We start from the raw sequence: 57,671 nt of genomic DNA, 5'->3' as shown, positions 1-57,671 counted from the left end.
ACTTCCCTGGATAAGAAGATGTGCTCAACAATGAAATCTAGGCTGTTGTGGTCTTTCAGCCGTTTTGCATCTTCGATTTTTACGGCTGTTTTAAGTTGTTATCTTATAATTAGTTAGCGTATTTTTTTGATTTAAGCCACCTCTTTGAAGTGACATTTATCGTGTGTATTTAATGATTTATGTCAGCCTCCGGTTCGTTATGATGCAGGATCTTTGAATGTGCTTCAGAACGGAAAAAACCTGAAGAACTTGAATATAATTAATAATAGAATCATGAGTAAATTAGAAAACAAGGTAGCAGTAGTTACCGGTGCTTCAAAAGGAATAGGTGCAGCTATCGCCAAACATTTTGCTGCTGCAGGCGCAAAGGTTGTTGTAAATTATGCTACGAGCAAAGAAGGCGCAGATAAAGTGGTAAAAGCCATAACCGACAATGGAGGTACAGCCATTGCAGTACAGGCCGATGTATCGAAGGAAGCCGATGTAACCAGGTTGTTCGAAGAAACAAGGAAGGTTTTCGGCACGCTGGATATTTTAGTAAATAATGCGGTATCTCAGGGATATGCACCTATTGAACTCATTTCGGTAGAAGACTTCCACCAAAGTTTCAATGTCAATGTGTTAGGGCCTGTATTGACTATCCAGGCAGCTCTGAAACTTTTCGGCGATAAGGGTGGGAACATTATCAATATCAGTTCGGGTGCAAGTAAATACCCTCTTCAAAATGCCTCGTTGTATTCTGCAACCAAAGCGGCACTGGATGCCTTCACCATCGCTTTATCTAAGGAGTTGGGTATAAAAAACGTTCGTATCAATTCTATTTTGCCGGGCGCTACGGAAACAGAAGGTGCAGCCAGTGCAGGCGTTACTACTGGCAGTGAGTATGAAAAGATGTTTGTCGAAAAAACACCGCTTGGCCGCAGAGGACAGCCCGCAGATATTGCGAAAGCTGCAGTATTTCTGGCTTCCGATGACGCAGCCTGGATCACAGGAGAGCAAATTTCTGTTTCGGGTGGTATGTATGGTTTTTAAATTCAAATTGACCACAAAATTTCATTGTTATGGCAGTTACAGGCTTAACAATCATATAGTTTGAAACACTTCCCGGCGCCATATTTAAAATGTGTATTTATTACGCCGCGAGATCGATTAATGGCTGTAAATCCCCAATGAAATTATCGGAAATGGGAGCCTTTGAGACTACATTTAACCCCGCTCATGGTAATTGCCGGGAAATATTATTGAATAGCCTTTAGATGAAAATCTGAGGGCTTTTTTGTGGGATTAAACTCCTGTGAGCGAAATCATTGTAAACATAAATCCGGTTATCGCCATAAAAAAACAAAAATGACCAGATTTCAGTTGCGGTACGATCATCTTTTAATACAATCCGGCTAAAACGTTCTGATAACAGTATCGCCAGGGCAAATCCAAAGGCAAATGCTAAAGCTAATTACTCAACTCTGAGTTCCTATTTAAAGATCACCTGTAAATGGGACTAAGTGCTTTTGCAAAGAATTGCCCTCAGGCGCAACTTTTTTATTTCTATTGGAAATGGCATCACGGCCATGCTTGAATAAATGATGGAAAAATCGTTCATAAACGGTATTTCACGCAGCGTTATTGACAAAAGTTGACTTTTATTGCTGAATAGTGTGATAGAGTCCTTTTCTGAAGGTATAGTTTTGGGTTAATGGTTTACAAGCCATTTTTTAAAATTGAAGAAATACATTTTAACGTTAACGCAAAATATCATCAATAACACATAGGGGTATTAGGCCATCGATTTCTATGCAATCCATCGACAGGCCGCGACTCAATGCGTTTTCGACAATTTATTATTATCAAAATTGATTTAAGTTAAAGTATCTACTATGAATATTAAACTCAGTGCGTCGTTGTTGGCGGCCTTTCTAATTTTGGCAGGATTAAGATCACAAGGACAGTCTGCTGCCCCAGGCAAGATCGATGTTATAACCCAAAATGATACCGCACGAACGCTCACACCATTCTTTATCCCGGCAACCACATCAAAAAAGACCCCGAATCCGGAGGGGTTTATTCAGCGTTGGTTGCTTTTAGAGCCCATCAATAAATCGATACGGAGTAATCTTGTTTTTACGGATAACTACCTGAAAACACAATTTGAAACCAATTATTTTCCAAACCAGTTTACGGTGATTCCGAAGGATCTGGAAAAAGTAAAAGTTGGCGAGCAGGAATTGTTATGGCATGCATTGGAAAGCCCGAATTTCAACCTCAAATTATTTCGTTTTGCCTATGGGTTAAAGAAACAGACGTATGCAGTTTTGTTTTGGGCCGTAACCATAGTTAACAGTCCGCGCGAAATGAAAAATGTAAGATTGGCAGTAGGGTCAAATGGAGGATCAATGTGGTGGCTGAATGGAAAGGAAGCAGTAATACTTGACGGAGATAGGCGCATGGTGATGGATGATTGTGTCTCCGCTCGGTTGACACTCAACAAAGGAAAAAATATAATAAGGGGAGCCGTAATCAACGGGCCCGGACTTAGTGATTTTTGTGTTCGTCTGCTGGATGAAAAAGGGGAGCCGGTAAAAGGTCTCACTATCAGTCTGCAATAAATTAGTTGATCATCCCATTTAACATCGAATTTGTATAGCAATTATTTATTATGAAATTAATAGTAAAGGTAATAAGCACTATAGCCCTATTTTCATTGTGGTCAACCAGAAATGCGATAGCACAAATTGGCAAACCATTTATACATGATCCCTCAACTATCACAGAATCTGATGGGAAGTATTTCACATTTGGAACAGGTGGAGGCGGATTAATATCCGAAGATGGCTGGACATGGAATGGGGGCGCAGTAAGACCCGGCGGAGGAGCCGCTCCTGATGTATTAAAAATAGGTGACCGCTACCTTATTGTTTATGGCGCAACTGGCGGTGGCCTGGCGGGCGGTCATAACGGAACAATACTTACCATGTGGAATAAGTCACTCGATCCAAAATCCCCGGATTTTAAATATTCGGAGGCTGTTAAAGTTGCCTCGTCCGATGGTATAGAGGATAATGATGCGATAGATCCGGGGCTTCTTCTGGATCCAACCGATGGAAGGTTATGGTTATCCTACGGCACCTATTTTGGGTATATCCGCCTTGTGGAACTTGATCCCAAAACGGGTAAGCGTGTGGAAGGTAATAAGGCATTAAACATAGCCATAGATTGTGAAGCCACAGATCTGTTATATCGGGATGGATGGTACTATTTGCTTGGAACCCACGGCACATGCTGTGATGGCCCAAACTCAACCTATAATATTGTTGTTGGCCGCTCCAGAAAAGTAACCGGCCCATACCTTGATAACATGGGAAGAGGTATGTTAAAGGGAGGCGGCAAAATGGTAGTTGCAGCTGGCGACAGGCTGATAGGCCCAGGCCATTTTGGACGTTTAGTTGTTGGCGACGGCGTTGAAAAGATGTCTTGCCATTATGAGGCAGATTTGGATCAAAGTGGTCGGAGCGTATTAGGCATTCGCCCGTTACTATGGAAAAACGGATGGCCTGTTGCTGGTGATAACTTCAAAGAAGGAACTTATGAGATTGAGTCTGAGCGAAGGGGATACGCCTTAGAATTAGGGGTTGATTTTATAAGAATGCCAGGTGGAATGCGGTTTAATAGAAACAATGATGAACCGGTAAAACCAGTGCCATCACAGGAATTAGCAGATGTAGTTAAAGGCTGGCCAGCCGGAAACATTGGTGTAAGAATAGGTGATTATGTATTTCGTCCACATCAAAAATGGGCAATTTCACAAGTTCCCGGTGCAGGGGGATACCTGGGCGGACCATATTATAAAATAGTAATTGCCGGAACAGACCGTGCATTAGCAGCAACAGCAGAAGCTGAACTGATAACAGTTCCAACGTTTACCGGTGCGCCGGAACAATTATGGCGGATTGATCAGTTGACTGATGGAACTTATAGGATTATGCCAAAGGTGGTTCCTGATTCGAAGGAGCAGCTGGCTTTAGTGGCATCTGGCGACAGCACACCCACACTCGCCAAATTTGATATGAATAGTGATAATTCAAAATGGAATTTCAGGGCTCACTAACTTATTTAAATGAGATCAGGAAAATGCTACCAATCTTGAAAACTAAATTATAAAAAAATGAACTTAAAACGTTTTGCTATTTTATTTATGGCTTCCCTGGCCGGCAGCCTTTGCAAGGCTCAAACGGGCCCTGGAGAGATCAAAGAAGATTTCCATGCTTCCAGCCTTAACCAACCCGGGCGGGACTACCCCCAGGTTAATTCGCAAGGCTATACACGTTTTCGGATAATGGCCCCCAAAGCGGATAGTATACGGGTTACCCTGGGCCTGGGTGGAAGAGGAGGAACAAAACTTACTAAAGGTACTGACGGATATTTTTCCGGCACAACAGAAGGCCCAATGGACGAAGGTTTCCACTACTACCACTTAATAGTTGATGGCGGCGTATTTAATGACCCGGGCACATTAAATTATTATGGTTCCACCCGTTGGGAAAGCGGAATCGAAATACCTGCTCATGACCAGGACTTTTATGCCTTAAAGGATGTACCTCACGGTAATGTGCAGCAAATACTTTTTCCTTCAAAAAGCACAAATACACAGCGAAGAGCCTTTGTTTACACACCTCCGGGTTATGATAAGGAAAGATCGAAGAAATACCCGGTGCTGTATTTACAACACGGCTGGGGTGAAGATGAGACCGCATGGAGCAACCAGGGGCATGCCAACCTGATCATGGATAACCTAATTGCTGAAGGCAAAATAAAACCCTTCATCATCGTGATGACCTATGGCATGACCAACGATATTAAAATGAAACCTGGTGGTTTGAGGGATTTCAAGATAGATGCTTTTGAAACCGTATTAACAGATGAATTAGTGCCTTATGTGGATGCCAGCTTCCGTACGGTTGCAGATAGGGCACACCGCGCTATGGCAGGGTTATCAATGGGGGGCATGGAAACGCATTTAATAACACTTGCCAAGCCCGATGAATTTGCCTATTACGGTCTTTTAAGCGGGGGGATTTATACACCCGCTGAATTAAAAGATAAAGCTAAGGCTAAACTTATTTTTATAAGTTGCGGCAGCAAGGAAAATCCTGCTGGCGTAAATAATGCTGCGGCTGCATTAAAAGAAGCAGGCTACAATGCCGTATCTTTTATTTCAGAGAATACTGCCCATGAGTTTCTAACCTGGCGCCGCAGCCTGAAAGAACTTGCGCCGCTGCTGTTTAAAGACTGAGCTGCCTTGTTGTGTTAATATATTAAGTGCGCTTAATTGCGGGTAAAGCAATTAAGCGTGTTTTTTAATATCTATGCGTATCATAAAGTATTCAAAATAATCATCATATGAAAAGGATTCAGTTACCCAGCTGCAAATAGAAATATCTATTCATATAACAGCACAAACCGACTATGAGTAAAATATTCAGTAATCTTTTTTTTGGTATAGTATTTTTTTTGCTGGGCCCATCCGCGCCTTTTGCACAAACGGCTCATAATCCAATTATATACGCGGATGTGCCTGATATTTCAATAATCAGGGTAGGTAGTACTTATTACATGAGCAGTACTACTATGCACATGAGCCCTGGCGTGCCGATAATGAAATCTAAAGATTTAGTCAATTGGAAACTTGTTAGCTATGCGTATGATATTTTAGATGACACCGATGACCTAAACCTGAATAATGGCCAAAACAGTTACGGGCGAGGTTCGTGGGCAAGTAGCCTGCGCTATCATAATGGCATTTACTATGTATCTACCTTTGCTGGCAATACCGGCAAAACTTATATTTATACCACTCATAATATTGAAAAAGGCCCGTGGAAGGCTTTATCCTTTAAGCCAAGCCTGCATGACCATTCATTGTTTTTTGACGATGATGGTAAAGTTTATATGATTTATGGAAGCGGGCGCATCATGTTAGCCCAATTGAAGGATGATCTTTCCGGAATAAAGCCTGACACAAAGCCACAGGTGCTGATAGAGAACGCCAGCCTGGCTGCCGGGCCGAATTTAGGATTGCCGGCAGAGGGTTCCCAGATGTTCAAAATCAAGGGGAAATATTACCTGTTCAATATTTCATGGCCCCGTGGTGGAATGCGAAGTGTTCTTATTCACCGGGCAGATAATATTACTGGCCCCTACGAAGGCCGGCTGGCGTTACAGGATAAAGGCGTAGCTCAGGGTGGTTTGGTAAACACACCAAACGGACGGTGGTTTGCGTATCTTTTTCGCGATTTTGGTTCAGTAGGCCGGGTGCCCTACATGGTTCCTGTAAAGTGGGAAGATGGTTGGCCAGTATTGGGTATAAATCATCAGGCACCCGATACTGTCGCGTTACCGGCAAACAAATCGCTCATGCCCGGTATCATCTCGTCGGATGAATTTAACCGTAGGCGCGGTGAGCGCGATTTGCCCCTGGTTTGGCAATGGAACCATAACCCGGTTAACCAATTATGGTCTGTTACACAGCGTAAAGGTTACCTCAGGTTAACTACAGGGAGGCTTGATACCACTTTAGTAGCAGCAAAAAATATACTCACACAACGCACGTTTGGTCCCGAATGTTCAGCTATAACGGCTATTGATGTTTCTGGACTTAAAGACGGCGATCATGCCGGCCTCGCCTTGTTACAGCGAAAATTTGGATGGGTGGGGGTGAAGGTCGAAAACGGCAGTAAGTATATTGTTATGGTAAATGCACAGGGAGCTTCGCCAACAGAGTCGGCAAGTATTCCGTTATCCCAAAACCGGGTGTATTTAAAGGCTGTGTGTGATTTTAAAGACCGGACCGACAAAGCGTATTTTTATTATAGCATCGACGGAAATAATTGGATACCAATTGGCGCTACGCTTCAAATGGCTTATACCATTCCACATTTTATGGGTTACAGGTTTGGCCTTTTTAACTATGCCACAAAAACTACAGGAGGATATGCAGACTTCGATTATTTTCGGTTAGCGGCAGGTAAATGAAATCGATTTAAAGAACAAGATAATGAATAGTAATAAATTGTAGATGATGAAAGATTTTAAGACATACGCAGCGCTGATTGTATCTATCTTATGGTTCAATTGTTTGATGGCACAAAACCCACTGATACAAAACCAGTTTACTGCCGATCCCTCGGCCCGTGTTTTTAACGGAAAGGTATATCTTTATCCCTCACACGATATCCTGGCTACGCCCGGGCATGGCAGAGCTGGTTGGTTTTGTATGCAGGATTATCACGTGTTCTCATCGGCAGATCTTACCAATTGGACTGATCACGGTGTAATTGTAAGTCAAAATAAGGTACCCTGGGCCGACTCCACAGCATATAGTATGTGGGCACCTGATTGTATTGAGCGGGCAGGAAAATATTATTTTTATTTCCCGGCCACTGCAAAATCCGGTAGCCCCAAAGGCTTTTCAGTTGGTGTTGCCGTAGCCGACGAGCCTTACGGCCCTTTCGTTCCTCAACCTTTGCCCATAGCCGGGATTCATGGCATAGATCCGAATGTACAGATCGATAAAGACGGGCAGGCATTTATTTATTGGGCGCAAGGAAACCTGTACGGCGCTAAACTTAAAGCCAATATGCTTGAACTGGAATCAGAGCCGGTAAAACTTGAAGGCTTTCCAGATAAGGGCTTAAAGGAAGGGCCTTACTTATTTGAACGAAAGGGTATTTATTATATGACCTATCCGCATGTAGCTGATAAAATAGAACGGCTTGAATATGGCATGTCAAGTAGCCCCCTGGGGCCTTTTAAATACGCCGGCGTGCTTATGGACGAATCTGCTTCGGGCTGCTGGACAAATCATCAGTCGGTCATCGAATTTAAAAACCAATGGTACTTATTTTATCATAACGATGATTTATCGCCAAGCTTTGATAAAAACCGGGCGGTAAGGGCCGATAGTTTGTCTTTTAATGAAGATGGCACTATCCGCAAGGTTATCCCCACATTACGTGGCGTTGGTGTAACGGCCTCATCAAAAAAAATACAGATAGATAGGTTTAGCGCCAAAAGCGCGGATGGTGTAGCGGTAGAGTTTCTGGACACGCTAAACAAATTCAAGGGCTGGAAAACTATTTTTAATAAAACGGATTCATGGATAAGATATAACAGTGTGATTTTTGGCAAAAAAACAGCAGGGCGCATTAGTGTAAACGCCTGTTCGGCAACCGGGGGAACTTTATTAATAAGTACTGAGGATAAGCCGGGTAAGGTTATAGCAAAACTTATTATACCAAAAGGAAATAACTGGAGCATTGTTAAAAAAGCAGTTTTATCCATGCCAGGCGGTGTCAAAAACCTTATCATACAATTAAAAGGCAGCGGCCATGTGGAAGTTGACTGGATAAGTTTCGAGTAGCTTTATCTTACCGTAAGTATTGATACTCATTGGTTGGTAAGTTCACCGGCAAACGCTCAAGCACTTATAGCTGTTTATCTACATTGGTGCTATTGGCTTCGGTTACTTACCCGCACATCAGCGGCCGCTTATATCAAATACATAAAAGCCATTTTTCTATGCCAGCACCCTGTTATTCTCCACCTTTCTATAATCAGAAGGTAGCATATTAAATTTCTCTTTAAACGATCGGGAAAAATAATGGGGTGTAGCAAAACCGGCTTCATAGGCTATTTGTGTAACCGTGAGATCGCTCTTCAGAAGCAATATCGCGGCGCGGTCGAGTTTATATGAGCGGATAAATTCAACGGGGGGAAGGCCGGTAAGCTCAAATATTTTTGTGTAAAGCGCACCCCGGCTCATTGCCAAATGTTCGCTGAGATTTACGACAGAAAATTTCGGATTATTTAAGTTGTTATCTATGTAATTGATCACCTTACTTAAAAACTTCTCTCCGCTTGATTCAATTTCTATATCGGGGTGGATGACCGTCAATTGTTTTTTATAGGTGTTTTTGAGCATGGTATTGAGTTGTAATAAATTTTTAATTTTGATATTTAGAATATCAAAATTAAAGGGCTTGGTCAAATAGTCGTTTGCCCCCGATTCAAGCCCTCTTAGTTGCTCATCTTCGCGCGTGCAGGCAGTAAGCATTATAAATGGAATGTGGCTGGTACGTTTATCGGCTTTTATTTTTCTACTCAGCGTAATGCCATTCATAAATGGCATGGTTATATCGCTAATGATCAAATCAGGATGGCATGATAGCGCCTTATCCCAACCCTCTGCACCATTTGAAGCTTCAACAATTTTATATTGGGCAATTAAATTATCTTTAATGTAATAGCGAAACTCATCATTATCTTCCACGATAAGCAGTGTTGGCATGTTTGTAATTGCCTGGGCATTATTCCTTTTTATCCGCAGATCGTTTTCTTTAACATCTGTTTTAACCGGCAGCTGAACGGCAATTGACCTATCTGCAAAAACTTCAAGAGGAATTAACACGCTGAAAACTGAACCTTTTCCTAATTCACTTTCAACAGCTATGCTGCCACCATGCATTTCAACAAATTCCTTTGTAATTGAAAGACCGATTCCGCTTCCCGGGTTTACGTTTCCTGTATTAGTATCCCCTGCCTGATAAAACCGTTTAAATATAAAATGTTTTCTATCCGGGGCAATACCAATACCGGAGTCACTTATTTTTAATTCCAACACGGTTTTATCTGTGTGCGATGTGGAATGCTGCGTAATATTAACAGAAACCGTCCCTTCAGGTAATGTAAATTTAAAGGCGTTGGAGAGCAGGTTAAATAAAATACGCTCCACTTTGTCGTGATCAAAACGTACGAATAATTTTTCCTGTGGTGCCTTAAAATCAAACGTGATGCTTCGCGATTCTGACAGATCATGAAAAGAATCTACAACGTCGCTTATAAATGAAATTATTTCACCTTCGGCCAGGTTAAGCTTTAATTCCTGCTCTTCTAATTTGCGAAAATCTAAAAGTTGATTTACCAAATTCAACAGCCGTCGCGCATTTCGTCGTATCACTGCCAATTGGCCTGTGGTTTGCTCGTCTTTATGTTCTGCCAGTAGCTTATCTGCAGGTGCCATGATAAGCGAAATTGGTGTGCGGAACTCATGACTCAGGTTAGTAAGAAATTTAATCTTAAGCAGATCAAGTTCATGCAGTTGTTCCGCTTCCCTTCTTTCCTGTTCCAGCGCAAGTTTGCTTTTCAATTTCTTTATAGCCCTATGACGGATGAGCAGAAGCGTGCCCACAGCCATCAGGGCATATAGTAAATAGGCATACCAGGTCATCCAAATCGGGGGATGAATCACGATGCGGATTTGTGCACCAGAGTTGTTCCATATTCCATCGTTGTTGCAAGCCCTCACTACAAAAATGTATTCGCCGGGATCTAAATTGGTATAATACGCTGTAGTAGCTGAGCCTACATAATTCCAGCTTTTATTGAACGATTTAAGGATGTAGGCGTATTTGTTGCGTTGGGGAAGCGTAAAATTAATTGCAGAATAACTGATTGAAAAGTTTTCCTTGTAATCCAGGTCAATCTGTTTTGCTACCGAAATATCTTGTTTAAGTGGCGAGTGACTGCCGGATAATACAATGTTATTATTTACTTTAAGGGTGGTTAAAAATACCGGGGGCGCATTGTTGTTGCGTTTTACTTCCTGCTGCGGGTCAATATAATTAAAGCCCCGGTCTCCGCCGAAGAAAAGCAGGCCTTTGGTTGACCGTAGGCCCGATCCGTCGATGAATGCATCGCTTTGCAGGCCATTGTAGGCAGAATAGTGAGTAAACTTTTTGGATGCCGCGTTAAGCATACATATTCCTTTATCGGTACTCAACCATATGTTGTTGCTATTGTCCTCCAGTAGTTTGTGCACTACTCCATCTGGCAGTTCATCTGGTGCGGAGTAATTAACGATTTTTTTATTGTTGAAATTAAAGCAATATAACCCGTCTCCGGCGGTGCCAATCCACATGTTACCCTTATGATCTTGCAACAGCGAAAATGTGCGATCGATTGCCATGCCGGTATTCTTATTATTATACACCCTAAACTTTTGAGTTGCAGGATTTAAAACCGCTATTCCACTGCCATAGGTGCCAATCCATATATTTCCCTCCTGGTCCTCTTCAATAGCTCTGATAAAACCATTCACAGGTAACGGTCTTTCCCCGGCAGAAGCAGGAGTTGACACATATTTAAAAAAGGTTTTTTTATCAGGGTCAAACACATTAACGCCACCGCCATTGGTCCCTATCCATATCTTTCCCTTGCTGCTTTCCTTTAAACAAAAAATTTCGTTATGGTTTATATGCGCATTATCGTTTCCTGCATTTAACTGTTGATACTGCCCTGTTTTTGTATTGTAATTAAATAGGCCATCCTGAAACGTGCCGATCCAGAGTTGCTGGTTGCGGTCAAGCATCATACATAATATAGGAAGACCGGCAGAATTACTTCTTGCTTTAGCTTTTATAGCGATATGGCTAAACAAACCGCTCTTGATGTGAAAAAGGTTCAAGCCTCCGCCGTCTGTGCCAACAAACAGATCCCCGTCCTTGTTCTCTGCAAACGATGAAACAAAAGGCGCGCTTAGGCCGGCCGGGTCATATGCATTATTTTGCTTTGAATTAAATAAGGTAAGGTGTTTGTCATACTTATCAACCCCACCCTGATAGGTGCCAAGCCAATAAATCCCTTCGGGATCATTATAAATGCAGCGGATAGATTTGCTGCTTACGCTAAACTTATCCCTGTCGTCGTGATTGTAGCGGGTTGCCTTTCCCGATAGTGGGTCTACAATATTCAAACCACCTTCGGTACCTACCCAAATTTTATCACCGTTCGCGGCTATGCTATATATAAGGTTGCCGCTGATCGTGCTATCGTCAATGGGGCTGTATTTAAAATTTCTGAAAGTTTTTAAATCCGGCGATAAACTGCTTAGTCCATCATCGGTACCTATCCATAACCTGTGCTGGCATTCGGCTATGGTATTGATTCCGTCACTTGGGATACTTGAGGGATTGTTTTTTTCATGCAGAAAGGCAATGAAGCTGTTTGATCCTTCATCATAAAGATACAGCCCTTTATCTGTACCAACCCACATTCGCCGTTGGCTATCCCGGAAGATAGATAATATGATACCCGAATGGAGCTGCCCGGGTTTGTTTTCGTTGGCCTCGTAAAATATTTCTTTTTTTGTTTTAGGGTCAAGTACGCACAGGCCACCCAGCATACCAATCCAAAGACGGCCACGATCATCACCGTAGATAGATTTTATGTAGCTATTTGCAAGACGTCCATTTGCGGAACTCTCCTGGTAGGTTCGAAACTGATCATGAGAACGGTCGAAGTAATATAATCCTCCTCCCATCGTAGCTACCCAAAACTGCCCTGCTGCGTCCTCATACATGCTTGTAACTTCTTTGGACCGATAGCCTGATTTGTCTGCGGGATCAAAACGATATGGCTTATGTTCCAAACCGTCAAATCTGTCCAGTCCATCGGCGGTAGCAAACCATAAAAATCCGTAACGGTCCTTTATGATCGCATTAACCGTATTTGAGAGCAAGCCGTCGTGAGATGTCAGTACAGTAAATCGTATGGCCTGCCCGCGGCATTGGGTACTGATACAGAGTGATACCGTTAATACAATTAAAAACAACCGTGTAACAGTAGTTTGCTTATGTGATGGTGAGGTATTTAACATGCCAGATGCCATTGCTTTTTTTAAAATTGTACAGGCACCCCCCTTTTTATCGGCAGATGAGTGTACTGATAATTTCATTTTCGGAAACATGAGGTTTATAAAGGTGGGACTTCAATCGTTTAGTAAAAATCACACAACGTAAATCTAAACTATAAATTCAAAAAAAACAATCGATTGCATAAATAAAAAAATAACATTCTTAAGCCGGTAGTCTGTAAATTATTTACGTGGATATTTGATCATGTTGGCGTAGTATACCCGATAAAAACCTCTTAATTCATCGCAAATTGAAACCGCTGTTTATTATTGTTGACTTGCCCCCGTATCGCGATTTGTTTGCGATACCGCAACCGGATAATCAGGTATTAAATGATTTAGGGTTTTGGATATGGTATGCCTGAATAAGGCTCTTGTGCAGGAAAAGGCCGCTTATTTCAACTAAAGTGTTAATTTAATCAACATTTGTGTCACAGCAAGTTCTGTTTTCAAAATACTTTTGGTTGATGTTGATTTAACAATTATTGGTTTTACCATTGTGCCCTTTTTTATTTAGCAAACTAAATTATAAGGCCGTGAATGCATAATACTTATTCGCCAGGTAAACCGCCAATCTGTGAAACAACGCTTCAACTTAAACACCCTGGGGTACAATCTGAATTAATTAAATATTATGAACCAATTCACAAGGCTTACCGGCCTTATATTCATCTTCACGCTCGCTGTTTTATTTGCCAATGGCCAGGGAAAAATGCCAGATTCTTCTTTGTTTTATCAAACAGTTAACACCTATGTGAACCCGGTGTTACCTGGCGACCACCCGGACCCAACCTTGCTTAAAGTGGGCGATGATTTTTATCATTGCGGATCTTCCTTTCATTTTAACCCTTACCTGCCCATTTATCACTCAAAAGATCTCATTCATTGGGAGGTAATAAGCAGGGTGTTGCCATCATCCAAAGCGGCCTGGGTTACTGACCGGCCTTCCGCTGGTATCTGGCAGGGTGCTATAACCTATTTTTACGGCTCTTACTGGATCTATTTTTCGGCAGGAGGGCAGTGGTTTTGTAAGGCAAGTTCCCCTAAAGGGCCGTGGTCTGCTCCTGTACAGGTAAAGTCCAATCCAGAAACAGGTAATCTTGGTTATGACAACTCCATTTTTGTGGATGATGACGGAAAACCTTACATGGTAATAAAAAACGGTCAAAAAGTTAATCGTTTGCAAGCCCTGGGTAAGGATGGGCAATTGACAGATCATGTGATAAATCTCGACTGGGTAAACGCCAGGCTACAATATAGCTGGGCAGAGGGCCCGGTAATGTGTAAACGCAATGGCTATTATTATTACTTTCCGGCTGGCGATGTTACCGGCGGACAATATGTTTTAAGAGGAAGAGCATTGACCGGCGATTCGACAAAATGGGAGAGGCTGGGTGATTTTTTTAAACCGGTTACCGATGATAAGGCAGGTTTCCGTCGTCCTAACCACATTTCAGCTCCCTTTCAATTGGCCGATGGCACCTGGTGGACTATTGGCCAAAGCTATGAAAAGTATGATGGCAACGATTGGTCTGGTGCCGGACGACAAACTTCGCTTTACCCGGTAACCTGGGAGGGCGACAGGCCATGGGGTATGGCGCCAGTCACCACACCTATCCGGAAACCAAACCTGCCACGGTCAGGTATTTCATGGACAAGCGTAAAGACAGATTATTTTGACGGCAGTGAATTAAGCCTGAATTGGCATTTCCTCACCAAAAAAGCTTCAGCCGCCTATTCACTTACCGGCCGGAGGGGATGGATAAGGCTTGTGCCCGATTCTTCCCGTACCCACCTTGTTCAAAAAGAAACTGACCACTATTATTCCGCTGTTACAAAGGTTGACCTGAGTGCAACGAATGACGGTACCAAGGCTGGCATTTATCTTACTAACGGAAACCAGACCGTGGTAGTGAAGCTTTACAGCGGTTACGACAACGGAAAGAAAATTGTTTTTACAATGGATACCGCGAGCCGGAGCGCGCCAAACATCTTCGGAAACATAGTTTGGCTGAAACTGGAAAGAAACGGCCACGAGCTAACCGGATATTATAGCGGCGACGGAAAAGCCTGGGTTTCTTTAGGCAGGCCAATTAACGCAGTTAAACTTGATGAAACCCAGCCAAATTATAATTCATGGGTAGGTACAAGTGTAGGGTTATTTGCAGAAGGAAAGCCAGCGGATTTCGACTGTTTTATTTGTAAAGACGGCTCCTCCTCATTGCCCGCAGCAAGCTATCGTAATTACTATGGAATAGCAACTGTTAATAAAGGCATGGCGAAAACGGTAACCAATACATCTTTGTATGGCGGATGGTTTATGATATCCGGTGTGGAAATTGGAAGGCAGTCGGCATCTTCCGTCCAGGTAGTTGCTTCTTCAAAAGGCAAGGGCAAGCTTCAAATATGGCTTGATGATCTTCAGAACGGTAAATTGATAGCCACAATACCGCTAAACGCTACAGGCAGCGGTAGTTATAAAACATTCAGCAAACAACTTAAAAATGTTACCGGGCAGCATGATGTTTTTGTGCGGTATCCTGCAGGCGTTCCGCAAAGCATCTTTATTAAAAGCATAAGGTTTTCTGGCAAGTAGGATGACCTTTTTATTAACCAATGAGAAAAATAGTAAGACAAAATCTTTATTTAACTACCACGTGAGTATGAAAAAATTAGTGTTATTGTATGTAATGATTGCTTTGCTGCCTGCTTTGGCAAATAGCCAAAATCACAAAGCTTCAAAAAAAATGTCAGGTAAAGGGGCCTTTGCATCCGGCGTTTATCCTGATCTTTTTCATGAAGCTGGATACAGCAAGGATGATATCAACATTAAGGTAGCCAAGGCTTATCATGATGTGTTTGAAGGCCCCAATAAGGTTTATTTCGAGGTAGGCGATTCAATGGCCTACGTGTCTGATGTGAAAAACCACGATGCCAGAACAGAGGGCCTTTCGTATGGTATGATGATCGCGGTGCAGCTTAATAAAAAAGATGTCTTCGACCGTATATGGCGATGGTCAAAAAAATATCTTCAACACCAGGACGGACCAAGCGAAGGGTATTTTGCCTGGAGCATTAATCCCCAAACGATGAAGCGTAATTCAGAAGGTTCCGCATCTGACGGGGAATTATACTATATCACCGACCTGCTTTTTGCGTCCAACCGATGGGGAAATAATACAGGAATTAATTATTATGGAGAGGCCAGGAGGATACTTGACGCCATGTGGAAAAAAGAAGGTGCCGCGAGTGTTCATCCTTTAATAAACATTGCGGCGAAACAAATTTCCTTTGTACCCGAAGGCGGCGGGTATGAGTGGACAGATCCTTCCTATCACTTGCCTGCGTTTTACGAAGTATGGGCGCTTTATGCAAAAGACGGCCATGAACAATTTTACCGGGATTGTGCAGATACAGCAAGAGCGTTTTTACATAGGGCCTGTGACCCCGTTACGGCTCTTAACCCTGATAATACCGATTTTAATGGCAAGTCGCTCGGTGGGAGGCGGATGCCATCGGCTTTTCGTTTCGACTCCTGGCGCGTGCCAATGAATATCGCGATGGATTATGTGTGGTTTGGGAAAGACAAAAAGTGGCAGCAAGGGTATGCTAAGCGTTTTCAAAACTTTTTACGATCAAAGGGGATAAATGATTTTGAGGATCAGTTTAATACAGATGGATCTACGCCTGCGTTTGTTCTTCCGGCAGGAGGAGTAAAGAAGTTAAGGCATTCTTTGGGATTGGTGGCCACCTCGGCCTCAGCCTCGCTCATGGTAGCCGATAACACAAAATTCGATTTCGTGCGACCTCTTTGGAGCGCTAAACTTGAGCCTTATGCAGATGGATATTTTGATCCATATTATGATGGCTTGTTGTATGTATTCAGCCTGATGCATCTCAGCGGCTCATACCAGCTTATACAACCACAAACCAATTGATAAATTATTTACCAGTAAACAATATTAATAATGAACATATTACAACATATTAAGCAAATTTTCTTCGCGGTATGCGCCGTTCTTTTGTTTAATGCACCGGTTTATTCACAAGATATGGTTAGCCAGGCACGAGCGGGTTTTGATGTATTTCGTACAGATATTCCGCATGGCAAAATTGATACCATCACCTATCAATCAAAAACGGTGGGCAATACCCGCCGTGCTCTTATTTACACACCTCCCGGATATTCTAAAAGCAAAAAATATCCCGTGCTGTATCTTTTGCATGGTATTGGTGGTGATGAAAAAGAATGGTATAACGGCGGCAGCCCCCAGGTGATATTGGATAACCTTTATGCACAAGGTAAAATTGTACCCATGATAGTAGTATTGCCGAACGGCAGGGCTATGAAGGACGACCGCGCGACGGGAAATATCATGGCACCCGATAAGGTACAAGGTTTTGCCGTTTTTGAAAAAGATTTGCTGAACGATCTGATACCATTTATTGATAGTAAATACCGTGTATATACTGATAAGGATCATAGGGCAGTGGCGGGCCTTTCGATGGGCGGCGGGCAATCATTAAATTTCGGTTTGGGAAACCTTGACGTATTTTCATGGGTCGGTGGCTTTTCCTCAGCCCCCAATACTAAAAAACCTGAAGAATTGCTTCCTAACCCCGACGCGGCAAAGAGTAAACTAAAATTACTTTGGATATCATGTGGATCAAGCGATGGGTTAATTGCATTCAGCAAACGGACCCATGATTACCTTGCAGAGAAAGGCGTGCCGCATGTTTACTATATCGAACCGGGCGTGCATAACTTTAAGGTTTGGAAAAACGGCTTATATATGTTTTCACAAATGCTTTTTAAGCCGGTTGATGCCTCAACGTTCGCCCGTTATTCTTATAATGAAGCAGGTGTACCGGCGCCCACTAATATTCCGGGCGTGCAATACCCGCAGATATTTCCAGACAATACCGTTTTTTTTCGTGTAAAGGCTCCGAAGGCACAAAGTGTTCAAATTGACTTACTGAAAAAGTACCCGATGACCAAAGATACCGGGGGCTACTGGACGGTAACTACCGACCCGATAGTATTAGGGTTTCACTATTATTCTTTGATAATTGATGACGTTGCCGTTGTCGATCCGTCAAGTCAAACTTTTTACGGTATGGGAAGAATGGCAAGCGGGATTGATATTCCTGATCCGGAGGGCGATTTTTATACCACCAAAGATGTGCCCCACGGTGAGGTGCGTTCAGTAAACTACTACTCCAACATAACAAAGGCCTGGAGGCGGGCAAATGTATATACACCTCCCGGTTATGATACGCAAACCGACAAAAGATACCCGGTACTTTATTTACAACATGGCTCGGGCGAAGACGAAACCGGCTGGCCCACACAAGGTAAAATGAATTTTATATTGGATAACCTCATTGCGGGGAAACAGGCAACGCCTATGATAGTTGTTATGGATAGGGGGTATGCCACAGATCCAACGCAGCCGGTAGCTACTAACGCACCTGGAATGAGCATGGCAGGAAATGTTTTTCCGGATGTGCTTGTGAAAGAAATTGTTCCAATGGTTGATACAAAATTCAGGACGCTTGCCAGCCGCGATCACCGTGCTATGGCCGGGCTTTCAATGGGAGGATTTCAAACATTCCAAACTACAATGACCAATCTTGACAAATTTGCTTATATAGGAGGTTTTAGCGGCGCTGGTTTCATGCAGCCAGGTACCGATATAACCAAAATGTATAACGGCGTATTTGCTGATGCAAATGTTTTTAACGAAAAGGTTAAAGTACTTTACTTAAGTGTTGGAACTACCGAGCAGGAAAGAATGCAAACCATGGTAAAAGGCTTTCACGAGGGGCTTGAAAAGGCAGGCATTAAACATGTATTTTACCAATCGCCGGGCACTGCGCACGAGTGGCAATCCTGGAGACGCTCCTTAAACCAGTTTGCAGGCCTGATATTTAAGAATTGAATTATACATGAAAATGAAGTTTAGATTCATAGCCGTGGCATGCCTCACTTTGCTGAGCCTGAAAAGCTTTTCGCGAGATAAGAAATTTTACATATTTATCTGCTTTGGTCAATCAAATATGGAGGGTAATGCAAAAATTGAAGCCGAAGACACTACCGCTATTGATAGCCGGTTTCAGCTGTTGCAAGCTGTTGATTGTGGCGACAAAGGCAGGATAAAAGATAATTGGTATAGGGCCGTGCCGCCATTGGCGCGGTGTACTACGGGCTTAACCCCGGCAGATTATTTCGGCCGGACTTTGGTGGCTAACCTTCCCGAAAATATAAGGGTCGGCATTATAAATGTCTCTGTCGCCGGTGCCAAAATTGAAATTTTTGAAAAGGATAGTTATCAATCATACCTTGCAACAGCCCCCGGTTGGATGAAAAGTATTGCCGCTGAATATGGTGGAAATCCATACGGAAGGTTGATAGAACTGGCCAGATCAGCTCAAAAGGCTGGTGTAATTAAGGGTATTTTGTTACACCAGGGAGAATCGAACCCTAATGATACGCTATGGACAAAAAAAGTAAAAGGGATTTATGATAATTTGATCAAAGATTTAAACCTGAATCCTAAAAAAGTGCCTCTACTTGCAGGCGAATTAGTAAATGCTGATCAGGACGGCGCTTGCGCTGCGATGAATAAAATTATTGCAACCTTACCTCAGGCTGTTACTAATTCATACGTTATTTCTTCAGCGGGTTGTCCCTGCTCCCGTGATCATCTTCATTTTACAGCAGAAGGCTACAGGTTATTAGGCAAACGATATGGCGAGGCAATGCTTTCCTTATTGGGTTACAAGCTTACAGAAACCGTTAAGCTTTAACCTGTTTAAGATGAGTAACGCGGAGTGATGTAAGCACAGTTAAACACTATCAAATAAAACCATTAATGATTTATGAATTTTTCAACTGTCACTAAACAAGTAGACCGGGGCTTTCTGCTCCCGGCTATTGTGTTTATTGTTTTATCGTTTGTTCAATGCACACCTAAACACCAGGTAGCTTCCTCATTCCGGGCGGGTACAAAAGCCGATCATCCAGACAAAGGTTTAAAAGATTATTATAAAAACTATTTCCCAATTGGTGTTGCGGTTAGTATGGCTTCCCTGCATGGTCCTGATTCTGCATTAATTGTGAAAGAATTTAACAGCATAACGCCCGAGAACGATATGAAGATGGGCCCGATACATCCATCAGAAGATATTTATAATTGGAAAAATGCCGACAAAATTGTTGATTTTGCTGTGAGCCATCATATTAAAATACGCGGGCACAACTTATGCTGGCATAACCAGGAAGCAGCATGGATGTTTAAAGGGGCCGACGGAAAGCCGGTTACCAAAGAGTTGCTGTTGCGGCGCTTAAAGGATCATATTTTTGCCGTTGCGGGAAGATATAAGGGGAAAATTTATGCCTGGGATGTGGTTAACGAGGCCGTTGATGATAGCGATGATACAACGCAGATATATCGTAAAAGCAATTGGTACAACATATGCAATGGCCCCGATTTTATAGAGGCTGCCTTTAGGTATGCGCATGAAGCCGATCCGCAGGCTAAGTTATACTACAATGATTATAACAGCGAACACCCGGTAAAGAGAGAAAAGATATTTAAATTGTTAAAAAAATTGATTGAGCACCACGTACCTATTGATGGGGTGGGCATGCAGGCGCATTGGAAGTTATATGAACCATCGCCCGTCGAATTACGTGAAGCTTTGGATGAAGTAACCTCGTTAGGTTTAAAGGTACAATTTACCGAACTGGATATTACTATACGTTTGCCACAACCAAAACCTGCGCCCGGATCAACTCCGCCAACCCCTGACCCGGGTTATACGCCAGAATTGGAAGCCAAACAAATAGCCCAATACAAAATGGCGTTCGATATCTTCAGGCAGTATAAAAAGTTTATAACAAGTGTTACTTTCTGGAACGTATCTGACAAATACAGCTGGTTGGACCAGAGAGGGGGAGGATTAACTGGCGGAGCCGCCGCAGGCGAGAACACGCCCCGCACGGTAAGAAAAGCCTATCCTTTATTGTTTGACGAAAACCGGCAACGCAAAAATGCCTACTGGTCTGTAGTGAATTTTTAACCCAAGTTTTGTTGAACTTCGCGATGAGGTGTGATCAATGGGTTTTACTACCGAAGGCTATAAGCATTAGGCACACGGCATGGATTTAAAACGAGGATGTTGCTGAAGCAGACGATATAATAGAAAGATAATAATAATGCTGTCCAATGAGGATTGCACGTTACAAACCAAAGTATATGACAAGATTAGTTAATAAAAAAGTGTACTTATTTGCTGTGGTATTATTGATGTTTTCATCAATACAGGCTCAACAGAAAAATTATGCTGGTAAAAAAAATAGCGTACCCGATAATTCCGAGCGATATAAATTGTGGTATAATCAACCGGCTAAAAACTGGAACGAAGCCCTGCCTCTTGGTAACGGTTTTATAGGGGGTATGGTGTTTGGCAACGTGCAAAACGAACGCATTCAGCTCAATGAATCAACCATATGGGGAGGAGGCCCCAATAATACAATTGATTCAAGTGCGAGGCCATACATTGATCAGGTGAGGCGGTTGCTCGCTGAGAAAAAGTACGCGGAAGCGCAAGAATTAGCTAACAGTAAACTTGGCCCAAAAGGTAATAGCGGCATGCCGTACCAACTTGCGGGTAATTTATATATCAGCTTTCCTAGATCAGATGCCGTTAGCAATTATTATCGCGACCTGGATATAGCGAATGCCACGGCTACGGTAAAGTATACCTTAAACGGCGTTAACTATAAAAGAGAGTTTTTTACCTCGTTCGGCGCAGATGTGTTCATGGTAAAACTTACAGCCAATAAGCCGGGCATGATTAACTGCAGGCTAAAACTTCAAAGCCCTCTTAAATCTTCAGTCACCATAAATAACGAAAAAGCATTGGTTTTATCCGGCCAGGGCAGTGAGCACGAAGGGCAAAAAGGACAAATAGAATTTAATGTGCTCACCAGGGTCAAAAATTCGGGAGGCACAAACGTTGCAGATACTTCGGGCATTACTATCGCAGATGCAGATACGGCCGTGATATATCTTTCTATGGCCACCAATTTTATCAACTATCACGATGTTTCAGCAAATTCAATGCTTCGGGCAGAAAATATTTTAAGCAAGGCCTATGCGAACAGTTACGATGAATTGTTGGCTGAAAACATCAAGTTTTATCGCTCATATTTTGATAGGGTTAAACTTGATCTTGGTGCAGATAGTGCAGCAAAACAGCCAACAAATGTTCGGATCCAAAATTTTTCCACCAATAAGGATAGGCAATTAGCCGAGTTATATTTTCAATATGGTCGCTATCTGTTGATTTGTTCATCTCAGCCGGGATCGCAGCCAGCCAATTTACAGGGTATCTGGAACGGCGAAGTTAAAGGCCCGTGGGACAGTAAGTATACGATTAACATCAATACCGAAATGAATTATTGGCCAAGTGAGGTAACCCAGTTACCAGAATTAAGCACTCCGCTTTTTAATATGATCAAAGATTTGTCTGTTACAGGCAAGCCTACTGCCAGGATAATGTACGGAGCACGTGGATGGATGTTACATCATAACACTGATATCTGGCGCATAACCGGTGTTGTAGACGGCGCTTTCTGGGGTTTGTGGCCAACGTCAAATGCGTGGCTTTGCCAGCATCTGTGGGAACATTATTTATACTCGGGCGATAAAGAATTTTTAAAGCAATATTATCCGATAATTAAAGGCGCGGCCGAGTATTACGTTGATGCCCTTCAAAAAGATCCTGAACATGGCTGGCTGTTAGTGTCGCCGTCGGTTTCGCCCGAACACGAATATATCGACGGAAAAAACCAGGTCTCTGTTACTGCAGGCGCCACCATGGATAATCAGTTAGTTTACGGCTTGTTTACTGATGCTATACGAGCGGCAGCCGAACTAAATATTGACAAAGTATTTGCAGATAGCCTGGCCACCTACCGCCGCCAACTACCTCCAATGCAAATTGGCAGGTACGGGCAGTTACAGGAGTGGCTGGAAGATCTTGATCGTACGGATGATCACCATCGCCACGTTTCTCATTTATACGGCTTGTTTCCGGGAAACCAGATATCTCCTTTTACGCAACCGCAACTTTTTGCCGCTGTAAAAAAATCACTTAATTATCGTGGTGACGTATCAACCGGATGGTCAATGGCGTGGAAGATCAACCTTTGGGCACGTTTACTGGATGGTAATCACGCCTACAAGCTTATTAAAGATCAAATAAAACCTATAGGCGGGGGCTCTGGTGGCACTTATCCCAATTTATTTGATGCTCATCCGCCTTTCCAGATTGATGGTAATTTTGGCTGTACTTCGGGGATAGCAGAAATGCTTTTGCAAAGCCACGATGGTGCGATTTACCTATTGCCTGCATTGCCTGATGAATGGAAGGATGGCAGTATATCGGGGTTAATGGCGAGAGGTGGTTTTAAAGTAGATATAAAATGGGCTAACCATAAAATTATTAAATTGGTGATACATTCCTCACTTGGCGGAAACTGCCGTCTGCGTGTCAATCAACAGATGAATGGTAAATTGCTGACAGCAGTAAGCGGGATAAATAAAAACCGCTTTTACCAAACAATGGATTTGAAAACGCCGATCATAAAAAATAGCGACAAAAATCTTCAGCCCGACTTACCTAAAACCTGGATGTATGATGTAGCTACGCGTCCGGGTAAAACATATACCATTATCAATAACGGTTTGCATTAGTCTGAAGGATTTAAAAAATTCTATTGAAAGAGAGTTCCTGTAAATTTATACAGATGTTATATGAATATAAACAAACGTTGTGTTTGGGGCTATGGTCGTTTTTTATCTTTACTAATCGCTTCTTAACGAGGGTTGTCAGATACAATATTATTTAAAATTTCGGTCCGTTTTACGGTTGAAACTATTTTATCTGGGGGCCTTTCATGATTTAGGGAACAATAAACCGTATCGAATTTTTTTTAAACGAAATATCATGTTATCACGATTTGCAAAAATGGCCATGTTTTTTGCTGCATGTACTTGTGGTTTAATAATATCATGTAAGCCACATTCGCCGACGAAAATGACAGACTTGCTGCAGCAACTTGAAAGACGAAATTATAATCCTCAAAATATTTTTAGTTCTGATGCCCGCCTTGCTGCCAGCGATTCGCTGTTAAAGGTTGATTCGCCAAAGTATGATGTTCAATTGTTGTTAAAAAAAGCTTTATTTGAGTTGCAGGAAGGTCATGAACAACAGGCTGTTGACATATATTCAAAAGTTTCAAAACTGCCGCCTTACATGAATCCCGTAAATGTAATGCCAGATCAGGCTGTTGCTTTTATGCGTTTAGGAGAACGCGCCAATTGCATGCTTGGCCATAACGGCTCATCATGTATATTCCCAATTAAAGGAGCAGGCATACATCAGGCGCAAACAGGATCACAGCAAGCAATTGAAACACTGGAGAATATTTTAAAAAGTAACTCTCATGATGCCCAGTCCCGATGGCTGTTAAATATAGCTTATATGACGTTAGGTGGTTATCCTGATCAGGTTCCTGCCCAATATGTGATCCCTAACTTAAATGCTGACGATGGCCCATACAAAGTGAAGCCATTTACAGATGTTGCAGCAAATGTTGGTATTAACCTGAATAGCAGGGCAGGCGGCTCCATAGCCGACGATTTTGACGGCGACGGTTATATAGACATTATTACAAGTGGGATGGATCTTCAGGATCACATGCATTATTTTCATAACAAAGGAGACGGTACTTTTAGCGATCGCACCACTCAAAGTGGCTTACAAGATGAGGTTGGCGGCCTTAATATTGAACAAACCGACTATAACAACGATGGCCGTCCGGATATTTTTATAATGCGGGGAGGCTGGCTTCGGGATGGTTTTGGCAACCAGCCAAGTTCATTGCTTAAAAACAACGGCAACGGCAGGTTTACCGATGTTACCATTGCAGCCGGTCTGCAATTTATGCATCCTACACAAACTGCCGTATGGGCCGATTTTAATAACGATGGCTGGCTTGATGTTTTTATCGGGATGGAAAGCCATGGCGGAACTGACCCTAAGAATAACCATCCATCGGCACTTTATATGAATAACCATGATGGTACTTTTAATGAAATGGCTCAAAAAGCTCATTGCGGGATCAATGATTTTGTAAAAGGTGTAACATCAGCAGATTACAATAACGACGGCTGGCCCGACATTTTTGTTTCTACCATGAGCGGAAGAAAATATTTGCTGAAAAATAAATGTAAGGGAGGGAAGAATGTAGATTTTGAAGATGTTACCGAAAAAGCGGGCATTAATATTACACAAAATACATTTACTACCTGGTTTTATGATTACAACAATGATGGATGGCCTGATATTTTGATTAGTAGTTATAATTTTACTACAACCCTTGGTTATTATGCTGCATTGGAGGCTTTGGGTACACCTGTGGCAAATAATGGCAATATTTTTCTTTTTAAAAACAACCGAGATGGAACATTTACAAATGTAACCCGTGATGTAGGGCTGAACAAAGTAGTGTTTAGCATGGGGGGTAATTTTGGTGATATTGATAATGACGGCTATCCCGATATTTATTTTGGAACCGGCAATCCCGATTTTGGATCGCTTATACCGAATAAACTTTTTCGGAATATAGGGGGCAAAAAATTTGCCGATGTAACCAGTTCGTCACGTACCGGCAATTTGCAAAAAGGCCATGGCGTGTCGTTTGCCGATTTGAGGAATAATGGCCTGCAGGATATTTTCATTGAGATGGGCGGGGCTTATATAGGCGATGCTTATAAAAGCGCATTGTACCTTAATCCAGGTCAAAATAATAATAATTGGATAGGTTTAAAACTGGTTGGTAAAAAGTCAAACAGGAGTGCTATTGGGTCACAAATCAAAGTCACTTTTACAGAAAATGGCTTACAAAGAAGTGTGTTTAAAGATGTAAACTCCGGCGGAAGCTTTGGTTCATCTCCATTAAGGCAAGAAATAGGGATAGGGCAGGCCAGTATCATCGATGATATCTCGATTCGATGGGCAGGGAGTGGTACCGTGCAGCATCTTCAAAAAATAAAGCCTAACCAATTCCTGGAAATAACAGAAGATGGCAAGGTAACACCATTTAATTTGAAGACACTTAAATTTAATACAGTCATGCAGCCAATGTCAATGCCCATGGCTGGTATGACGGTAAAAGGCAAAGATATTTTTAAGTAAAAAGTACTACGCACATTTGAGCAAAAAAGGAAAAATCTAAATCATCATGCAAAATGGATTTGCAGAATGATTTAGATTTTTCCCGATAGAAAGTCCTTTTTAGGAACAGCTAATTAATCGATTAAACCGCTCAAATTATCCTGACTAAAATTTAACTAACCTCGTTTTCCCCGAATAATCTTTTATAGATACCTGCGCTACTTTATCACTAATGAGGATAGACCTGGAAGATTGAGAAAGAAACGAACTACCATAGTAAAATTCTTGTTTGGTATTACTGCCATTTTTATCAGTGATAACGGCGCTTTGATCTGTATCACTTATTTTTAACATGGATACGTGAGCATTTAATTGAAAAATTCGGAGAGGGCCTAGGTGCTCGCTTGCCGCCAGTAAATAGTTATCAGCCGCGCCCTTTAATTTTACGAGCGCTTTCCCATCTCCAGGTAAATATATGCCGCTGCGTGCAATTGATAAAGGAGCAAAATCACCTTTGCCGTTACCTTTTAGCAATAAGCCATTTAAGGCATCATATCTTCCAATTGAAACGTCAGTGCCAAAATCATTTCCATTAATCAATAAATCCAGGTTGCCGTCCGCATCAAAATCGTCAGCCACCATCCCATTTAATGCCGAAACCTGCGCTTCAAGAGGTAAGGGAACTATCGTGAATTTACCTTCGCCATCGTTTCTAAAATAGCAGGACCTTAGCTCGGTAGCTTTAAGCCGCAGCGCACTTTTCATTTGCTCGGCGCTCAGCACATCCTGCATTGTAGCCTCCGCATAAGAATGATAGTTGGTGAATTTTGCACGCAAAGTTATCATTTGCTTAATGGCATCATCCCTTACATTTGCAGGGTATTCGCGTTTTATGCCATCCTTGCCCGGAAGGAAAAATGATGGAAATGCATCAAACCGGTTTCTTTTGTCAAAATCATTTGCTGTAATAAAGGCCGGAAACTCTTCACTGGCTTGGTAAAGGGTATTTAAGCCTACATTTCCAACTATGTAATCTGTTCTGCCTGTATGCCTGAAATCACCCGCAATTATTGAGTTCCACCATCCGGTTTTATTGCCGACACCACTTTTTGCTGTAACGTTCGCATATCTTCCGCCTAAGTTTTTTAAGAAGGTTAGTGGCATCCATTCTCCTGCCAATATCAGATCTGTTTTACCATCGTTGTCAAAATCACTAAAAATAGCATCACATACCAACCCAATCTTTTTTAGGTCTGGTGCAACTTCATTAGTTACATCTGTGAATTTCACCCTCCCGTCCTTTGTGTCATTTCTTAAAATATAGCTATTTACTGGTTCGGGATATCTCCAGGGCTCAACCCGGCCTGAAATAATGAGATCTAATTTGCCATCGTTATTGTAATCGAATGCTCTTACGCATAATTTACTTTTAAAACATACCGGCAACGCATCCTTTGCAAGCGTAAAATGGCCTTTGCCATCATTAATATATAGGCGGTCCTGGTATGCGGGATCATTTGCCGGCGTTTTATAACCGCTGCCGGTAATTAATACATCAGGAAATTTATCGCCGTTTGAATCGAAAATGAGAATTCCTCCATCAAGGTAGGGATGATCATATTTCTTTTCTTCTAAAAGGCCCCGTTGTATAAATGTGCCGTTCTTTTGTTGAAAAAAGAGCTGTGCCGGCTCAGTCAAATTTCCACCGACAACTATATCATCCAGGCCATCGCCGTTAATATCGCCAACTGAGAGCGCGGGATTGTACTCTGAAAGCTTATGCGGCAAAAGTTTTTGAATATTAAAGTCTGTATAATCCGTATCGCGATGAATGTATTTAACACCACTTTTGCCCGTGATATTGGTAAACAACGGAGTTTTTACCTGTATAGGTTTTTCCCAGGTATAGATTTGACGAGCATTATTAACGTTTGCAGACAAAGTTTGATCTGCATCTACATTTAAAAATGTTTGCCTGAATTTGTTCGGCCACCTAACAACCACCGAGTCTATGGTTTTGCATTTACCTAACCCGAAATGTGCTATAGGCTGAATGCTGGTAAGGTAGCCCCTGTAAGGGGTGTTTTCATAAACCTGGTGTAAGCCGTGCTGGTAATATATATCCACAAAAGTTCCGATTCCTTCGAGGTTCTGATTTGGGCCTTTAAACTTTACGTTGAGGTAATGGTGCACATTTTCTTTATCCTCCCCGGCGGTGTTTTTATAAATCAGCGCTTCATCGTTGATATTATTAATTACAAGGTCCAGTGCGCCGTCATTATTTAGGTCGGCATACACTGCACCATTCGAAAAGGAGGGGATACCCAAACCCCAATCCATGCTCACATCATTAAATTCCACACCGCCCTGGTTACGGAAGGCGTAGTTGTGAATTTTGACTGACGGTATCTGCTTGAGAACTTCCTTCTTTGGCGTTATTAAAAATGCATTGGATCTGTAAGCAATAAAATCATGATCTGTAACGTCGCGGGGATAACCGTTAGTAACTATGATATCGCGGTAACCGTCGTTATCAAAATCGGTTATCATCGGGGTCCAGCTCCAGTCTGTTTGGGCCACACCGCTTAAAAAGCCTATTTCGCTAAAAGTTGGGTTACCAACCTGGTTGTTTTCTCCTATAGACGGTCCTTGATTTAGCTGTAGTGTATTTCGAACATATTGATATTGATAACCGTAGTGGTCAAAATTTTGAATAGTGTTATAGCTGCTTGGTCCCGACATCATTTTTTTTCGGAAATTATCGGCAGGATTCATGTCCAGCTCAAATATATCGGCCAGCCCATCGTTGTTGATGTCCTCAATATCCTGACCCATGGCATTGAAAGAGGTATGCTTAAAATACGCTTTAGACTGATCGGTAAAAGTGCCATCATGATTATTGATGTACAATATATTATTAGACAGAAAATCGTTGGTGACATATATGTCTTTCCAGCCATCGAGATTTATATCAGCAACAGTTGCAGCATGCCCGTAACCTTCAATCTTGATCCCCGCGGCTAATGATACATCCTTAAATACCGGATGTTTAAGTTTCGGGTCCCAGTCGTTCCGATATAATCGCCCCATGCTTCTGCCGGTGCCAATGTTATTAATGGGCCTGAACTGGTTCGGGAATTCGGCAGGGTTTGGCTCATTTACGGTCAAATACATATCAAGGTCGCCGTCATTATCATAATCAAAAAAGCTGGCCATTGTAGAAAATAACTGACTATCAAGGCCGTATTCCTTCGCTTCCTCTTTAAATACAGGCACACCGTTTGTGTTAGCCCCTTGGTTTATATACAATAAATTCTGCCTTTTTTTGGGATCATTGGCAAACGAATTACATACCAATATATCGGGTAAGCCATCGTTATTAATATCAATGACAGAAGCACCCCGTCCCCAACGTCCTTTGCCATCTACACCTGCTGTTGCAGTAACATCCTCAAAGCTGAAGTTACCCTTGTTGATATATAACTTATTTGGCACCATGTTGCCCACAAAGTAAATATCCTGTAAGCCATCGTTATTAAAATCACCTATGCCAACACCTCCGCCATTATATACAGTGGCATTATCGATAGGATTAATCGAATCGTTTTCTGTAATCAGGTTATTAAACGTAACGCCGGAAGCAGAAGATGGTATTTGCTCAAATAGCGTATGTTTTTTACAGGACGAAATTAGTATCGCAACAGTAAAGCCAATAAGGAGCCTTTTCATAGTTTAACATAAATATAAGAAAAAGCAGGCGGCTTGTAGGCCGCCCGCTTTTTAAAAATAAGTGCGAAGTGAATTAATAACCAGGGTTTTGATGTCCTGTAACAAGAGGATTATTATCTAACTCAGCTTGAGGTATAGGTAATAACTCGTCTCTGTTGGCGTGGAAAGCAGCAATCGGCTCGGTAGCGAAATACCCTTTTTTGCGCCATCTTAAAATGTCAATGTTGCGTACTTCTTCATCGCCTAATTCTACCATTTTTTCGTGCATGATGGCTTTAACCACATCACTTTTGGAGGCAACCGGGAATTGGGCTGTTGGATAAGGAGGCATGGCAACATCTGGCCTTGAACGCACCATATTAAGGTATGTTATAGCTCCGGCAATGTCGCCAGTTTCGTTAGCACACTCGGCCAGGTTAAGTAAAACTTCCGAATAGCGGATAATACGTTGGTTGTTACCGGCCGGGTGGAAGCCTGCAGTAGCTGCACTTTCCTGGTAAATGATCATGAATTTACGCCAGCTGATTTTTTTGGTAACGCCGTTCAACACCGAAGAATTACCGTTTTGATCGGCATCGCTTAATGTGCTTTGGCCATTGTTATAAACATCGCCGCTCTGATAAACGCTATATGAAAAACGTGGATCTGTTTTTACCGCACCCGTGGCTGTACTTTCAAATTCATTCAGATATTTGTTTGAAGGAATAAGGTTTCTCCATGCAACAGGGCAGTATTCCTGGTTTCTAACTGTTGACTGGTCTTCAGTTGCGCTTTCGCCGCCCCAGTTGTAACCATTAGTTCCTTTATCTACAAACACAACTTCAAAAATTGATTCTTTGTTAAATTCGGTAGCTAACTCAAAATTATCAAGATAACGGGAAGTTAACGAATAGCCATCGGCCCCGCTGGTAGGTATCTTAAGAAATGCAGCTTTAGCATCAGCATAATTGCCTTGCTGCATTAACACCCTGCCCAGCATAGCATAGGCGGCAGATGCCGTGGCCCGTCCCTGATCAGTAGCTGATTTCCCGGGCAGCACTGCTGCGGCATCTGTAAGGTCCTGAACTATCTGCGCGTAAACGGCGGCAACCTCCGCACGTGGTTTAAAATCGGTTGGGCTTTTTGGAACTGATGTTACCAGTGGCACCCCGCCCCACATACTTACCAGGTCGAAATAAGCCCAGGCACGTAGAAATTTTGCCTCGCCCACTGATTTTTTCGCGTCGGCTATGTTATCGGTAACATTTGATGCATTATCGGTTACAACATTGGCACGGAAAATTACCGTGTACCAGCCATTCCATACAGAATTCATCACAGAGTTTGTAGGATCGTCGGTATTGTTAATCAATTGGAGCCTTGGGGCTTCCAATTGCCCGCCACCTGGTGCTACTTCGTCGCTCCTTGTATCATGCAGGTAATACCACTCCCGCGATACGAGGTTGTTTTGATGCATAACGGCGTAGATGGCGTTAACGCCCGACTTTAATTGCGCTGCCGTTTTATAGTAGTTGCCCGTAGTAAGGTTGTTGGGATCAGAAGTATTTAGCGCTGTTTTTTTACAGGACAATACGATCACCGTTATTGTTAGCAACATAACGGTTGACAATAAATAAATTTTTTTGTGTTTCATAATATATCAATTTAATGATTGTTAAAATGTTGCCTGTAAACCTGCCTGGAACACTCTTGGCGAAGGATATTGACCATAGTCTATACCATTTGTAAGCGTTCCGTTTTTGGAGCCTACCTCCGGATCAAGCCCGGTGTACTTTGTAATGGTGAACAGGTTTGTTGATGATAAATAGATCCTTACTTTGCTTACTAAATTGTTACTGGCCGATTTAAGCCACGGCATTGGCAAATTGTAACCTAACTGGAGGTTTTTTAAACGAAGGTATGAGCCGCTTTCAACCCAGCGGGATGATGGCCTTACATTCGAGTTAGGGTCTCCTGAAATAGCCCTCGGAATAACGGTATTGGTATTGGTGGGGGTCCAGGCGTTTAACACCGCAACATCTGAGTTAAATAACCGGGACATACCTTGAGCGATGATTTTTTCGGCGTTAAATATTTTATTGCCGTATACCCCCTGGAAAAATAAAGAAAGGTCGAAATTCTTGTAACTGGCAGAGTAATTTAATGAATAGGTGAATTTAGGAAGGTAACTACCCAGGTTAACCCTGTCCTTAGCATCAATTACGCCATCGTGATTAATATCTTTAAATTTTAAATCGCCTGGTGCTGCACCTGTTTGAGTAGCATGGCTGGTTACATCTGATGCATTTTGGAATATGCCTTCAACCACATAACCGTAGAAATACTGGATAGATTGGCCAACGGAAGTGTTGGTAATTGGACCACCACCACCAAAATCTGCATCGCCGCCGGCACTTATCGCACCGTTTGCAGCTCCTGTTAATGAGGTAACTTTATTTCTGCCTAAACCAAACACAGCTGATATGTCATATTTAAAGTCGTGGGTGGTTTTATGGTAACCTGCGGTTAATTCAATACCAGTGTTTTGCATCGAGCCAACATTTCCCAATGGGGCGCCAACTCCTTCGCTGGGTGGTACAGGTATAGTCAAGATCAGGTTATCGGTTTTTCTTTTATAAACCTCGGCCGATAGCGTAAATGCGTTTTGAAATAAGCCCAGGTCAAAACCAATGTTTGTTGATTTTGTTATTTCCCAATGAAGAAAATAATTACTTAATGCAGTGTAAAAAGAACCGTTACCAGCGTTAGCGCCTGTTGCCAAATTGCCAAATGGATATGTTGTGCCACCTGCAGAAACATTGGAAACGTAAGGGTAATTTCCCAATACAGTTCCGTTTATCCCGGTAACGCCGTAACCGGCCCGAATTTTGAATTCGCTTATTGATTTAATATCCTTCATGAAACTTTCCTGGTCAACCTTCCAGCCCACCGAAGCCGCGGGGAAGTTTTCATATTTGTGGCCCGGAGCCCAAACAGATAAGCCATCACGACGTATTGAACCGGAAATTAAATATTTCCCTTCAAAATCATACCCAACCCGGGCTACTAACGACTGAAGAACGTTAGTACTATAAGTGTAATTGGTAGTGGTGTTTGTGGCGTTGTTTAGTGTACGTATTATATTGTTATTTTGGTTACCAAATGAATTTTGACTATCGCCACGGTTGGTTTGCACCTCGTAAACTGCCAAAGCCGAAACGTGGTGTTTGCTGGCGAAGGTGTGATCGAAAGTTAATTGTTGTGTATATAGCGTAGTAGTGCCGCTTCCGGTATTTTCGGTTATTGAAGCAAGCGGGTTACTTGAAGTACCACCATCGTTATATATTGGGGTGTATTGTTCTTGCCTGTTTGTTCCGTAATCAAGGCCGTAAGTGGAATTGAATTTCAGCCATGGTGTAAACTTTACCGTTAAATAAGCGTTGCCGCGTATTCCAACACCAAAATTACGGTTTTCGTTAATTAGTGCCTGTTCTATCGGATTTACCGGGTCGGCACCGTCAAAACTGCTTTGTGGGCCAAAAAAGCCGCCGTTGTTATTAGGATTGTAAATAGGTAAGTATGGCTGCATCCTTATCACGTTGGTAAGGGGCGTTCTGTTGCCTGGAGGGATCCCAAAACGTTGGCGGGTTTCCGAAACATTGAATGTTTCGCCTATTGTAATAAACTTGTTCAGGTTATGATCAGAATTCATTCGGAAGCTTTTACGGCTGAAATTTGTTCCAACGGTAATACCATCCTGATTAAAGTAACTGGCAGAAGTAAATATGCGTGAATTTTCATTCCCCCCGCTTATTGAAACAGCATGCTGTTGCACAGGCCCTTTTTTGAAATAGGCGTCCTGCCAGTCTGTATTGGTTTGGGCGAAGGTTTGCGAAGAGCCTGCATAGATGGGCAGATTAAAGTTTGCCGGTTGTAAACGCGGCGGAACACCAATACCGGCGGCTCCGTTTAAAGCCCTTTCGTATTGTACATATTGGTTTGTATTAAGAAGGTCGAACTTTTTAGTAACCTCCTGAAATCCAGCGTATGAATCGAAGCTTAACACAACCTTGCCCCTGGATCCCTTCTTGGTTGTGATGATGATAACGCCGTTAGTTGCTCTTGAACCGTAAATTGCTGCGGCGCTCGCGTCCTTAAGTACATCAACTGATTCTATGTCTCTTGGATCAAGTCCGCCGATAGACCCCGGAAAACCGTCAATAATGTACAAGGGGTCGACTCCATAACCTATTGAGCTAACACCGCGTATCTGTACAATAGGCGCGGTACCTGGCGAACCATTATTGGTAACCGTTAAACCTGCAACCCGGCCCTGTAAGGCCTGATCAACACCGCCAACAGGTAACGCTGATATTGTTTTGCTGCTTACTGATGACACAGCGCCGGTTACATTGGCACGCTTTTGTGTTCCGTAACCTACAACAACAACTTCACTTAATGATTTAGAATCGCCCTTTAAGGATACGTTAATCACAGATTTATCTGAAACAGAAACTTCTTTGGAAGCGTATCCTATAAAAGTAAAAACAAGTACCGCCTGATCATTAGGAACTTCAATGCGGAATGCGCCATTGGCATCAGTTCCGACCGCGGTGGTAGTACCTTTTAATGTAACCGTTACGCCTGGTAATCCTTCACCGGTTTCGTCGGTTACTTTACCCGTGATAACCTTGTTTACGTCTGATGTTATTACATCAGGATTTGTATACCGCAAATGAGCCAGGCCATTAGCCGCAAACGTGGAGTTTATAATAGTAATACTTATAAATACTATTATAACCGTCATTCTCATGAAAGTGCTTAGTAAATATTTTTTTTTCATATTTTGGTTTGTTAATTGAAAACATTGGTTGGGAAACTGATAAGAGTCACCACTTATTTCAAACAGATCTCCGTATTGGTAATAGTTAAGTGATGGATGAATTAAACTCATCCATAATTATTGACCGTACCGTATAAGGATGCCTTCATTTGGTTTAATAAAAGGTGGTTTACTTAATTGGTTGCTTAACCGGTAGCCTGTATCAGGATTGAATTAATTGGTTATAGAATCCATGATATTGATGCCGGCGTAGTTTACTGCGGGCCACGAACGGTGACCGGCAAAACAAGATCTTTTTGGTTTATTCTCTCATAAATATAGCTCAGAAAAGGTTTGCAATCGATTGTAGAGTCGAACCGGTTTGTACGTTTCCTGAATACAACTAAACTATAGTATACAGGTCGATCAAGCTTTAACAACTTAAATCGAAATTTTGACAGAACTTGCCGGTCGGCTTTATTGGTTTATAATTCAGCAGCTATTTGATTAGAATTGTAGCAGCTTTGCAGGAGTAAAATTACTTTTGAAGCAGATTCAAGCAACCAATTTTTTAACATAAAAACACAACATTTGTCAACTTATGCCATATTCACTATCAATTGCCCTCGCTACAAGAATTAAAACGTGAGAATTAGCCTTGATTTTTTTTGATTAAAAAATTGGCTGATAAAGGCAATAAAATTTTAATTATACATGTGTGATGCGGCAAAAAATCCCAGTTCGGCAGACTCGTCGGGACCACATTTTAACCCATAAATGGGAGAGATTACTGAAATTCTTTAGATGAAAATTTGAGGGCTTTTGAATGTAATTAATTCTTCAACAGCTTTTTGGACGGAGGAGGAAATTTAACGTTACGCACATTGGGTATTGGAATAGGCCTTTGAGTTTCGGATTCAAAGTTGAAAGTATCCTTCGTTGGTTTGGGTTTTATAATTTTATAACTATTAATCACGTAGTAAAACATGTGCGCAACACTATCTGGTAAACTTGCAGATTGTGCTTTAATATGCTTTATTTTATTGTTGTAATGAATAAATACTTCTAAACTTTGGTCGTCAACTGAATGTTGGTATGACGTATCGAGTTTTTTATAATTTATTTCATCAAGCTTAATGTTTAAAGTATCCCAAAAACCAGGACTAATCCTTGCAAAATAATATCCTTTAAGTTTTCCATCATTTGGGGCATCAGCAGGTAAAGAGAAATAAGTATCTCCCCCGAAATATTTATAGTCGAGAGAACTGTCAATACTTATAATAGTCGATTGACAAGGACCAAAGCACCCGCCAGTAGCTATCTCAATTTTAGTGATTTCATTTTTCCTTTGGGCATGTTTATCACAAGATGATAACAACGCTATTAAAAATAAAAATATCAGACAGTATTTCATGTGATTTTAGGTTAATACTAAGTTAGGATATATACTTTAATAATCTTGAAGATAACCCTCACCGCACAAACAAAAAGCTATTTTAATGAGATGCATTTAATAATTTGCAAATCATTAAATGCTTTTTTCGCTAAGTCGAATGTTTTAGTAATACAATAGTTTTATACTTATATTTATTTACAATTTGAAACAGCATTGCAAAGCGAATAATTATGAGTCCCTCTGCCGAATTGTTCCTAAAGTATAATTACCTTGAAACCAAGGATATGGGATTGCACTTTCTAACGCTGGTTACAGCCGTCCTTGTTTTCTCTTTAAGTTTCGCCGAAAAGGTTTTTGATTTTAAAAATGCACCAAAACGCAAACGCACAGTTGTTATTTTAGGATGGTGCCTGTATCTGATTTCCATAATTTTATGTGGGTTAGGATTAACCTTAAATGCATTAGCTGGTGGCGCAGCCGTTTATGGTAACGACTATAACTATTGGGCTCACTTGTCTTATAAATTCATAATTTTAGCGGGAATCTCTTTTATATTCGGACTCGTTTTTACCATAATATCTGCAATTATTTCAGGCAACAGAAATAAATTGCAAATTGACAATACTGTTATTTAATGTTTTAACCTGTGTAGGCATATCCCCACTTCTTGTCTATCTATAACAACATCTAATAATTCCAATCAGCCATAAATGAGTTCGGGTTTTGTATTCTGAGGACCACAGATAAAAAGAGCCATTTTAGTGTAAGCTAAGGGGCTCTTTTGCTTTTAAAGTATTTTCTGAGCGCGTAAAGTCAGGTTAGATGATAACATTGGCTATATTTATATTGATTTATTTGCCATCCTATGCCACGCCTACTTATCATTTTTTTGGCCTCATTAATTTGTTTAACCGGTTGTGCGTCTCACGACCAAAACGTTGTTAACGAGAAAAATATTTACCGGGACAGAAGTGATCATGGCAATTATAATGTCAGAATAAAGGTCTCGAACGCCTGGATTGAAAAAATAAGCCGGTTTGATTATAGCCGGAATACCAAAGGCTTATTATATGGGTTTGAAAGCTTTATAAAGCCGGATACATTGATCAATCCGGGAGGATATCATATTGATCAGGACTATGGCCGGGTGCTTGATCCAATGTTTGTTAACCTCGATGGCGAGCCCGGAGAAGAACTGATCTGTTTATTAGGCTGGGATATAGGGTCGCCTTATCTGGGGCTGTTTAAACAAATTAAAGGCCAATGGTATTTGTTATATCTTGAAGATATTTGGATGTTTAACGAAGGGACAGAGCTATCTGTTGCCAATAACTTTTCTAAGAACAAGGTTTTTTACTGCCGGCATTTGTATGGCAGAGGTACGTGCACTTATGCCGATGGTTATAGTTTTTATAAGTTGATCAACAATAAAGTTTACCGCTGCCTAGAACTGGTAAACGAAGCCAATACCTGTGGATGGTCACCGTTTCTGAATCAGAATGTAAAAATGAATTTTAAGTTTAGCGGAGATGACAGCGACGGGCTTATGATTAATTATGTTTATGATTTCTTTTATACACCCAAAGATCAAAGCGCAGCGTCGGAGTCATCGGATATCTCTCTGATAAAAGGGGATGCCGGTGCATGGTACGAATGGGATACTAAAACGTTGACTTACAAATTGAATATCCCATCGTACAAAAAAGAAATAGAAGATTTAACTGCAGAAAAAATCGCCTGTTTTGGAGATTTTAAAAACGATAGCCTATTTGTAGATGCATTTCGCGGACAAATTGACCAGGTTCTTAAAACGGGAACAAGCCAGCAAAAAAAGATACTAAAGGAAATTTGCGCTAAAGCGAAAGATAAAAAAGCAATTAAAAAGAAATGAGCATTAGAAAAGAAAGCACCTGGAATTTGGCTAACATCAATTGGCTGACTATTATAATAGCGGTATTGAACATAATTGAATCATTTTCAATCCATGTCTAATACCGCCAGCTTCTTTAAATTGTAGAAAATGGTTTGTTATAATCAAAAGCTGCACCACTGATAAAAACTGCAAAATAACTAAACGCTTGCAAAAAGTTGAAACGCCTTTATTCTTATATCAAATTAAATCACCGTATTTTTAGATAACCTAATTTCTGCCCCCTCCCCCCGGCAGAATTTCCTGGAATGCAAACCAATTTATTAAAACTGATAATTAATAAGAAAAAAATGGAACAGCAAACTAACCAGCCATCACCTGAAAACATTATGAAAATTGGCACAGGCTTTTGGGCCTCAAAAATTCTTTTAACTGCAGTGAGTTTTGAATTATTCACCACGCTTGCCAAAAAGAAAACCATGAAGGCCAAAGATGTAAAAGACCTTTTAGAGCTTAAATGCACAGACAGGAATGTTTATGATTTTTTAGATGCTTTAACCGTGTTTGGTTTTTTAAAGCGGGAAGGTATTTTGGATACAGCCATTTATTCAAATACGGTGGATGCAGATACATTTTTAGATAAAAACAAACCATCATATATTGGGGGTATCCTTGAAATGATGAACAATCGTTTATATGCATTTTGGGGTAACCTGGGCGAGGGGTTGCTTACCGGACTTCCGCAAAACGAAGCAAAAAGGAGCGAGGATTTTTTCGGTTTGATGTACCAGGACCCCGAAAAATTGAACGAATTTACCAATGCAATGAGCGGTATCCAGATGGGTAATTTTATAGCCTTTGCTCAAAAATTTGATTTTACAAAATATAAAACGCTGATTGATGTGGGCGGTTCGGCAGGGTTGCTTTCAGTTATGGTTGCAAAGCATAATCCCCATATGCATTGTACAAGTTTTGATCTGCCGCCGGTTGAGCCTATTGCAAATGCTACCATACAGCAATTCGGGTTATCAGATCGTGTAAAAACTGCAAACGGTGACTTCTTCACCATGCCAATACCTCATGCAGACATTGTTGTAATGGGAAATATCCTGCATGATTGGGACGAAGAAAATAAATTATCATTAATGAAAAAAGCTTATGACGCAATCCCTGTGGGCGGGGCATTTGTGGCTATTGAGGGCATCATTGATGATGAAAGAAAGCAAAACGTTTTTGGTATGATGATGAGTTTGAATATGCTTATTGAAACCGGAACTGGATTTGATTACACATTTGCCGACTTTAACCGCTGGGCAAATATTGTAGGGTTTAAATCAACCGCAATCGTTCCGTTAGCAGGACCATCAAGCGCGGCAATAGCATACAAATAGAGCCGCGTTAAAGTTATCAGATAGAAATTTTTCTCAACCATTATTTCGATCGGCTGTTATGGTTAAAAAGAAGCCTTATAATATCATCTTAAAGTAAGAAACGGGAGCTGGCCGGAATCATCAAATCTTTGGCGCTTTAGGTGAATTGAAAAGAAAATACGTACCTAACTTTATCCTGGAATAGCTGATAACACAATGCTGTTATTACATGAGGTTTTCCATTTTAATAATTTAGATAAAAAACGTATCATAAAATGAAGTCAACAAATAACCCCCTCCATATGCCGCTGCTCGGGTTTGGCACCTTAATTCCCGATCCGGCTGAGACGATAAGAGCCACCAGGGACGCGCTGGAAGCTGGATTTCGACACTTCGATTGTGCGGAACGATACCGGAACGAGAGCGAAGTGGGCGAGGCCTTGCAGGCAGGACTTGCCGCTGAAGGACTTGCCCGCGAAGACATCTTTGTCACCACGAAATTGTGGAACACCAATCATAGGCCCGAGTTTGTTGAAGGGGCATTTGAGGCGAGTTTGAAAAGACTCCGGATCAACTACCTGGATCTTTATCTCATCCACACACCGTTTGCGTTTCAACCAGGGGAGGAGCAGGACCCGCGCGATGAAAAGGGTAATGTCATTTACGATCACAGCGTGAATTTGCTCGACACCTGGAGGGCGATGGAGAATCTTGTAGACGGTGGCAAATGCAGGGCTATCGGACTGTCTGACGTCAGCCTGAAGGAACTGTTGCCCATTTACGAAGCGGCGAGAATCAAGCCGGCCGTGATCCAGGTTGAAGCACACCCATATCTGCCGGAAACAGAACTCCTGGAATTCTGCAAGGAGAAAGGCATAACGTTTTTGGCTTTTGCGCCATTGGGTCATGGAATGAGGCCGGGGCCGCTTGAAGACCCAGTTGTTTTGGCGATTGCTGCACGGATTGGAAAAACCCCGGCCCAAGTGCTATTGGCCTGGGCACTGCAGCGTGGCACGGCTTTGCTTACCACGCCCAGAACTGCCGCCCGCGCACGAGAGAATTTCGACGTCTCTCCCTTGTCCGAAGACGCGTTTGAGGAAATCAACCGCATTAAAACCAGGCAGCGATACAATGCAGTGGTGAAGACCGGCGTCCCGGGTTTCATCCCACGAGTTAATTTGGACGAGACCACTGAATGACGCACCGTTGGTGAGTTATTTGAAAGCCTTCAGATGAAAATCTGGAGGCTTTTTTATTGGATTTCTTTTTTAACTTGGTGGTAATATTGAAAACAGTTAAATGTCACATTATCCAGGAGTTAAAAACAAAGAGTTAGTCGGTACGTATCCAGCATTGGGTAAATCAGGCGGAGGTTATGTTTGGGATGAAGTATTGGAATACCGGGTTTGGTGCCACCCTCATGATGGATCTCCTGATATTTACGAAGGCGACGATTATTATTATGTTTTTGAAAACTATGAGGAAGCGCTTGAGTTTTCAAAAGAAAACCCAGGATCTGAAGAGCCTTTGGCTCTTATTTTACAGGAAGAATATATAGATGAACCCGAACCCGGTAATTATATACATATTAAGGAGCAACGATTGACAGAATGGCCGGTTGAGTTTCTTAGCCGTCCGAGAAGAAGCGAAAATACTATTACCGATTTTTTATCTCCAAATGCGCCAGGTAATAAATTAGAAATATTACGTGGGTTAGCCTAATTATTCCTCCAACCCCGCCGAACAATACAAATCCCCCATGAAAGGATTCAGGTTTTGTAGTCCCGCATCACAAAAAGGTGTACCGTATCCCTGCCGCGTGAAATTTATTCGCTAAGATTTATATCCGATAAAAGTTTAAACAAAAAGGCTGTCTTCATTTCGAAGACAGCCTTTTTGCTGGTATTGTATTTCTTTGTTTTATTTTGATGCTGTCAGCAAAATGGCGGCTAATTTACCGGGCATTGATATAAATGGGGTATGGCTGCTTGGTAATGAATATTCTTTACTAACCGGACTGTTTTTCACCATTGTTTCCTGTAATGGAAAGCTAACTGCATGGTCATTCGCAGTGTGGATATATACTTTTTTTACACTGCCGAATTTTTCGTTGCTTAATGTAACCGGTGTTGCCAATGGTGCTAAAGGTTCTGCTTTAACGCTATTGATAATAAAGTCGTTTATCTGTGCAGGAGCATCGGCCGCGAATACATCAATTATACCATCTTTAGCAATGTTTGCGGAACCAGTGGTCTGATCAATTTGTAAATATTTACTAACATGACTGTCTGCATCCTGCTTTGCAAGGGATAATAAGCTTTCTCCATTTTTGGGCAAGTAAGCAGCAAGGTAAACTAATTCTTTTATTTGGCCGGGGATCTCTTCTGCCACCTGGCTGATAACCAAACCAGCCATGCTATGGCCTACTAAAACTACATTTTTCCTGTCGCCAATTGCATTCTTTACAACATCAACGTAGGATTGTAAACTGATTTTGGCAAATGAGGTGGTGTCGGTTCCGTGACCTGGCAAGTTTACTGCAATCACTTCGTGCCCCTGGGCTTTTAATAACGGAACAACGGCCTGCCATGCTGTTGCATCAGACCAGGCTCCATGAACAAGGACGATAGTTGCTGAATTTTTGTTGTTTGTTTTTTGGGCTTGAGCAGTAAAACCTAATATACTCATTGCCATAACTATTATTGCTGTTTTCATTTTGTTTAATGCCTAATTGTTTAGGACAGCACAAACATCGGGGTAAGCCGGCGGGATAATTTTAACCCAGGTTAAAATCGAAAATTTGAAAAGATTTTTTGTACGCGGTACGCCAATAGAATAACCCATTGAAAGGACTTATTGATAAACCGGGTAACAATTGTAGGAGAATGGAATAGTATAAGATTTATTTGCCTACCATTCGCTTCCGGATCCGGCTCAAGGATGGTCCCTGGATGCCCAGATAGGAGGCAATATGATAAAGCGGTACAGCATTAAAAATATTCGGATGCTTTTCCATCATTTCCCGGTAGCGATCCTCCGGAGTTTTAAATAAGAACCCTTCTGTATTAACCATTACCTCATAAAAGGCTTTTTCGGCAACCATCCTGCCAAACCGTTCCCATTGATGAGATTGCTCATACAATTCGTTAAGATGATCGATATGTATGTATAATATTAATGAATCAGCCATTGCTTCTGTATAATAGTCGCACGAAGTTTGGGTTAAGAAACTTTTATAAGAAGCTACAAATTGATGGTCTGTAAAAAAAAGCATATTCTTTTCTTCACCTGTTTCTCCATTTACGCGATAGATTCTAAACACCCCGCTGATGATGAACCCCAGGTGCTTACAAATATTTTTATATTCATTATAGAACTCGCCTTTTTTATACTGTTTTAGTTTCCAATGCGGCAACGACAGATCAAATGCATCGGCTTTCATACCGGCAGAGCCCAATGTCGTGCGTAATAATTCTATCTCTGTTGTGCTGTCTAACATGGTATAAAAATATCACTTTTAAATAATAACGGTTGAATGTGTTGGGATTATTACTGAGTTCGGTTGCGTAACCCCGCTGTTCGAAGTCCCCGACTTCGAACCACTATGCCTGTAGTTTGCAAAATAGTAACCCGTTTATATATTTATCCTAAACAAAACACCATCTGGCGCGAGTATGCAGCCAAGGGAATGAGGGCAGAGTACTCGTGACTTTATGGTTAGATTTTTAACGAATAGGTAGTTAACTAGCAGTAGCTGAATGTAAGAACCTTTCTTTGAAATGAGAGATCTTCGCGTTAAGGATTGTACCGGGTACCGGCCTGGCGCGTAATGCCTGCAGGCGTATGAGGGGAAAGCTTGGGCCGTAGGCAACGCCCTAATAATTACGCTATAGTTGCACCGGGATTATGGGGCAGCACTATGGATTTCACCGACATTACCATCTACAACGTTACTTGAACGCCTGATTTAACCCCTACCTTCCCTTCCCCGAGGAAGGAATCGCACATTGCCATGCTTTTTTTACTTCTTCCGAACACTATGGCAGAATGTATAACTAAATATTTATACAAAATCCCTTATGGCGAATTTGTTTTAGCCTAAACCATTGATGGCGCTAAACCAAATAACTTTTTAAAGGCCACAAAGAAATGCGCGTAATCCTTAAAACCAACCTCCAGGTACACTTCAGAGGCCTTGATCTTTTTTTCCTTTAAGAGGTAATGTGCGTCTTCAAGCCGCTTTTGTAACAACCAGCGACTTGGCGTTGTATGGTATATTTTTTCGAAATCGCGCTTAAAGGTTGATAGGCTTCTGCCGGTAAGATAAGCAAAGTGCTGAAGATCGCCATTGTATTGATAATGCTCATTCATATAAGCCTGGAGATCTATTTTGCCCGGCTCGTTGAAATCAAACAGCAGGTTCCTTAGTTCCGGGTTAGCGCCCAGGAAAACCAATACCGCTTCCTTTATTTTTACTTTTACCAATTCGCCATCCATGTGCTGGCTGTGTTCCAGGTAGGGTAACAGGGAGTCAATGTAATTATTAAAAAGGTGGTTGGGTTTTAATAAAAAAACATTGTTGTACTGACTGCCGGCAGCGGTTATGCCACGCTGAAATTGATCCTTCAATTCTAACAACGTAGCGTGATCAATACAGATAGATATGGAGCGGTATTCGCTGCCCGGCGGAGGCTGCTTTACAAACTTGCTCAACCGGTTTTTCACGGCAAAACGGAAGTCGCCGGCTTTAAACAGGTGGGATTTGCCGCCAAAATAAACCTCGGATGTGCCCGAAATAATATAGTCGACCACATGCTGCCGGATAAAAAGCTCACCCTCCACCATTCTTTTCGAAACGCAGGAATAAACAATTTGAGGTATGCGCGGATTGGTGGTGTTAGCCATATGATCAAATATACGGGAACAGGGCCAATGTACAAATTACATCATCCCTGTTCCCTGAGCCGCAGTTTTAACCTAAAAATATGGCCGACATTTCTTTTCTTGAAGCTTCGGCACCAAGCTGCAAACGTCGTTCGTGCATCTCTTTCGAGTCGGCGCCGGCGGTGTAATGTACTTGGTCCTTTCCGTCGGTTGCTGCTTCATATATTATCTCAGCAATTTCTTCGGCGGTTGAACCGCCTGCGTTAGGATCCATCATACCGGCTACAACACCCAGGTAATGGTCCATTAATTCTTTATAGGGTTCGGCAGTTGTAAGCACCATATTTGATCCAAATTCAGTTCTTATAAACCCCGGCGCAACTGTTTTGATGCCAATGCCAAAGGCAGCCAGTTCATAGCTCATTCCTTCTGTCCATCCTTCTAACCCCCATTTTACGGCATGGTATAAACTATCAAACGGAAAAGTGATCAGGCCGGCTATCGAGCTGATATTAATAAACAGCCCATTTTTCCTTTCCCTGAAGGAGGGAATAAATGCCTGCGTAACCCGTATAGCACCAAGCAAATTTGTATCAACCTGTTTTAATAATTGCTCATCGCTTACGCTTTCCAGCGGACCTATTGCACCATAGGCCGCATTGTTAAGTACTACGTCTATATCTCCTAAAGCAATCGCGGCAGCGGCGGCGTTTTTAATTTCCTCGGGTTTAGTAATATCGAGCGGCAACACAGTGACCCGTTCCAGGCTGGCAAAATCTTTGCCCTTGCTTACGTCGCGCATAGTGGCGATCACCTTCCAGCCTTTGCTGTGAAATAAATGAACTGCCGCTTTCCCAAGGCCGCTGGATGTACCGGTAATAAATATTGTTTTCATGTTTTCTTTGTTTTAATGATAACACAAAGAAACGCGGAATAACAACCCGACGCCTTGTTAAAAAGGTCAATTTACATTGCTTAAACGTTCAGTTGAAAAAGCGTATTTGCGTGGTTATCGTCTAAAACACAATGCATTTTACATGAATTGACACATATATCCTAATCAATCATTTGGATAGGCTTTAAAATATTCTTTTATATCGATATCTTGAATCGCAAAGATCTTATTGCCGTCTTTATATTTCTGAATACTTCTTATCCAGTTTGCCCTTGAAATATCAAGTTGGGGTTGAGGATCAGAATAATTCCATTCTTCGTAAACAGCCGATTGCAAAATTTGCCCTTTTTCATCATACTTAACTGTCCATACCGTGAAATTCTTTGAAATTTGCCCTCCAAACTTCTCCCGTTTATGCTTCCAATTATATGTAATCGCTTTCACCCCGTTTTCGTAATACTCGATCCTGCTTTTTTTAGTTTGCGTTACTTTTACCTGCCCCGACGGATAAAACTCTTTGATTCTGATAACTCTTTTAATTGATGACTCTTTAGACTGTATTTTACCATCCGGAAAATAGGTTATCCATTCATATTCCCAATAAGTCATAAATGATTTCTTCTGATTATGACTTACCTTAATTAAGTTTCCTAAGCTATCATATTCCTCAATATTTATAATTTTAGTTAAAACAATAATACGTTTTTGTACTTTTCCTGTCGGATAAAATGTAACCAAGCTGTCTTTCTGATAGCCATTGACAAAATTTCCGCGCATTTTCAAATTCCCATTTGGATAAACGGCCTCTTGGTACCCGTTAATTGGATGCTCACAATTAACATATATCGGTGGCCTATCAGTTGCGCCGGTAATGAATAATTGAATTTCAGGCTCTTTATATCTTAAAATATATAAACCAGTGTCTCTAATATCAACAATCGACGAATCTAACAGGGGGCCTTTATTAAAGCCAATTAAATAACGACCGGTTTTAGGTAAATATGTTATCCCTGCTTTAGGGAAAAATGATGTATCCAATTGATTAACTGGGGATAGATAGTATGAGGTGTCCAATTCCTCTATGTTACCACAAGCTTTAGTAAGATAAAACTTAAATTTTACCCCCTGACCCTTACAAAGACCGCAACTTATCATTAATAGAATAAAGGTTAAATATTTCACATTCCTCACTTTTGGTGCTTTTTTAAAATAGCCCTAATCATCAAACTAAAAATCCAACTTTTTAAGGTTGATTGCGGGTCGACTGTTAATTATAGAATTACTTTCCGCTCAGTAATTACCATTGATCACTACTCCTCTTTTAAATGCAGCAGAATAAGAACCAGGACCAGGAAGCTGACAATTCGTTCTGCGGCTCCTAAGCCATTCCAACTGGAGCTTTGCCACATCGCAAACCATTCACCGCCCACCACTTCAAAGCCTAAAAACCAGATTATTATTCCAATAATAATTGCCGCGATAGCCCAATTCTTTGACGCATGAAACACCGAAGCATCTGATTTTAAGTTTTTGAAAAGCAGCCAGCTTCCCTTAATGCCGCAAAATGCCATCAAAGCTTCCATCGCAATAAGGATAATATATCCGGCATGAAAAAGAAATGGACTCTCCACATGCCTGTAATACAAATGGCTGCCCGGGAAAATAGTATCCATTTTCATTACATGCTCCACAAAATGGTAATTGGTGAAATAGTCGGTTATATTGCCAATAACAACCAGTAAAGTCATTAAGGCGATAGCGGCAACAGCCACGGTTTTGGCAATGCGGAACAAAAACTGAACTGGATACATAACGGTGATGGTTGGTTAAACAAATATGCTATTTCCTTTCCCGATTTTTGTATATTTAGGAATTAGCAGTTTTGCACAAAAGGATCTCATAAAAACTAAATAAAGCGGCTGCTTTGGCATATTCTAAACCGATATTGTATGCTTAGAAAACACTCGATTTTAATTGGAATAATCATTTCTTTATTACTGCTGCTGGTAGCTACACTGTATTATCCGGGCGGCTCTCAACACGACAAAAACTCCATTGGTTACGACTGGAAAAACAACTACCTGAGTAACCTCTTTGGCCAAAAAGCGGTTAATGGCTTAAACAACGGATCCCGGATTTGGGCTATTTTCGGCATGTTGTTCCTTAGCGCCAGTTTTGCTTTATTTTTTATCGAAATTTCAAAGAAAATCCCAACAAAGGGCGCAGCCAAAATAGTTAGATACTTTGGAGCCGGTGCAATGATATTTGCATTTTTAGCCGTGACTCCATATCACGACATTATGGTTACTATAGCATGCACCATGGCCCTGGTAAGTATGTTTTATATTACCGTATTTGTATACAAATCCAGGTTGCTTTTATTTAAAATTATTTCCACCATTTGTCTTCTTGCTTTTTATTGCTCAGAGTATGTCTATTATACCAGCAGCTACCTGGAGGTTTTGCCCATTTTACAGAAACTTACGCTGTTCATCACAATTACCTGGGTTTTATCTTTACAATATTTTACAACAATAGCTGATTTTCACCCGGGAAAGAATGCTGCAATAAAATAGATAATTGGGCAATGCATCGGGGTTAGATGATAATCAATATTCAGTACCCAGCAGTATTCAATCGCCGGGTACCTTTTTAGATCACTTCCTTATTCAATATCCATGGAACGCTCGATATTTATTTGCTTCAGAAAAAACTCATCGTGAGATACCACAAGGAGCGTTCCTTTATATTCATTAATAGCGGAGGTTAAAATTTCAATGTTCTGAATATCCAGGTTATTGGTGGGTTCATCCAATATAATAACATCGGGTGCCTCCCTGCCTATTGTTAAAGAGCAAAGCATCAATCGCATTTTCTCCCCGCCACTAAGCGCTTTACAGGGTTTGCTCCAATAGTCCTTGGTAAATAAAAAACGGTTTAAGCGAATTTTAATATCATGCTCCTGTAATGCACCCGAATTAAATTGTTGGGCCTGTTCATAAACGTTAAGCTTATTATCAATCAGTGAGTAGTCCTGGTCAATGTAAATAGCGTTGATAGCGGCCCTGTCAATGGTTCCTGCAAGCGGCTCTAACTCACCTAAAATTATTTTTATTACCGTTGTTTTACCAGAGCCATTTATTCCATTAAGTGCAATACGTTCGCCACTCCTGATTTGGAAATTCAGCGCCTGTTGCCAAAGCAATTGATTGGCGTATCCAAAGTTGATGTTTTTTGCATCAATCAATACCTTCCCCCGGTGAAGCCCGGAATTGTTGAACCCCATCTTCATTTTGCCGAGATCCGGTAAATCGCTCCGCAATTGCGTTAACTCCTGCGAAATTGAACCCACTTTTTCTGCATGTACCCCTTTTACCCGCGAGGTGCTTTTCTCTGCATTGTTTCTGAATGTATTCATAGAGATGGTGGGTAGCCCCGCCTTTTCCTGCTTTTTCTTTCCCCGGGCATCCAGTTTTTGCTGCCGTTCCAATGATTCCCTTTCGGTATCCTTTGCTTTACGGAGCGCCTTTTCTTTACTTTTAACATCCTGGTTTAAAGCATCGCTTTCAATCATTTTTTGCTCGGCGTAAAAATCATAATTGCCACCGTATACTGTGATGCCGTGTTTGCTGAGTTCGCAAACCGTATTCAGGAGATTTAATAGGGTCCTGTCGTGACTTACCACCACCAACGTGTTGGAATTGGTTTCGATATAATTGTAAAGGATGGCCCTGCTGGCGCTGTCCAGGTGATTGCTTGGTTCATCCAGTAAAACTATTTGGGGGCGGTGCATGATTATACCTGCCAAAAAAACTTTCGTTTTTTGTCCGCCGCTCAGTGTTCCCATTTTTTCAGAGAGATCTAATTCTTCAAGGTCCCAATGCGCCAAAGCTTCTCTGCAACGTTCTTCTATTGCCCAGTCATCATCAAGCAATGCCATATTTGTATCGGTTACGTTGCCGTCAAGAATTTCTGATAAGGCATTTAATTTCGCGTCAATTTCAAGGGCCTGGGCAATACTATAATCATTATACTGGCCAAAAATCTGTGGCACATAGTATGGCCTGGTGGCAGTTTTTATGAGTCCGTTTGAAGGCTGTAATTTTCCGGCCGAAAGTTTCAGCAGGGTAGATTTCCCTATACCGTTATTGCCAATTAAGGCTATTTTATCTTGTTTGTTGATAACGAGGTTAATATCAGCAAACAACAAATCCCTATTGGGATGTATGTAAGCAACATCTTGCAGAATAAGCATAATTTCTTTTAAAAGAGTGAATAATTACAGGAGCCAGATAAGGGTCCTGTTTATTTTCCCGGAAAGAAATTAGCTATTACATACAGCGGTGTTTTAATTGCGCAGGCAAAAATAAAAAAATACTATGAAATCTGTCAAACAAAAGGGCTTGGGATGTTGAAATATTATGCCTGCCAAAATTTAGTTATATTCGTTAAGCTAATTTATCTGATGAGTAAAGAACACCTTTCTGCTTTTTTTCACAACAGCAACCTGGTTTCATTATCTATGGCTAAAGAACTCGCCGATAGGTTTGAACAAAAGATTATTGCAAAAAATCATTTCCTGCTTACCGAAGATAAGATAGCCGATGAATATTTATTTCTAGACAAGGGTTATATGCGAGCCTTTGCCTTCGATATTGAGGGAAATGAGATAACTACTAATTTTTACGCGCCGGGACAGATCATTTTTGAAGTGGCTTCATTTTTCAACCGGACGAGATCAAAAGAAAACATACAGGCTTTAACAGATTGCGAAGGCTGGTTTATCACCTATAAGCAGTTAAATGACCTTTTCCATTCTTTACCCGAATTTAGAGAGTTTGGACGATCGATGCTGGTAAAAGGATTTTCGGAACTCAAAAACAGGATGCTTTCTACAATTACCGAAACGGCAGAAGAGCGTTATGCCACTTTATTAAAAACCAAACCGGAGATATTTCAGCACGCCCCGTTAAAAAACATTGCAACCTATCTTGGCATTACAGATACCTCATTAAGCAGGATAAGGGCCACCCTTTCAAAAAAATAAACACATTATCATTTCTTGTCATTTGGCAAGATGCCGCGGTTGTAGTTTCCCGTCCTTTGTTTCATCAAAACAACAAAACGATGGAACATTTACCAATCTATATCCCAGTAATATTTGTACTCACCACGTTACTCACCGTGGCGTTGATGTACAAAGCCAGCAATCATTCCAAACCCGTAATTATCACCATGCTGCTGTGGCTTGTGTTACAGGCAGCAATCGGCCTATTAGGGTTTTACCTTATCAGCGGCGGCACTCCTCCCAGGTTCGCGCTGTTACTCATGCCGCCGGTAGTGCTGATTGTAATTCTGTTCCTTACAAAAAAAGGCAGGCTGTTGATGGATGGCTTTGATGCAAAAACATTGACACTGATCCATATTGTGAGGGTTCCGGTAGAGCTCACCTTATATTGGTTATTCCTGCATAAGGCGGTACCTGGAATTATGACTTTTGAGGGCCGAAACTTTGATATCCTGTGCGGGCTAACCGCGCCGTTGATTTATTACTGGGGATACATCAAAAATGCAATTGGCAGGAGCGCGCTGCTGGCCTGGAATATTGCTTGTTTATTACTACTGGCCAATATTGTTGTTACCGCGATATTATCAGCGCCGTTTGATTTCCAAAAGCTTGCCTTCGATCAGCCTAACGTTGCCTTGTTCTATTTCCCCTTTGTATGGCTTCCTTGTTTTATTGTGCCCATTGCATTACTGGCTCACATAGTCAACATCAGAAAATTAATCAAAAACAAAAATTAACACATTTTAAATAAATATATTATGAACACAGAAAATAGCAGTGCAGAAAATTTAGTAGACCTAAGTACTTCAACAACAAAAATACTGGCCATAGGCAGCTGGACAGAAAAAGGATTAATAAAGAGCGACAGGCTTCCGGTAATGATCAAAGAAGTGCCCGCCACGGTAAACCTTTATCTAACCGGCGCCATTGAGCAGTGGTACGTTAAACCGGATATCAGCGGAGTGGTATTCATCATGAACGTTACAAGCCCCGCCGAAGCACACCGGCTTCTGGAAAAACTGCCTTTAGGTATAGCCGGCATGATGGAGTTTGATTTCATTCCACTCGGCCCAATTAGCCCGCTTCGCTTTTTATTAAAAAATGAATCTGCTGATTAAATTCAGTTTGCTGTAATATAAAAGCACGGTAGTTTTGAGTACTACCGTGCTTTTTTTTGCTCCTGGTGCTTCAAAGCCGAAGTCTTTTATCGCTGGTTTGTATTATGCGACCACCTTGAAGGAGGTTTCGTCTATTTTTAATAATTCAAAGCCAAAGAAAATATAATTAGCATAGCTATCCGGGCAACCCCTATTCCCATGTTTATAATAGCCGGCGAAATAGGGGCTTACCTCAGTCCGGTCAACGCTGAAGGATAAGCTGTGTTTCTGTTACCAGTGCCTGCATTAACTCTGCCGCTTTGGTATGTTTTAAATTAACTGCATTTTGTCCCGACCAAAAATTGATCATGTCTGTTTTACCCTGGGCAACTGCAGCCGCCCTTAAAGGTCCCATCAGGCGGGTTTGGAGCGGGAATGGCAGTACTTCGGTTTCGTATTTAACCTCTTCGGTAATGCGGTTACGGATCATTCTGCCCATTCTGCCGGTTAAGGATTTGGATAGTACCGTATATTTAGCTTCGTCGGACATTAGCCGGGCTTTATGAACAGGTGTGGCGTTTGATTCATCAGTAATTAAAAAGGCTGTTCCTAACTGTACAGCATCGGCACCCAGTGTTAATGCAGCCGCAACGCCTTTACCATCTGCAATACCACCCGCGGCAATGATGGGTGTTTTTACTTTGCTTTTCAATTGTTGAACCAGGGCAAATGTTCCGGTTAAAGAATCATAAGCCGGTCGTAAGAATGATGGGCGGTGACCTCCTGCTTCAAAGCCGGCGGCAACTATAGCATCCACGCCCGCTTCTTCCAAAGCTAATGCTTCATCAATAGTAGTGGCCGCGCCTACGGTTTTAATACCTAATCTGCGTGCTTCATCCAGTATCTCTTTTGGCGGAATTCCGAATATAAAGCTGAATACAGCTGGCTTTATCTGGAAGATAGCTTCTACCTGCTTCATGAATTTGGATGGAATATTGGTATTCAATTCTGGCATGGGGATGCCCAGCTCATCAAAATAAGGCTTAAACAATGCCTCCACTTTTTGTAAGCTTTCTGCAGAGAAATTGGTCAGGCGTTCATCAACATCAGATACCCATAGGTTAATATTATAGGGTTTATCTGTTTTGGTTTTGATGATTTGGCTGGTTTCCAATATTTGTTCGGGGGTGAGGGTGTAAGCTCCAAGGCTTCCCAGTCCGCCTGCGTTTGATACTGCTACTAAAAGCTCGGGTGTTGAAAAGTCCCCACCCATGGGGCCCAGCAATATAGGATATTTGATGCCTAAAAGTTGGGTAATTTTTGTTTGGTTCCACATGGCTTAAACATTTACATGCGTTAATAATTTGTTAACAATAACCCATTTACCATCAATCTTGTTTAGCGAAAGCAGGTCATAATAATTAAACTCAAACATAGGTACATGAACTTTAGCAAAAGCTATGGAGTTGATAATTTCTATTGCCAATACCTTCATACCGAATGTTTCATTCAGTTCATGCGGGCTTTTACGAAGTTTAACACCTTCCAGGTACTCATCAAGGGTTTTAAAATAGGGCTGGCCGTTTATATCGCCGGCTACCAGTGCCTGCGGGTGAAAGGTACCGCGGAGCCGCGCTATATCCCCGTAAAAAATGCCATCGAAGTAGGTGGATAATACTGCTGCTACGGCCTTTGCATTATCTCTATAAGTGTTCATTGTTTTTCGTTTTTGTGATGAACAGCCATGCAAAGGGTTATTTGTCTCTTTTGCATGGCTGTTTATCTATTTGCTTTATCAGATCGTTATGCAATATGGTGACCAGATACGTGCCCGCCATCCAGGTTGATAATTTCGCCGGTTACAAAATTGCTGCCTGCCAGGTAAAGGGCCAGTTCAGCAACATCCCTGGTTTCGCCAATACGGTTAAGTAAGTGAAGGCCGGCAAGACTATCGGCATCGCTTACGCCTGTTTTAGCCTGTAACGGGCTTCTGATAATACCCGGTGCTATGGCGTTTACGCGGATGTTATTTTTTCCAAATTCTGTAGCCAGTTGTTTAGTTAAAGCATGGATCCCGCCTTTGCTTGAAATTGGGGCTGTAGCAGGGAAACCGCCAATAGCATGGTCAACCAATACCGTGCCGATGTTGATGATCGAACCTTCGCCTTGTACCAGCATTTGCCTGATGGCCGACTGGCTGGTGAAGTAGGTGCCTTTTAGGTTAATATTTAAAAAGCGGTCAAGATGGGCTTCATCTACATCTAAAAATTGTTTCGGTTCAAATATGCCGGCATTGTTTACCAGTACATCAACTGCCCCAAAGCGTGCTACCGCTGTATCAACAAGTAACTGGCCTGTTGCCGGTTTGCTGATGTCGCCGGTTACCATGGCTAAGCGGTCGTGGTTGCCCAATTCATCAAAGGTTGCCTTTAAATTGTTTTCATTGGCAGCGTTAATAATTACGTTATGTCCGTGTTGTAAAAATATCTCGGCGATGGCTTTGCCAATCCCTGTTGAGGCGCCGGTTACTATAACTGTTTGTGTTTTCATGATCTTATTTAAAATTGTTTTTGAAAGTTGTTTTCAGCTGTTAGGCTGTTGAATTAAAGAGCAGCAAGGGCTGTTAATTTCACATCAAGTTCAAACTCATTGTAGATGAGTGTATCGCCCAGGTTGGTGAAGAAATTGCCCGAACGGAACTTCATGTTGTATTTGGTACGATCAACAACAATTTTGCCCGATGAAGTGATAGCCTTATCTGTAATAAGTACATCTGCAGTGAAGCTAACAGGGTGGGTGATGCCTTTAATAGTTAAATCACCACCTATCTGGTATTTACCATCGCTTATATAGTCGGTACTGGTAATGTTAAATGTGGCTTCAGGGAAGCTTTCTGTAGCGAAGAAATCTTCAGAGAACAGGTGACCTGCAAACTGAGCATTGGTAGCCGGATCGGTAACGTCCAGTATTTTTATAGAGGTGGTGTCAATGATGAAGTTTCCACCGCTAAGCCTGTTATCATTCAGGGTAAGTGTGCCTCCTTTAATGGAGATGGTACCATTGTGAGCTCCGGTTACTTTTCTGCCGGTCCAGTCTATGTCGCTTTGAGCACTTGCGACTGCAAATTTTTTAGTTTCCATTTCTTTATGTTATCAATCGTTAATGATTTGATAGTACAAAGGAAAGGAGGAAACTTCAGGTAGCTACGTGATGTATATCACATTCGTAGGCGGCTTATTTATGGGCGTTATAAAGCCTGCTCAACGTTTCCCTGGAAACGCCGAGGTAAGCTGCTATAAGGTGTTTGGGTACCAGGTTATACAGCTGGGGATATAATGACAGCAATTCTTCATAACGGGCCTTGGTATCATTATTCATAAATGATAGCAGTCTTTTTTGCGAAGCGAGGTACCCTCTGTTGGTCCTCCATCTAAAAAAATGTTCGGCCTGGTGCAGTTCGCTGCATATTTTTTCGCGGTCATGATTAGAAAGGCAAAGTACTTCTGCGTCGGTAATACAATCTATATTAATGGTGGCCTTGGTCTGGTTGTATAAAGCGCCGTAATCCGAGGTCCACCAGGTAGGCATAGCAAACTGCAGAATGTACATTTTGATCTCGTCGTTAATGAAAAAAGCTTTTAAACAACCGGAAATCACAAAGTATTCGTGATCTACCTTTTCACCTTCGCTGATCAATACCTGGCCTTTTTTGAAAGATTGCGGTTTGAAATAGGTAAAAAGATAATCAAACTGCTCATCGGTCAATGGTGCTGTTTTGGTAATATGCTGTTTTAGTATTTCTTTAGCTTCCATTTGTCTGGTTTAACCGGTTTGTTGACCATGCAGGGACGACTTCAAAATTATTCATTTTTTGTATAATATTTATGGCCTCGCTGAATTAGGAGATTCGGGTGAACTCTGCATTTTGTTTATTTGAGTTTAACCAGATTAAGGTATCCAACCTTCACTTTTTAAGAATTTAACCAGGCGCGGATCTTTTGCCGAAGTAGGTTGAATCCAGATATTGATTTGTTCGCGATTCCACCAAAGGCCTTGTGGATTGCCTGGTTTGGCAAACTTGTAACGGTACAACACTGCCCGGATATATCGCGGTGGCTGGTTGGGAAAGGGATTGCCGGCAAATAAATTTACAGCACCGGGATCATTGTGAAGCAGTTTCCACATCAGGTTCAGCGTCCAGGGGTATTCCTCGGGAGATGACATTGCAGCAAACCACATTTGCCAGTCTAAACGCAACTGGTAGGGCGCTATTTGTGGCGGTTGTTTGTTGAGCAATACAGGCAGTCCTTTGTATATATAGGGTTTCCAATTGGCTTTGTCGTCGGGCGTCTCATCCATTGTTCCTTCAAATATTACATTCAAACGCTCTCGTCCAACACTTCCAAATGCGCCATAAGTATTCACAAGGTCAAGAGGATCATAGGAGGTGTTCATGATTTGCGCCGGGGACAGTATGTTAAGGGCTGGCTGAATGCTCAGGATGGCAATAAGGCCGGCAATAACCCAGGCGGTGATTTGCATAGGTTGAGATTCTTCGGCGCGACCGGCAGCGGCCTCAGCTTTACGAACCAGCGCGCGGGGAAGAACTCCCGACCAGAAACCATCATCGAAACAGGCTAAGGCAGGGATGATGGTAAGCCAGTTTAAAAACGAAAGGTTGCCACTGAGAATAATGGTGAACTGGAATAACACGATGATAACTCCGGCAATGTGCCGCACAAGACGCGGCCCAAATACAAACCAGGGTGCTGCAAGCTCGGCCAGCCAATTGAACCATACACCAATTTTAAGCATGATATGCGGCATAAAATGAAGCCATCGGCTCAACGGACCGGGGATGGGTTGTGTTTCGAAGTGATAATATAAGGCAGTGCCATTGCGCCATACTTTATCGCCGCGAAACTTTATCAACCCGGAACCAAGCATGATACGGCAGATAAGCCATCGGAACAAAACGATAATGGGCATAGGCGGCGGGTATCGTGGAAAAGGCCGCGGATCCAGTAGCGGGCATAGGAAGATGGCTATAAATCCAGTTTCGCAGAGTTGGATTTCCCAGCCGTATCCATACCAATCCTGCCCTGCATGAACGAAAGACATGTACAGAAACCAGAGTACAGCAAGCAACGGCGCATTTGCATAACCTGCCATTACTATGCAGGAAAGTATCAACCCAAGCCAGGCGGCAATTAAAAGTGCCGAATCTGAATGCCAAAGCCAAAAGATTGAAGGCAACCGCAGAAAACCGGCCTGGGCAGAACCAAGAGCGGCGCTCACCTGTTTTAAGTAAATACCAACCGGCAGTAACCCATTAGACCCGATTAAAGGAACAATCTGATTAATTGCCACCAGGAAAGCTACAACGTAGACTGCACCTAACAAACGAAGAATCACAAACCGGGTAAGCCAGTAGGTTGGCGGGTTACCCTGCTCCCAGGATGCTCCGCCCAATTCGCTATCCATTTTATTTATCGCTTCCATTTGCAATTTATAAGGGGCTGTCTAAAAATAATTTATTAATTTTTTTATACTTCTAATGAAGCACATATCCACGCGTCATTGCGAGGTACGAAGCAATCTCTAAGCTGTACAGAGGGGCTCATAAGGTCGATCTGCCTATGTAGAGATTGCTTCGTACCTCGCAATGACGGTCGGTTTATTTATTTTTAAACAGCCTCTTACATCCGGGCACACCATTCAAAATATCCCGCCATACTTTTTAACTGAAATCCTATATAAAATTAACGTCTTTTTGATCAATTAAAAGGCTTGTATTCAATGTGCCTGGTATTGCATTCATGTAAAATGCCTGTTAACATTATCATCATACTGATTACTTTACTTTGTTTTGGAAAAGCTTTAGTATTTTGAGGCTGTATTAAAAATTAGCGGGATATAAAAAATGATAAGTACGGGCAGGCAGGTTATAAGGTATTTCGTTATGAATTGCTTGTGCCTGCTTACGATAATTTTGCCAGCAGGCCTTCATGCCCAGGATAAGCGATTATCCAATACAATGGCAATAAGTCAAAATCACCCAGATTCTGCGCTCAATATTTTGAAGAAGGTATATGCTGCAGCTACCGAGGGTAATGATGTTTTAACAACCGGGATCTGTTTGCAGCAAATGGGGATAATTTGCTTTAACCAGGGACATTATGCACAGGCGCTTGATTTTTATTTACGGGCTGATAAGATATTTGAGACATCAAACAATAAGGAACTATTGGCCGCCAATTTGAGCCAGATGGGCATATTGTATTATTATAACAAGGAGATCAGGAAATCGCGGGCATTATATGATAAAGCGCTATCCATATATAAACAGGACGGAAATTTAAAGGGAGAGGCCGATGTTTTTGGAAATATCGGTCATCTTTACGAAAAGCATCAGCAGTATGACAGCGCTTTTTATTACCAAAACCTTGCTTTAAATAAGTATCAAAAAATCAACTTTAAACAAGGGGCAGCAAAGATCTATGAAAACTTAGGCAGCATTTATGAAGATCAGGCCGGGTATGATTCTGCTTATAATTGTTTCAACAGA

Annotated in this window: 41 protein-coding genes (1 of these 41 cut by a window edge); 23 read left to right on the top strand and 18 right to left on the bottom strand. The window is 41.8% G+C overall.

What is annotated here, in order from left to right; translation table 11 throughout:
* Positions 1-273 precede the first annotated feature (273 nt).
* The 6 genes from AC1DYB_RS09930 (at position 274) to AC1DYB_RS09905 (ending at position 8,413) form a co-directional block, all read left to right on the top strand.
* Positions 274-1,032 carry an SDR family NAD(P)-dependent oxidoreductase gene (locus AC1DYB_RS09930; RefSeq protein ID WP_477434522.1) on the top strand — a complete coding sequence of 253 codons (759 nt, stop codon included), beginning with the start codon at positions 274-276 and terminating at the stop codon, positions 1,030-1,032.
* An 842-nt stretch (positions 1,033-1,874) separates the two neighbouring features.
* Entirely contained in the window at positions 1,875-2,603 is a 729-nt protein-coding gene (locus tag AC1DYB_RS09925) for a hypothetical protein (protein WP_477434520.1), read from the top strand.
* Between the two features lie 50 nt (positions 2,604-2,653).
* On the top strand, positions 2,654-4,102 hold the full coding sequence (locus tag AC1DYB_RS09920) for a family 43 glycosylhydrolase (protein ID WP_477434518.1): 1,449 nt from the start codon (positions 2,654-2,656) through the stop codon (positions 4,100-4,102).
* 57 nt (positions 4,103-4,159) lie between these two features.
* On the top strand, positions 4,160-5,287 hold the full coding sequence (locus tag AC1DYB_RS09915; RefSeq protein WP_477434516.1) for an alpha/beta hydrolase-fold protein: 1,128 nt from the start codon (positions 4,160-4,162) through the stop codon (positions 5,285-5,287).
* Positions 5,288-5,460: 173 nt separating this feature from the next.
* Complete coding sequence (locus tag AC1DYB_RS09910; RefSeq protein ID WP_477434514.1) at positions 5,461-7,026, top strand: glycoside hydrolase family 43 protein; 1,566 nt, start codon at positions 5,461-5,463, stop codon at positions 7,024-7,026.
* 43 nt (positions 7,027-7,069) lie between these two features.
* Positions 7,070-8,413, top strand: coding sequence for a family 43 glycosylhydrolase (locus tag AC1DYB_RS09905; protein WP_477434512.1), 1,344 nt, complete (start codon positions 7,070-7,072; stop codon positions 8,411-8,413).
* Positions 8,414-8,569: 156 nt separating this feature from the next.
* Here AC1DYB_RS09905 and AC1DYB_RS09900 read toward each other — a convergent pair whose 3' ends face one another.
* Positions 8,570-12,784 (bottom strand): hybrid sensor histidine kinase/response regulator transcription factor, encoded by a 4,215-nt coding sequence (locus AC1DYB_RS09900; RefSeq protein ID WP_477434510.1) that lies wholly within the window; start codon positions 12,782-12,784, stop codon positions 8,570-8,572.
* A gap of 592 nt (positions 12,785-13,376) precedes the next feature.
* On the opposite strand from AC1DYB_RS09900, the gene AC1DYB_RS09895 reads away from it, so the two are divergent.
* The 7 genes from AC1DYB_RS09895 to AC1DYB_RS09865 all read left to right on the top strand — a co-directional run bounded on the left by AC1DYB_RS09895 (position 13,377) and on the right by AC1DYB_RS09865 (position 26,014).
* A complete protein-coding gene (locus AC1DYB_RS09895) occupies positions 13,377-15,338 on the top strand; it encodes a family 43 glycosylhydrolase (RefSeq protein ID WP_477434508.1) in 1,962 nt (653 codons plus the stop codon).
* Between the two features lie 67 nt (positions 15,339-15,405).
* The gene (locus tag AC1DYB_RS09890) at positions 15,406-16,680 is read left to right on the top strand and encodes a family 8 glycosyl hydrolase (protein ID WP_477434506.1); all 1,275 of its coding nucleotides are present in this window, start codon (positions 15,406-15,408) and stop codon (positions 16,678-16,680) included.
* A 30-nt stretch (positions 16,681-16,710) separates the two neighbouring features.
* Positions 16,711-18,684: an alpha/beta hydrolase-fold protein gene (locus AC1DYB_RS09885; protein ID WP_477434504.1), complete on the top strand. Its 1,974-nt coding sequence runs from the start codon at positions 16,711-16,713 to the stop codon at positions 18,682-18,684.
* Between the two features lie 13 nt (positions 18,685-18,697).
* Entirely contained in the window at positions 18,698-19,552 is an 855-nt protein-coding gene (locus AC1DYB_RS09880) for a sialate O-acetylesterase (RefSeq protein ID WP_477434502.1), read from the top strand.
* 72 nt (positions 19,553-19,624) lie between these two features.
* On the top strand, positions 19,625-20,827 hold the full coding sequence (locus tag AC1DYB_RS09875; protein ID WP_477434500.1) for an endo-1,4-beta-xylanase: 1,203 nt from the start codon (positions 19,625-19,627) through the stop codon (positions 20,825-20,827).
* Positions 20,828-21,003: 176 nt separating this feature from the next.
* Entirely contained in the window at positions 21,004-23,508 is a 2,505-nt protein-coding gene (locus tag AC1DYB_RS09870; RefSeq protein WP_477434498.1) for a glycoside hydrolase family 95 protein, read from the top strand.
* A gap of 253 nt (positions 23,509-23,761) precedes the next feature.
* Positions 23,762-26,014: an FG-GAP-like repeat-containing protein gene (locus tag AC1DYB_RS09865; protein WP_477434496.1), complete on the top strand. Its 2,253-nt coding sequence runs from the start codon at positions 23,762-23,764 to the stop codon at positions 26,012-26,014.
* Between the two features lie 144 nt (positions 26,015-26,158).
* Here AC1DYB_RS09865 and AC1DYB_RS09860 read toward each other — a convergent pair whose 3' ends face one another.
* The 4 genes from AC1DYB_RS09860 to AC1DYB_RS09845 form a co-directional block, all read right to left on the bottom strand.
* The gene (locus tag AC1DYB_RS09860; protein WP_477434494.1) at positions 26,159-29,722 is read right to left on the bottom strand and encodes a VCBS repeat-containing protein; all 3,564 of its coding nucleotides are present in this window, start codon (positions 29,720-29,722) and stop codon (positions 26,159-26,161) included.
* Between the two features lie 73 nt (positions 29,723-29,795).
* Positions 29,796-31,355: a RagB/SusD family nutrient uptake outer membrane protein gene (locus AC1DYB_RS09855; protein ID WP_477434492.1), complete on the bottom strand. Its 1,560-nt coding sequence runs from the start codon at positions 31,353-31,355 to the stop codon at positions 29,796-29,798.
* A gap of 21 nt (positions 31,356-31,376) precedes the next feature.
* Positions 31,377-34,544: a SusC/RagA family TonB-linked outer membrane protein gene (locus AC1DYB_RS09850; protein ID WP_477434490.1), complete on the bottom strand. Its 3,168-nt coding sequence runs from the start codon at positions 34,542-34,544 to the stop codon at positions 31,377-31,379.
* A gap of 811 nt (positions 34,545-35,355) precedes the next feature.
* Positions 35,356-35,937: a DUF6438 domain-containing protein gene (locus AC1DYB_RS09845; RefSeq protein ID WP_477434488.1), complete on the bottom strand. Its 582-nt coding sequence runs from the start codon at positions 35,935-35,937 to the stop codon at positions 35,356-35,358.
* A gap of 212 nt (positions 35,938-36,149) precedes the next feature.
* Here AC1DYB_RS09845 and AC1DYB_RS09840 point away from each other — a divergent pair, with 212 nt between their 5' ends.
* From AC1DYB_RS09840 to AC1DYB_RS09820, 5 genes are all read left to right on the top strand, one after another.
* Positions 36,150-36,554 carry a hypothetical protein gene (locus AC1DYB_RS09840; protein ID WP_477434486.1) on the top strand — a complete coding sequence of 135 codons (405 nt, stop codon included), beginning with the start codon at positions 36,150-36,152 and terminating at the stop codon, positions 36,552-36,554.
* A gap of 230 nt (positions 36,555-36,784) precedes the next feature.
* Entirely contained in the window at positions 36,785-37,810 is a 1,026-nt protein-coding gene (locus AC1DYB_RS09835; protein ID WP_477434484.1) for a hypothetical protein, read from the top strand.
* Between the two features lie 329 nt (positions 37,811-38,139).
* Positions 38,140-39,180, top strand: a complete 1,041-nt coding sequence (locus tag AC1DYB_RS09830) for a methyltransferase (RefSeq protein ID WP_477434482.1) — start codon at positions 38,140-38,142, stop codon at positions 39,178-39,180.
* A gap of 254 nt (positions 39,181-39,434) precedes the next feature.
* Complete coding sequence (locus tag AC1DYB_RS09825) at positions 39,435-40,358, top strand: aldo/keto reductase (protein ID WP_477434480.1); 924 nt, start codon at positions 39,435-39,437, stop codon at positions 40,356-40,358.
* Positions 40,359-40,458: 100 nt separating this feature from the next.
* On the top strand, positions 40,459-40,881 hold the full coding sequence (locus tag AC1DYB_RS09820; protein ID WP_477434478.1) for a hypothetical protein: 423 nt from the start codon (positions 40,459-40,461) through the stop codon (positions 40,879-40,881).
* Positions 40,882-41,079: 198 nt separating this feature from the next.
* On the opposite strand, the gene AC1DYB_RS09815 is transcribed toward AC1DYB_RS09820, so the two are convergent.
* The 6 genes from AC1DYB_RS09815 to AC1DYB_RS09790 form a co-directional block, all read right to left on the bottom strand.
* A complete protein-coding gene (locus AC1DYB_RS09815; RefSeq protein ID WP_477434476.1) occupies positions 41,080-41,874 on the bottom strand; it encodes an alpha/beta fold hydrolase in 795 nt (264 codons plus the stop codon).
* A gap of 187 nt (positions 41,875-42,061) precedes the next feature.
* Positions 42,062-42,658: a Crp/Fnr family transcriptional regulator gene (locus tag AC1DYB_RS09810; protein ID WP_477392172.1), complete on the bottom strand. Its 597-nt coding sequence runs from the start codon at positions 42,656-42,658 to the stop codon at positions 42,062-42,064.
* Positions 42,659-43,257: 599 nt separating this feature from the next.
* On the bottom strand, positions 43,258-44,064 hold the full coding sequence (locus AC1DYB_RS09805) for a helix-turn-helix domain-containing protein (protein WP_477434474.1): 807 nt from the start codon (positions 44,062-44,064) through the stop codon (positions 43,258-43,260).
* Positions 44,065-44,131: 67 nt separating this feature from the next.
* A complete protein-coding gene (locus tag AC1DYB_RS09800; RefSeq protein ID WP_477434472.1) occupies positions 44,132-44,938 on the bottom strand; it encodes an SDR family oxidoreductase in 807 nt (268 codons plus the stop codon).
* 165 nt (positions 44,939-45,103) lie between these two features.
* Entirely contained in the window at positions 45,104-45,976 is an 873-nt protein-coding gene (locus AC1DYB_RS09795; protein ID WP_477434470.1) for a toxin-antitoxin system YwqK family antitoxin, read from the bottom strand.
* Between the two features lie 272 nt (positions 45,977-46,248).
* The gene (locus AC1DYB_RS09790) at positions 46,249-46,749 is read right to left on the bottom strand and encodes a DUF2165 family protein (protein ID WP_477434468.1); all 501 of its coding nucleotides are present in this window, start codon (positions 46,747-46,749) and stop codon (positions 46,249-46,251) included.
* Between the two features lie 138 nt (positions 46,750-46,887).
* Here AC1DYB_RS09790 and AC1DYB_RS09785 point away from each other — a divergent pair, with 138 nt between their 5' ends.
* On the top strand, positions 46,888-47,514 hold the full coding sequence (locus tag AC1DYB_RS09785; protein WP_477434466.1) for a hypothetical protein: 627 nt from the start codon (positions 46,888-46,890) through the stop codon (positions 47,512-47,514).
* A gap of 89 nt (positions 47,515-47,603) precedes the next feature.
* On the opposite strand, the gene AC1DYB_RS09780 is transcribed toward AC1DYB_RS09785, so the two are convergent.
* Complete coding sequence (locus AC1DYB_RS09780; protein WP_477434464.1) at positions 47,604-49,193, bottom strand: ABC-F family ATP-binding cassette domain-containing protein; 1,590 nt, start codon at positions 49,191-49,193, stop codon at positions 47,604-47,606.
* Positions 49,194-49,403: 210 nt separating this feature from the next.
* Here AC1DYB_RS09780 and AC1DYB_RS09775 point away from each other — a divergent pair, with 210 nt between their 5' ends.
* The 3 genes from AC1DYB_RS09775 to AC1DYB_RS09765 all read left to right on the top strand — a co-directional run bounded on the left by AC1DYB_RS09775 (position 49,404) and on the right by AC1DYB_RS09765 (position 51,124).
* Positions 49,404-49,985 (top strand): Crp/Fnr family transcriptional regulator, encoded by a 582-nt coding sequence (locus AC1DYB_RS09775; RefSeq protein WP_477434462.1) that lies wholly within the window; start codon positions 49,404-49,406, stop codon positions 49,983-49,985.
* Between the two features lie 80 nt (positions 49,986-50,065).
* Complete coding sequence (locus tag AC1DYB_RS09770) at positions 50,066-50,743, top strand: hypothetical protein (protein ID WP_477434460.1); 678 nt, start codon at positions 50,066-50,068, stop codon at positions 50,741-50,743.
* A gap of 21 nt (positions 50,744-50,764) precedes the next feature.
* Entirely contained in the window at positions 50,765-51,124 is a 360-nt protein-coding gene (locus AC1DYB_RS09765; protein WP_477434457.1) for a hypothetical protein, read from the top strand.
* Positions 51,125-51,365: 241 nt separating this feature from the next.
* Here AC1DYB_RS09765 and AC1DYB_RS09760 read toward each other — a convergent pair whose 3' ends face one another.
* The 6 genes from AC1DYB_RS09760 to AC1DYB_RS09735 form a co-directional block, all read right to left on the bottom strand.
* Positions 51,366-52,439: an NAD(P)H-dependent flavin oxidoreductase gene (locus AC1DYB_RS09760; protein WP_477434455.1), complete on the bottom strand. Its 1,074-nt coding sequence runs from the start codon at positions 52,437-52,439 to the stop codon at positions 51,366-51,368.
* A 3-nt stretch (positions 52,440-52,442) separates the two neighbouring features.
* Complete coding sequence (locus AC1DYB_RS09755; protein ID WP_477434453.1) at positions 52,443-52,820, bottom strand: nuclear transport factor 2 family protein; 378 nt, start codon at positions 52,818-52,820, stop codon at positions 52,443-52,445.
* 86 nt (positions 52,821-52,906) lie between these two features.
* Positions 52,907-53,653, bottom strand: a complete 747-nt coding sequence (locus AC1DYB_RS09750) for an SDR family NAD(P)-dependent oxidoreductase (RefSeq protein ID WP_477392159.1) — start codon at positions 53,651-53,653, stop codon at positions 52,907-52,909.
* A 53-nt stretch (positions 53,654-53,706) separates the two neighbouring features.
* A complete protein-coding gene (locus AC1DYB_RS09745) occupies positions 53,707-54,243 on the bottom strand; it encodes a YceI family protein (protein ID WP_477434451.1) in 537 nt (178 codons plus the stop codon).
* 94 nt (positions 54,244-54,337) lie between these two features.
* Positions 54,338-54,916 (bottom strand): Crp/Fnr family transcriptional regulator, encoded by a 579-nt coding sequence (locus AC1DYB_RS09740; RefSeq protein WP_295714655.1) that lies wholly within the window; start codon positions 54,914-54,916, stop codon positions 54,338-54,340.
* Positions 54,917-55,051: 135 nt separating this feature from the next.
* Positions 55,052-56,605 carry a lipase maturation factor family protein gene (locus AC1DYB_RS09735; protein ID WP_477434448.1) on the bottom strand — a complete coding sequence of 518 codons (1,554 nt, stop codon included), beginning with the start codon at positions 56,603-56,605 and terminating at the stop codon, positions 55,052-55,054.
* 535 nt (positions 56,606-57,140) lie between these two features.
* Here AC1DYB_RS09735 and AC1DYB_RS09730 point away from each other — a divergent pair.
* Positions 57,141-57,671, top strand: partial view of a tetratricopeptide repeat protein gene (locus tag AC1DYB_RS09730; RefSeq protein ID WP_477434446.1) — the 5' end (the start) only. 1,002 nt of this gene lie beyond the right edge of the window; 531 of the gene's 1,533 nt are visible here — the first part of the coding sequence; its start codon is at positions 57,141-57,143; the stop codon falls past the right edge of the window.

This window comes from Mucilaginibacter sp. P2_A4 (assembly GCF_056405015.1).
Note: the sequence above shows the minus strand (reverse complement) of the source record. Positions and strands in the feature narration are given on the sequence as shown.

What these genes read in the sequence shown, in the direction of transcription:
- AC1DYB_RS09930 (WP_477434522.1), top strand. Translation starts at nt 274, where the DNA reads ATGAGTAAATTAGAAAACAAGGTAGCAGTAGTTACCGGTGCTTCAAAA.
- AC1DYB_RS09925 (WP_477434520.1), top strand. Translation starts at nt 1,875, where the DNA reads ATGAATATTAAACTCAGTGCGTCGTTGTTGGCGGCCTTTCTAATTTTG.
- AC1DYB_RS09920 (WP_477434518.1), top strand. Translation starts at nt 2,654, where the DNA reads ATGAAATTAATAGTAAAGGTAATAAGCACTATAGCCCTATTTTCATTG.
- AC1DYB_RS09915 (WP_477434516.1), top strand. Translation starts at nt 4,160, where the DNA reads ATGAACTTAAAACGTTTTGCTATTTTATTTATGGCTTCCCTGGCCGGC.
- AC1DYB_RS09910 (WP_477434514.1), top strand. Translation starts at nt 5,461, where the DNA reads ATGAGTAAAATATTCAGTAATCTTTTTTTTGGTATAGTATTTTTTTTG.
- AC1DYB_RS09905 (WP_477434512.1), top strand. Translation starts at nt 7,070, where the DNA reads ATGATGAAAGATTTTAAGACATACGCAGCGCTGATTGTATCTATCTTA.
- AC1DYB_RS09900 (WP_477434510.1), bottom strand. Translation starts at nt 12,784, where the DNA reads ATGAAATTATCAGTACACTCATCTGCCGATAAAAAGGGGGGTGCCTGT.
- AC1DYB_RS09895 (WP_477434508.1), top strand. Translation starts at nt 13,377, where the DNA reads ATGAACCAATTCACAAGGCTTACCGGCCTTATATTCATCTTCACGCTC.
- AC1DYB_RS09890 (WP_477434506.1), top strand. Translation starts at nt 15,406, where the DNA reads ATGAAAAAATTAGTGTTATTGTATGTAATGATTGCTTTGCTGCCTGCT.
- AC1DYB_RS09885 (WP_477434504.1), top strand. Translation starts at nt 16,711, where the DNA reads ATGAACATATTACAACATATTAAGCAAATTTTCTTCGCGGTATGCGCC.
- AC1DYB_RS09880 (WP_477434502.1), top strand. Translation starts at nt 18,698, where the DNA reads ATGAAGTTTAGATTCATAGCCGTGGCATGCCTCACTTTGCTGAGCCTG.
- AC1DYB_RS09875 (WP_477434500.1), top strand. Translation starts at nt 19,625, where the DNA reads ATGAATTTTTCAACTGTCACTAAACAAGTAGACCGGGGCTTTCTGCTC.
- AC1DYB_RS09870 (WP_477434498.1), top strand. Translation starts at nt 21,004, where the DNA reads ATGACAAGATTAGTTAATAAAAAAGTGTACTTATTTGCTGTGGTATTA.
- AC1DYB_RS09865 (WP_477434496.1), top strand. Translation starts at nt 23,762, where the DNA reads ATGTTATCACGATTTGCAAAAATGGCCATGTTTTTTGCTGCATGTACT.
- AC1DYB_RS09860 (WP_477434494.1), bottom strand. Translation starts at nt 29,722, where the DNA reads ATGAAAAGGCTCCTTATTGGCTTTACTGTTGCGATACTAATTTCGTCC.
- AC1DYB_RS09855 (WP_477434492.1), bottom strand. Translation starts at nt 31,355, where the DNA reads ATGAAACACAAAAAAATTTATTTATTGTCAACCGTTATGTTGCTAACA.
- AC1DYB_RS09850 (WP_477434490.1), bottom strand. Translation starts at nt 34,544, where the DNA reads ATGAAAAAAAAATATTTACTAAGCACTTTCATGAGAATGACGGTTATA.
- AC1DYB_RS09845 (WP_477434488.1), bottom strand. Translation starts at nt 35,937, where the DNA reads ATGAAATACTGTCTGATATTTTTATTTTTAATAGCGTTGTTATCATCT.
- AC1DYB_RS09840 (WP_477434486.1), top strand. Translation starts at nt 36,150, where the DNA reads ATGAGTCCCTCTGCCGAATTGTTCCTAAAGTATAATTACCTTGAAACC.
- AC1DYB_RS09835 (WP_477434484.1), top strand. Translation starts at nt 36,785, where the DNA reads ATGCCACGCCTACTTATCATTTTTTTGGCCTCATTAATTTGTTTAACC.
- AC1DYB_RS09830 (WP_477434482.1), top strand. Translation starts at nt 38,140, where the DNA reads ATGGAACAGCAAACTAACCAGCCATCACCTGAAAACATTATGAAAATT.
- AC1DYB_RS09825 (WP_477434480.1), top strand. Translation starts at nt 39,435, where the DNA reads ATGAAGTCAACAAATAACCCCCTCCATATGCCGCTGCTCGGGTTTGGC.
- AC1DYB_RS09820 (WP_477434478.1), top strand. Translation starts at nt 40,459, where the DNA reads ATGTCACATTATCCAGGAGTTAAAAACAAAGAGTTAGTCGGTACGTAT.
- AC1DYB_RS09815 (WP_477434476.1), bottom strand. Translation starts at nt 41,874, where the DNA reads ATGAAAACAGCAATAATAGTTATGGCAATGAGTATATTAGGTTTTACT.
- AC1DYB_RS09810 (WP_477392172.1), bottom strand. Translation starts at nt 42,658, where the DNA reads ATGTTAGACAGCACAACAGAGATAGAATTATTACGCACGACATTGGGC.
- AC1DYB_RS09805 (WP_477434474.1), bottom strand. Translation starts at nt 44,064, where the DNA reads ATGGCTAACACCACCAATCCGCGCATACCTCAAATTGTTTATTCCTGC.
- AC1DYB_RS09800 (WP_477434472.1), bottom strand. Translation starts at nt 44,938, where the DNA reads ATGAAAACAATATTTATTACCGGTACATCCAGCGGCCTTGGGAAAGCG.
- AC1DYB_RS09790 (WP_477434468.1), bottom strand. Translation starts at nt 46,749, where the DNA reads ATGTATCCAGTTCAGTTTTTGTTCCGCATTGCCAAAACCGTGGCTGTT.
- AC1DYB_RS09785 (WP_477434466.1), top strand. Translation starts at nt 46,888, where the DNA reads ATGCTTAGAAAACACTCGATTTTAATTGGAATAATCATTTCTTTATTA.
- AC1DYB_RS09780 (WP_477434464.1), bottom strand. Translation starts at nt 49,193, where the DNA reads ATGCTTATTCTGCAAGATGTTGCTTACATACATCCCAATAGGGATTTG.
- AC1DYB_RS09775 (WP_477434462.1), top strand. Translation starts at nt 49,404, where the DNA reads ATGAGTAAAGAACACCTTTCTGCTTTTTTTCACAACAGCAACCTGGTT.
- AC1DYB_RS09770 (WP_477434460.1), top strand. Translation starts at nt 50,066, where the DNA reads ATGGAACATTTACCAATCTATATCCCAGTAATATTTGTACTCACCACG.
- AC1DYB_RS09765 (WP_477434457.1), top strand. Translation starts at nt 50,765, where the DNA reads ATGAACACAGAAAATAGCAGTGCAGAAAATTTAGTAGACCTAAGTACT.
- AC1DYB_RS09760 (WP_477434455.1), bottom strand. Translation starts at nt 52,439, where the DNA reads ATGTGGAACCAAACAAAAATTACCCAACTTTTAGGCATCAAATATCCT.
- AC1DYB_RS09755 (WP_477434453.1), bottom strand. Translation starts at nt 52,820, where the DNA reads ATGAACACTTATAGAGATAATGCAAAGGCCGTAGCAGCAGTATTATCC.
- AC1DYB_RS09750 (WP_477392159.1), bottom strand. Translation starts at nt 53,653, where the DNA reads ATGAAAACACAAACAGTTATAGTAACCGGCGCCTCAACAGGGATTGGC.
- AC1DYB_RS09745 (WP_477434451.1), bottom strand. Translation starts at nt 54,243, where the DNA reads ATGGAAACTAAAAAATTTGCAGTCGCAAGTGCTCAAAGCGACATAGAC.
- AC1DYB_RS09740 (WP_295714655.1), bottom strand. Translation starts at nt 54,916, where the DNA reads ATGGAAGCTAAAGAAATACTAAAACAGCATATTACCAAAACAGCACCA.
- AC1DYB_RS09735 (WP_477434448.1), bottom strand. Translation starts at nt 56,605, where the DNA reads ATGGAAGCGATAAATAAAATGGATAGCGAATTGGGCGGAGCATCCTGG.